This window comes from Amycolatopsis sp. lyj-23 (assembly GCF_046549135.1).
In the GTDB taxonomy this organism is placed as follows: domain Bacteria; phylum Actinomycetota; class Actinomycetes; order Mycobacteriales; family Pseudonocardiaceae; genus Amycolatopsis.
The window spans coordinates 1-55,462 of the sequence record NZ_JAJPWN010000028.1; the positions used below are offsets into that span (position 1 = coordinate 1).

56 protein-coding genes and 2 pseudogenes (1 of these 58 cut by a window edge) are annotated in these 55,462 nt (G+C 70.9%); 35 read left to right on the forward strand and 23 right to left on the reverse strand.

What is annotated here, in order from left to right:
* Window positions 1–154: 154 nt before the first annotated feature.
* Together ACLJPY_RS46515 and ACLJPY_RS46520 are read right to left on the reverse strand one after the other, a co-directional pair.
* Window positions 155–960 (reverse strand): annotated as a pseudogene (locus tag ACLJPY_RS46515) (amidohydrolase); the annotation flags it as partial.
* Between the two features lie 164 nt (window positions 961–1,124).
* Window positions 1,125–2,732 carry a purple acid phosphatase family protein gene (locus ACLJPY_RS46520; protein ID WP_410597412.1) on the reverse strand — a complete coding sequence of 536 codons (1,608 nt, stop codon included), beginning with the start codon at window positions 2,730–2,732 and terminating at the stop codon, window positions 1,125–1,127.
* A 265-nt stretch (window positions 2,733–2,997) separates the two neighbouring features.
* On the opposite strand from ACLJPY_RS46520, the gene ACLJPY_RS46525 reads away from it, so the two are divergent.
* From ACLJPY_RS46525 to ACLJPY_RS46590, 14 genes are all read left to right on the forward strand, one after another.
* A complete protein-coding gene (locus ACLJPY_RS46525) occupies window positions 2,998–3,432 on the forward strand; it encodes a hypothetical protein (protein ID WP_410597413.1) in 435 nt (144 codons plus the stop codon).
* 70 nt (window positions 3,433–3,502) lie between these two features.
* On the forward strand, window positions 3,503–4,507 hold the full coding sequence (pstC, locus tag ACLJPY_RS46530; RefSeq protein ID WP_410597414.1) for a phosphate ABC transporter permease subunit PstC: 1,005 nt from the start codon (window positions 3,503–3,505) through the stop codon (window positions 4,505–4,507).
* Window positions 4,504–5,640 carry a phosphate ABC transporter permease PstA gene (gene pstA, locus ACLJPY_RS46535; protein ID WP_410597415.1) on the forward strand — a complete coding sequence of 379 codons (1,137 nt, stop codon included), beginning with the start codon at window positions 4,504–4,506 and terminating at the stop codon, window positions 5,638–5,640. Before pstC ends, pstA begins: the two co-directional genes overlap by 4 nt.
* On the forward strand, window positions 5,637–7,208 hold the full coding sequence (gene pstS, locus ACLJPY_RS46540; protein WP_410597416.1) for a phosphate ABC transporter substrate-binding protein PstS: 1,572 nt from the start codon (window positions 5,637–5,639) through the stop codon (window positions 7,206–7,208). The genes pstA and pstS overlap by 4 nt, the downstream gene beginning before the upstream one ends.
* On the forward strand, window positions 7,205–9,589 hold the full coding sequence (locus ACLJPY_RS46545) for a hypothetical protein (protein ID WP_410597417.1): 2,385 nt from the start codon (window positions 7,205–7,207) through the stop codon (window positions 9,587–9,589). Before pstS ends, ACLJPY_RS46545 begins: the two co-directional genes overlap by 4 nt.
* 150 nt (window positions 9,590–9,739) lie before the next feature.
* A complete protein-coding gene (locus ACLJPY_RS46550) occupies window positions 9,740–10,132 on the forward strand; it encodes a hypothetical protein (protein WP_410597418.1) in 393 nt (130 codons plus the stop codon).
* Window positions 10,133–10,144: 12 nt separating this feature from the next.
* Window positions 10,145–10,726 (forward strand): hypothetical protein, encoded by a 582-nt coding sequence (locus ACLJPY_RS46555; RefSeq protein ID WP_410597419.1) that lies wholly within the window; start codon window positions 10,145–10,147, stop codon window positions 10,724–10,726.
* Window positions 10,727–10,740: 14 nt separating this feature from the next.
* Window positions 10,741–12,324: an Ig-like domain repeat protein gene (locus ACLJPY_RS46560; protein WP_410597420.1), complete on the forward strand. Its 1,584-nt coding sequence runs from the start codon at window positions 10,741–10,743 to the stop codon at window positions 12,322–12,324.
* 70 nt (window positions 12,325–12,394) lie between these two features.
* The gene (locus ACLJPY_RS46565; protein ID WP_410597421.1) at window positions 12,395–13,426 is read left to right on the forward strand and encodes a DUF916 domain-containing protein; all 1,032 of its coding nucleotides are present in this window, start codon (window positions 12,395–12,397) and stop codon (window positions 13,424–13,426) included.
* Window positions 13,410–14,120, forward strand: coding sequence for a hypothetical protein (locus ACLJPY_RS46570; protein ID WP_410597422.1), 711 nt, complete (start codon window positions 13,410–13,412; stop codon window positions 14,118–14,120). The genes ACLJPY_RS46565 and ACLJPY_RS46570 overlap by 17 nt, the downstream gene beginning before the upstream one ends.
* Before the next feature lie 17 nt (window positions 14,121–14,137).
* Window positions 14,138–15,217 carry an LPXTG cell wall anchor domain-containing protein gene (locus tag ACLJPY_RS46575; protein WP_410597423.1) on the forward strand — a complete coding sequence of 360 codons (1,080 nt, stop codon included), beginning with the start codon at window positions 14,138–14,140 and terminating at the stop codon, window positions 15,215–15,217.
* Window positions 15,214–16,089: a sortase gene (locus ACLJPY_RS46580; RefSeq protein ID WP_410597424.1), complete on the forward strand. Its 876-nt coding sequence runs from the start codon at window positions 15,214–15,216 to the stop codon at window positions 16,087–16,089. Before ACLJPY_RS46575 ends, ACLJPY_RS46580 begins: the two co-directional genes overlap by 4 nt.
* Window positions 16,090–16,105: 16 nt before the next feature.
* Window positions 16,106–16,903: a phosphate ABC transporter ATP-binding protein gene (locus ACLJPY_RS46585; protein WP_410597506.1), complete on the forward strand. Its 798-nt coding sequence runs from the start codon at window positions 16,106–16,108 to the stop codon at window positions 16,901–16,903.
* A 193-nt stretch (window positions 16,904–17,096) separates the two neighbouring features.
* Window positions 17,097–17,477: a hypothetical protein gene (locus ACLJPY_RS46590; protein ID WP_410597425.1), complete on the forward strand. Its 381-nt coding sequence runs from the start codon at window positions 17,097–17,099 to the stop codon at window positions 17,475–17,477.
* Window positions 17,478–17,548: 71 nt separating this feature from the next.
* Here the strand turns inward: ACLJPY_RS46590 and ACLJPY_RS46595 are convergent, their stop codons facing one another.
* The 3 genes from ACLJPY_RS46595 to ACLJPY_RS46605 are packed head-to-tail and all read right to left on the reverse strand — an operon-like array spanning window position 17,549 to window position 18,815.
* A complete protein-coding gene (locus tag ACLJPY_RS46595; protein WP_410597426.1) occupies window positions 17,549–17,851 on the reverse strand; it encodes a hypothetical protein in 303 nt (100 codons plus the stop codon).
* A 40-nt stretch (window positions 17,852–17,891) separates the two neighbouring features.
* A complete protein-coding gene (gene surE / locus ACLJPY_RS46600; RefSeq protein WP_410597427.1) occupies window positions 17,892–18,638 on the reverse strand; it encodes a 5'/3'-nucleotidase SurE in 747 nt (248 codons plus the stop codon).
* 9 nt (window positions 18,639–18,647) lie between these two features.
* Window positions 18,648–18,815 (reverse strand): hypothetical protein, encoded by a 168-nt coding sequence (locus ACLJPY_RS46605; protein WP_410597428.1) that lies wholly within the window; start codon window positions 18,813–18,815, stop codon window positions 18,648–18,650.
* A 155-nt stretch (window positions 18,816–18,970) separates the two neighbouring features.
* Between ACLJPY_RS46605 and ACLJPY_RS46610 the strand changes: the two genes are divergently transcribed.
* Complete coding sequence (locus tag ACLJPY_RS46610) at window positions 18,971–19,375, forward strand: ribonuclease domain-containing protein (protein WP_410597429.1); 405 nt, start codon at window positions 18,971–18,973, stop codon at window positions 19,373–19,375.
* On the opposite strand, the gene ACLJPY_RS46615 is transcribed toward ACLJPY_RS46610, so the two are convergent.
* A complete protein-coding gene (locus ACLJPY_RS46615; protein WP_410597430.1) occupies window positions 19,363–22,581 on the reverse strand; it encodes an NACHT domain-containing protein in 3,219 nt (1,072 codons plus the stop codon). The two genes, ACLJPY_RS46610 and ACLJPY_RS46615, sit on opposite strands and share 13 nt — an antisense overlap.
* 32 nt (window positions 22,582–22,613) lie before the next feature.
* Between ACLJPY_RS46615 and ACLJPY_RS46620 the strand changes: the two genes are divergently transcribed.
* On the forward strand, window positions 22,614–22,835 hold the full coding sequence (locus ACLJPY_RS46620; protein ID WP_410597431.1) for a three-helix bundle dimerization domain-containing protein: 222 nt from the start codon (window positions 22,614–22,616) through the stop codon (window positions 22,833–22,835).
* A 29-nt stretch (window positions 22,836–22,864) separates the two neighbouring features.
* Here ACLJPY_RS46620 and ACLJPY_RS46625 read toward each other — a convergent pair whose 3' ends face one another.
* From ACLJPY_RS46625 to ACLJPY_RS46635, 3 genes are all read right to left on the reverse strand, one after another.
* Entirely contained in the window at window positions 22,865–23,848 is a 984-nt protein-coding gene (locus ACLJPY_RS46625) for a DUF916 domain-containing protein (protein WP_410597432.1), read from the reverse strand.
* 62 nt (window positions 23,849–23,910) lie between these two features.
* Window positions 23,911–25,449: a fibronectin type III domain-containing protein gene (locus ACLJPY_RS46630; protein ID WP_410597433.1), complete on the reverse strand. Its 1,539-nt coding sequence runs from the start codon at window positions 25,447–25,449 to the stop codon at window positions 23,911–23,913.
* Between the two features lie 123 nt (window positions 25,450–25,572).
* On the reverse strand, window positions 25,573–26,754 hold the full coding sequence (locus ACLJPY_RS46635) for a HupE/UreJ family protein (protein ID WP_410597434.1): 1,182 nt from the start codon (window positions 26,752–26,754) through the stop codon (window positions 25,573–25,575).
* 157 nt (window positions 26,755–26,911) lie between these two features.
* On the opposite strand from ACLJPY_RS46635, the gene ACLJPY_RS46640 reads away from it, so the two are divergent.
* Window positions 26,912–27,571 carry a hypothetical protein gene (locus tag ACLJPY_RS46640; protein ID WP_410597435.1) on the forward strand — a complete coding sequence of 220 codons (660 nt, stop codon included), beginning with the start codon at window positions 26,912–26,914 and terminating at the stop codon, window positions 27,569–27,571.
* Window positions 27,572–27,729: 158 nt separating this feature from the next.
* On the opposite strand, the gene ACLJPY_RS46645 is transcribed toward ACLJPY_RS46640, so the two are convergent.
* Complete coding sequence (locus ACLJPY_RS46645) at window positions 27,730–28,026, reverse strand: hypothetical protein (protein WP_410597436.1); 297 nt, start codon at window positions 28,024–28,026, stop codon at window positions 27,730–27,732.
* Window positions 28,027–28,188: 162 nt separating this feature from the next.
* Between ACLJPY_RS46645 and ACLJPY_RS46650 the strand changes: the two genes are divergently transcribed.
* Together ACLJPY_RS46650 and ACLJPY_RS46655 are read left to right on the forward strand one after the other, a co-directional pair.
* The gene (locus ACLJPY_RS46650) at window positions 28,189–28,560 is read left to right on the forward strand and encodes a hypothetical protein (protein WP_410597437.1); all 372 of its coding nucleotides are present in this window, start codon (window positions 28,189–28,191) and stop codon (window positions 28,558–28,560) included.
* 715 nt (window positions 28,561–29,275) lie between these two features.
* Window positions 29,276–30,475 carry a pentapeptide repeat-containing protein gene (locus tag ACLJPY_RS46655; RefSeq protein ID WP_410597438.1) on the forward strand — a complete coding sequence of 400 codons (1,200 nt, stop codon included), beginning with the start codon at window positions 29,276–29,278 and terminating at the stop codon, window positions 30,473–30,475.
* Between the two features lie 89 nt (window positions 30,476–30,564).
* Here ACLJPY_RS46655 and ACLJPY_RS46660 read toward each other — a convergent pair whose 3' ends face one another.
* On the reverse strand, window positions 30,565–30,852 hold the full coding sequence (locus tag ACLJPY_RS46660; RefSeq protein WP_410597439.1) for a hypothetical protein: 288 nt from the start codon (window positions 30,850–30,852) through the stop codon (window positions 30,565–30,567).
* Between the two features lie 183 nt (window positions 30,853–31,035).
* Here ACLJPY_RS46660 and ACLJPY_RS46665 point away from each other — a divergent pair, with 183 nt between their 5' ends.
* Together ACLJPY_RS46665 and ACLJPY_RS46670 are read left to right on the forward strand one after the other, a co-directional pair.
* Window positions 31,036–31,743, forward strand: coding sequence for a hypothetical protein (locus ACLJPY_RS46665; protein ID WP_410597440.1), 708 nt, complete (start codon window positions 31,036–31,038; stop codon window positions 31,741–31,743).
* Window positions 31,740–32,381 (forward strand): GNAT family N-acetyltransferase, encoded by a 642-nt coding sequence (locus tag ACLJPY_RS46670; RefSeq protein ID WP_410597441.1) that lies wholly within the window; start codon window positions 31,740–31,742, stop codon window positions 32,379–32,381. The genes ACLJPY_RS46665 and ACLJPY_RS46670 overlap by 4 nt, the downstream gene beginning before the upstream one ends.
* On the opposite strand, the gene ACLJPY_RS46675 is transcribed toward ACLJPY_RS46670, so the two are convergent.
* Window positions 32,352–33,239, reverse strand: a complete 888-nt coding sequence (locus ACLJPY_RS46675) for a phosphotransferase family protein (RefSeq protein ID WP_410597442.1) — start codon at window positions 33,237–33,239, stop codon at window positions 32,352–32,354. The two genes, ACLJPY_RS46670 and ACLJPY_RS46675, sit on opposite strands and share 30 nt — an antisense overlap.
* Window positions 33,240–33,850: 611 nt before the next feature.
* Between ACLJPY_RS46675 and ACLJPY_RS46680 the strand changes: the two are divergent.
* From ACLJPY_RS46680 to ACLJPY_RS46690, 3 genes and pseudogenes are all read left to right on the forward strand, one after another.
* Window positions 33,851–34,090: pseudogene (locus tag ACLJPY_RS46680) on the forward strand (transposase family protein); the annotation flags it as partial.
* The gene (locus ACLJPY_RS46685; RefSeq protein ID WP_410597508.1) at window positions 34,081–34,263 is read left to right on the forward strand and encodes an efflux RND transporter permease subunit; all 183 of its coding nucleotides are present in this window, start codon (window positions 34,081–34,083) and stop codon (window positions 34,261–34,263) included. The pseudogene ACLJPY_RS46680 and the gene ACLJPY_RS46685, both read left to right, overlap by 10 nt.
* Before the next feature lie 322 nt (window positions 34,264–34,585).
* Complete coding sequence (locus tag ACLJPY_RS46690) at window positions 34,586–34,972, forward strand: hypothetical protein (protein ID WP_410597443.1); 387 nt, start codon at window positions 34,586–34,588, stop codon at window positions 34,970–34,972.
* A 41-nt stretch (window positions 34,973–35,013) separates the two neighbouring features.
* Here the strand turns inward: ACLJPY_RS46690 and ACLJPY_RS46695 are convergent, their stop codons facing one another.
* The 4 genes from ACLJPY_RS46695 to ACLJPY_RS46710 are packed head-to-tail and all read right to left on the reverse strand — an operon-like array spanning window position 35,014 to window position 39,816.
* Window positions 35,014–36,996 carry a glycosyltransferase family 4 protein gene (locus ACLJPY_RS46695; protein ID WP_410597444.1) on the reverse strand — a complete coding sequence of 661 codons (1,983 nt, stop codon included), beginning with the start codon at window positions 36,994–36,996 and terminating at the stop codon, window positions 35,014–35,016.
* Window positions 36,993–37,688 carry a DUF998 domain-containing protein gene (locus tag ACLJPY_RS46700; protein ID WP_410597445.1) on the reverse strand — a complete coding sequence of 232 codons (696 nt, stop codon included), beginning with the start codon at window positions 37,686–37,688 and terminating at the stop codon, window positions 36,993–36,995. Before ACLJPY_RS46700 ends, ACLJPY_RS46695 begins: the two co-directional genes overlap by 4 nt.
* Before the next feature lie 56 nt (window positions 37,689–37,744).
* Entirely contained in the window at window positions 37,745–39,124 is a 1,380-nt protein-coding gene (locus ACLJPY_RS46705) for an ATP-binding protein (protein WP_410597446.1), read from the reverse strand.
* A complete protein-coding gene (locus ACLJPY_RS46710) occupies window positions 39,121–39,816 on the reverse strand; it encodes a response regulator transcription factor (protein WP_103352138.1) in 696 nt (231 codons plus the stop codon). The genes ACLJPY_RS46705 and ACLJPY_RS46710 overlap by 4 nt, the downstream gene beginning before the upstream one ends.
* Before the next feature lie 160 nt (window positions 39,817–39,976).
* Between ACLJPY_RS46710 and ACLJPY_RS46715 the strand changes: the two genes are divergently transcribed.
* The 5 genes from ACLJPY_RS46715 (at window position 39,977) to ACLJPY_RS46735 (ending at window position 42,806) form a co-directional block, all read left to right on the forward strand.
* Window positions 39,977–40,432, forward strand: coding sequence for a DUF1707 domain-containing protein (locus ACLJPY_RS46715; protein WP_410597447.1), 456 nt, complete (start codon window positions 39,977–39,979; stop codon window positions 40,430–40,432).
* Window positions 40,432–40,641, forward strand: a complete 210-nt coding sequence (locus ACLJPY_RS46720; RefSeq protein WP_410597448.1) for a hypothetical protein — start codon at window positions 40,432–40,434, stop codon at window positions 40,639–40,641. Before ACLJPY_RS46715 ends, ACLJPY_RS46720 begins: the two co-directional genes overlap by 1 nt.
* Window positions 40,638–41,432, forward strand: a complete 795-nt coding sequence (locus ACLJPY_RS46725; RefSeq protein ID WP_410597449.1) for a COG4280 domain-containing protein — start codon at window positions 40,638–40,640, stop codon at window positions 41,430–41,432. Before ACLJPY_RS46720 ends, ACLJPY_RS46725 begins: the two co-directional genes overlap by 4 nt.
* Window positions 41,429–41,638 (forward strand): hypothetical protein, encoded by a 210-nt coding sequence (locus ACLJPY_RS46730; protein WP_410597450.1) that lies wholly within the window; start codon window positions 41,429–41,431, stop codon window positions 41,636–41,638. The genes ACLJPY_RS46725 and ACLJPY_RS46730 overlap by 4 nt, the downstream gene beginning before the upstream one ends.
* Before the next feature lie 130 nt (window positions 41,639–41,768).
* On the forward strand, window positions 41,769–42,806 hold the full coding sequence (locus tag ACLJPY_RS46735) for a metallophosphoesterase (protein WP_410597451.1): 1,038 nt from the start codon (window positions 41,769–41,771) through the stop codon (window positions 42,804–42,806).
* Here ACLJPY_RS46735 and ACLJPY_RS46740 read toward each other — a convergent pair.
* Window positions 42,734–43,579: a sensor histidine kinase gene (locus ACLJPY_RS46740; protein WP_410597452.1), complete on the reverse strand. Its 846-nt coding sequence runs from the start codon at window positions 43,577–43,579 to the stop codon at window positions 42,734–42,736. The genes ACLJPY_RS46735 and ACLJPY_RS46740 overlap by 73 nt on opposite strands.
* Window positions 43,580–43,636: 57 nt before the next feature.
* Here ACLJPY_RS46740 and ACLJPY_RS46745 point away from each other — a divergent pair, with 57 nt between their 5' ends.
* Together ACLJPY_RS46745 and ACLJPY_RS46750 are read left to right on the forward strand one after the other, a co-directional pair.
* Window positions 43,637–44,215 (forward strand): hypothetical protein, encoded by a 579-nt coding sequence (locus ACLJPY_RS46745; protein ID WP_410597453.1) that lies wholly within the window; start codon window positions 43,637–43,639, stop codon window positions 44,213–44,215.
* 114 nt (window positions 44,216–44,329) lie between these two features.
* Window positions 44,330–45,160 (forward strand): undecaprenyl-diphosphate phosphatase, encoded by an 831-nt coding sequence (locus ACLJPY_RS46750; RefSeq protein ID WP_410597454.1) that lies wholly within the window; start codon window positions 44,330–44,332, stop codon window positions 45,158–45,160.
* Between the two features lie 45 nt (window positions 45,161–45,205).
* Here the strand turns inward: ACLJPY_RS46750 and ACLJPY_RS46755 are convergent, their stop codons facing one another.
* A complete protein-coding gene (locus tag ACLJPY_RS46755) occupies window positions 45,206–46,789 on the reverse strand; it encodes an alkaline phosphatase family protein (protein ID WP_410597507.1) in 1,584 nt (527 codons plus the stop codon).
* A 367-nt stretch (window positions 46,790–47,156) separates the two neighbouring features.
* Here ACLJPY_RS46755 and ACLJPY_RS46760 point away from each other — a divergent pair, with 367 nt between their 5' ends.
* The 3 genes from ACLJPY_RS46760 to ACLJPY_RS46770 all read left to right on the forward strand — a co-directional run bounded on the left by ACLJPY_RS46760 (window position 47,157) and on the right by ACLJPY_RS46770 (window position 49,944).
* Entirely contained in the window at window positions 47,157–48,431 is a 1,275-nt protein-coding gene (locus ACLJPY_RS46760; protein WP_410597455.1) for a hypothetical protein, read from the forward strand.
* 103 nt (window positions 48,432–48,534) lie between these two features.
* On the forward strand, window positions 48,535–49,170 hold the full coding sequence (locus tag ACLJPY_RS46765; RefSeq protein ID WP_410597456.1) for a DedA family protein: 636 nt from the start codon (window positions 48,535–48,537) through the stop codon (window positions 49,168–49,170).
* Between the two features lie 510 nt (window positions 49,171–49,680).
* Complete coding sequence (locus tag ACLJPY_RS46770; protein ID WP_410597457.1) at window positions 49,681–49,944, forward strand: hypothetical protein; 264 nt, start codon at window positions 49,681–49,683, stop codon at window positions 49,942–49,944.
* 359 nt (window positions 49,945–50,303) lie between these two features.
* Here the strand turns inward: ACLJPY_RS46770 and ACLJPY_RS46775 are convergent, their stop codons facing one another.
* Window positions 50,304–51,101 (reverse strand): polysaccharide deacetylase family protein, encoded by a 798-nt coding sequence (locus tag ACLJPY_RS46775; protein ID WP_410597458.1) that lies wholly within the window; start codon window positions 51,099–51,101, stop codon window positions 50,304–50,306.
* Window positions 51,098–52,144 carry an MGDG synthase family glycosyltransferase gene (locus tag ACLJPY_RS46780; protein WP_410597459.1) on the reverse strand — a complete coding sequence of 349 codons (1,047 nt, stop codon included), beginning with the start codon at window positions 52,142–52,144 and terminating at the stop codon, window positions 51,098–51,100. Before ACLJPY_RS46780 ends, ACLJPY_RS46775 begins: the two co-directional genes overlap by 4 nt.
* Window positions 52,145–52,301: 157 nt before the next feature.
* Between ACLJPY_RS46780 and ACLJPY_RS46785 the strand changes: the two genes are divergently transcribed.
* A complete protein-coding gene (locus ACLJPY_RS46785) occupies window positions 52,302–52,706 on the forward strand; it encodes a DUF1707 domain-containing protein (protein ID WP_410597460.1) in 405 nt (134 codons plus the stop codon).
* 60 nt (window positions 52,707–52,766) lie between these two features.
* Here the strand turns inward: ACLJPY_RS46785 and ACLJPY_RS46790 are convergent, their stop codons facing one another.
* The 3 genes in view from ACLJPY_RS46790 to ACLJPY_RS46800 are tightly spaced (at most 26 nt apart) and all read right to left on the reverse strand, a layout consistent with a single transcriptional unit that may run on beyond the window.
* Complete coding sequence (locus tag ACLJPY_RS46790; RefSeq protein WP_410597461.1) at window positions 52,767–53,816, reverse strand: ABC transporter substrate-binding protein; 1,050 nt, start codon at window positions 53,814–53,816, stop codon at window positions 52,767–52,769.
* A gap of 26 nt (window positions 53,817–53,842) precedes the next feature.
* Entirely contained in the window at window positions 53,843–54,721 is an 879-nt protein-coding gene (locus ACLJPY_RS46795) for an ABC transporter permease (RefSeq protein ID WP_410597462.1), read from the reverse strand.
* On the reverse strand, window positions 54,718–55,462 hold the 3' portion of the coding sequence (locus ACLJPY_RS46800; protein ID WP_410597463.1) for an ABC transporter ATP-binding protein. It continues 71 nt past the right edge of the window; only the last 745 of its 816 coding nucleotides appear in the window; the start codon falls outside the window, past its right edge — the gene reads right to left on this strand; it ends in the stop codon at window positions 54,718–54,720. Before ACLJPY_RS46800 ends, ACLJPY_RS46795 begins: the two co-directional genes overlap by 4 nt.

Sequence of the window (55,462 nt, forward strand, 5' to 3'; positions counted from 1 at the left end):
TCCGGTGTTCAGGTTTTTCTTGGTCGACGAACCAAATACCGGAGACCTCACCCATTTCGGCCGACGACACGCCCAGCACCGCCAACTCCAGCTCAACCCGCCGGAGACAACTTCGATACAGGCCCTAACGTGCGAAGACGCGCCGCCCGGCGAATCACGTCTCGACGACCTGCGTCCCGGCGACGTCGGCGGTCTGAAACGGATCCCGGTCGAGCACGACGAAGTCTGCCGAGCGGCCAGGCGTGAGTGCCCCGGCGACGTCGTCGAGACCGCACGCGCGAGCCCCGCCGAGGGTGAACACCTCGATCGCCTCCGCGAGGGTGATCGCCTGTTCCGGCCAGAGCGCACCCGGCCACCGGCCGTGCGGGTCCTGACGGGTGACCAGACCCGCGATGCCCTCCCACACGTTGGCGACTCACTGACGGGCCAGTCCGACCCGCCCGCGACCAGGGCGCCGCTGTCCAACAGCGCCCGGTTCGGCTGCATGCGGCCCGCGCGCGAAGCGGGCAGCACGGCCACGATCGCCGAGGGGATGACACCGGGCACCCACAGGAACGGCGAGATGTCGGCTGCCACGCCGAGCGCGGCGAACCGCGGCAGGTCGTCCGGGTGCACGAACTGGCCGTGGGCCAACTGGAACCGCGTCTCCGTGTGCCCTTCGGCCCGCACCTTCTCGACCGCGTCGAGGAACTGCCGCACCGAGGCGTCTCCGGTGCAGTGCACCTTCGCCGAGAAGCCCGCCGCGGCGGCGGTGCGCAGCCAGCCGGTGAGCTCCTCGGCTGGCATCGTGGTCGAGCCGTGGAAGCCGCCGCCGTGGATGTCGTCGGGCAGGTACGGCTCGAGGAACGCCGCCGTGCGGGTGGGTGGCACTCCGTCGAGGAAGATCTTCACGAAGTCCGGCCGGTGGTGTTCGGTGCGGTAGCGCCCGGCCACCTCCAGCAGCGGCGCCCCGACCAGGTCGGTATCGATAAAATGCCGAGCGCACCGGTCTGCTCGGCGATCTGAACCTTGCTGATAGCGACGTGGTGAGTGCCGGCCAGGCGAACGTGGGCCTATTCAGAATTCTGTAGCAGAACTTCGCTCGGGCTCGGCCGACAACTCGACGGTGATCTGAACCGCGTGGTTCAGGCGTCGGAGCGCGGTCGTTGCAGCGTGAAGGTCTCGAACGGCTTCAGGGCGCCGTCCGGGCCGACGACGTCGTAGTATGTCACCCGCATCGTTGTCGTCCCGCCGCGGCGGGTGCCCGGGGCGACCGTGAACGCCGCGAAGCCGTAGGAGTTCGCCGCGTCGCGGACCGCCGACCAGGGGGCGTCCTCGGTGACGTACACCGGGGGCCGTTTGCCGGTCTTCGGGTCGGGGTCGGCGACCTTGGTGATCACGCGGCAGCGGGGCGGGGTGAAGAACAGCTGGTTCGACGGCGCCGACGTGCCGCCGCCGCCGAGGACCATGTGGACGGTGCCCTTCGTGGTGTTGACCACGTCGGTGCGGGTCGAGGCCGGCACCGGGGTGCGCGTCGGGTTCGCCGCCGCGCCGCGGATCGGGTGGGAGCGTTCGTAGTGGTGCTCGTGGCCGCAGACGACCAGGTCGACGCCGTAGCGGTCGAACAGCGGGACCCATTCCTCGCGGATGCCGAGGTCGGCGCCGTTGAACTGGTCGGCGGTGCTGATCGCGACCTGGTGCATGCAGACGACCACCCAGTCGACGCCGCGGTCGGCGCGCGCGGACGCCAGTTCGCGCTCCAGCCACGCCTTCTGCGCGCCGCCGGAGTAGCCGCGGACGTAGGAGTTGCCGCCGTCCTGGTAGCAGATGTCGTCGTTGGCGAGGCTGATCACCCGCACCGAGCCGACCGTGAACGAGTACCAGAGGCCGCGGGTGACGTCGGTCTGCCCGGACGCCGGCGGCACCGAGAAGTACGTCTGGTAGGCGGCGTACCCGATGGGGCCGTTGCCCAGCTCGTTCTCGTGGTTGCCGGCGGCGGGCATCCAGGGCCGGTTGCGCGCGCTGCGGCTGTTGTTGGTCCAGAAGTCCCACCAGGTGCGGACCCGGTCGGTGGCGAGGTTGGCGTAGCAGAGGTCGCCGTTGAACAGGTGGAACAGGGGGCGGACGCGCTCGACGCCGGCGGTGGTGTCGCCCGCGGCCGGCGAACCCAGGTTGTCGTTGACCAGCGGCGGGTTCGGCAGCGTCACGTCGGCCGGCGGCACGTAGCGCTTGCCGAGCGTCGGAGTGCCCTGGTCGCCGAAGCTGGTGAAGGTGAACTTCCCGCGGCCGCGCGGCGCGGTGCGGAACGTCGCGAGCGCCGGCTCGGCGCCCTCGTGCAGCGCCGCGTAGATGTACTCGTGGTCCGGCTGGAGCCCGCGAAGTGACGCGTGGAAGGCGTAGACGACCTGACCGGACTTCGCGTCGGTGTAGCTGACTGTCTTCGCCGGCACGCTGCGTTCGTACCGGCCGTCGGCGCGCCCGAGCAGCACCCGTGCGTTGCGCGTCGGCTGCAGCGCGTGCCACGACACCACCACCTCGGCGGCCGCGTCCGCGCCGAACTGCAGGTGGAGTCCGCTGACCGCGGGAATCTTCGCCGGGTCTCCGGCAGCGGAGGTGAGGTCGGCGGCCGAGGCCGCGGCCGGCTCGGCGTCGGCGGAACCGGCGAGCGGCCTGGCGGCGAGCACGGCGCCCGCGGCGGTGAGGAACCCCCGGCGGCTCACGTGGTGGGTGAAGATCTTTTCATCGTCGGTCATCCGCACACGGTGGTCCACTCCCGCGGCGCTTTGCCACCACGGGCCGGTGAACGGTGAGGTACGAATGTGCGCGCCACCAGGCACTATGCCCGTTGCGTCGCAAGAGTAACCGTTGTCGCACTCGCCTCGGCCGCCCTTCGGCGCCGAACAGCGTTTTCCGTTGTTTCGTGCGGTTGGTCCGGTATTTGCCGTCCCGCGTGCTTCATCCCTAGTGAACGCCCGCAGAACCCCAGCGAAGTCCGTTGTTCCGCTGCCGTATACCGGCATGACCGAGCCTGAGCGCGCCTCACTGGGGGATCGCGCGAAAAGGACGACGATGGCCGAGCCTCGGTTCGAATTGGTGCACGCCACACCGGAGCGACTGCGGGGACGAGGGTATACCGGTTCTTCCGGTAACGTGGTGTGGCGGTTTCTTTCCGCCAACAACCGCAGCCTGGCGCAATCGGCAACGTCCTTTCCGGACGCTCCGTCCTGCGCCGAGGCCGTGCGGGTGCTCCGTGATCATCTCGCGCTGGCCGAAGTGGTCACCGTACGGGACATCCGGGGCAAGTGGCTGTGGCAGATCAAGGTCGACGGTGCCGCACTGGGGATGTCGGCGCGCAACTACCAGCGGCGGCTGCACGCGATCAATTCCGGGAATTCTTTTCGAGAACTCGCGCAGCGGTGTCCGGCGGTTTCCGGGGCACGTGTTCGTCCGTAGTTCACGTTCCGGCCCGGAGCAGTCCAGATCGCCGGGAAAGGCTCTCGTCCGGACGAGACAGGGGAGTGCGATGACCAGTGTGCTGACCGAGCCGCCGCGGACGGAGGTGCGGCGAAGAACCGGGGCCCCGGGCGGGGCCGACCGGGCGTTCCTCGCCGTGCTACTGGGAGCCGGCGTGGTCGTGCTCGCGATCATGGTCACCGTCGGCGGGTTCCTCGTGAAGAACGGCGGGCAAGCGCTCGACCTCGCCGGATTTTCGTTCCTCACCACCCAGACCTGGCAGCCGGACTCCGGGAACTTCGGCATCGCCGCCGTGCTCGTCGGCACCCTGCTGATCGCCGGCACCGCGCTCTGCGTCGCCTTCCCGCTCGCCTTCGGCGTGGCGCTGTACATCTCCGAATACGCCCCGGCCCGGCTGAAGCGGGTGCTGATCAGCCTGGTCGACCTGATGGCCGCCGTGCCGAGCGTCGTCTACGGCCTTTTCGGCGCCGTCTTCCTGCAGTGGAACGCCCTCGATGTGCCGCGCTGGCTCGCCGTGCACCTCGGCTGGTTCCCGCTGTTCACAGTGGACGGTTATGACGCGAACGACCCGCTGAGCAGCCAGACGGTGTTCGCCAGTTCCACCTTCTTCGCCGGGGTGATCGTCGGGATGATGGTCATGCCGATCACCTGCTCGGTGATGCGCGAGTCGTTTTCCCAAGCCCCGCCCGGAGAACGGGAAGGCGCCTACGCGCTCGGCGCCACGCGGTGGGGGATGATCCGCAGCGTCGTGCTTCCCTACGGCCGGGGCGGGATGATCGGCGGCACGATGCTCGGGCTCGGCCGGGCCCTCGGGGAGACCATCGCGGTCTACATGATCATCGCGCCGGTGTTCACCATCCAGCCGCACGTCCTGCAGAGCGGCGCGAACTCGGTGTCCGCGCTCATCGCCCAGCAGTGGGCCGCAGCCAGCCCATTCGGCCTCTCCGCCCTGATGGCCGCCGGGCTCGCGCTGTTCGCGCTGACCCTGCTGGTCAACTTCGGCGCGTCCGCGATCATCGCCCGCAGCCGGTCCGGCCTGGGCAGCGAAGCATGAGCGGCGACCAGGAACGCCGGCGGGTCACGAAGCCCGGCCGGCTCATCGACCGGGTCACCGTGCTGGGCGCGCTCGTCGCGGCCGTCGCGTTCACCGCCCTCGTCTTCGACCAGCTGGCGCCGTTCGGCGGGGTGATCGGGTTCGCTGTCCTGGCCTGGCTGCTGTTCCTCGGCCTCTACGGGCTGCTCGTCTCCCTGACGGAGAACGCTCTGACCGTCAGGGACCGGCTCGTCTCGGCCGTGGTGCACAGCCTCGCCGCCTTCGCCCTGCTGGCGCTCGTGACGATCGTCGCCTACCCGCTGATCCGAGGGATCGACGCGTTGCAGCACCTGAACTTCTTCACCGACGACATGGCCACCGCCGGTCCGCTCGACCCGTTGACCCAAGGTGGCATCCTGCACGCCGTCGTCGGCACGCTGGAGCAAATCGCCATCGCGCTGGCCGTCACCGTCCCCTTGGGACTGACCTGCGCGGTATACCTGACCGAGGTCCGGGGCACGTTCGCCCGGTTGGTACGCACGATCGTCGACGCGATGACCGCCCTGCCGTCCATTGTGGCCGGCTTGTTCGTCTATGCCGCGCTGATCGTCGCGCTGGGCCTGGAGAAGTCCGGGCTCGCCGCGGGCTGCGCGATCAGCGTGATGATGCTGCCGATCGTCATCCGCGCCGCCGACGTCGTGATCCGGCTGGTGCCGGGCAACCTGCGGGAGGCGTCCCTGGCGCTGGGGGCCGGCCGCCTCCGTACGGTGTGGCACGTCGTCCTGCCGACCGCGCGATCCGGGTTGACCACGGCGATCCTGCTCGGCACGGCGCGCGGCATCGGGGAGACCTCCCCGGTGCTGATCACCGCCGGCTTCACCGCCTACCTCAACGCCGACCCGCTGTCCGGGCCCCAGATTTCCCTGCCGCTTGCGACGTTCTCGCTCGTCACCTCGCCCGAGGAGGCGATGAAGGCCCGCGGTTTCGGGGCCGCCGCGGTGCTGATGCTGCTCGTGCTGGTGTTGTTCGTGATCGCCCGGATCGCGGGCGGTCGGCCGGCCGGTGAGCTCACGCGGGGCGCGCTTCGCCGCCGCGCGCGGGCCTCGGCCGCCGACCGCGAGCGGTTCGACGGCCGGATGTGGGGTGAGTCATGAGGAACGTCCGGGTGATCGCCCTGGCGCTGGTCCTGGTGTTGCTGGGGCAGTCGACGGCGCTCGCGCAGGGGTACGTGCCGATCAGCGGTGCCGGATCGACGTGGAGTTCCAACGCGCTGGACCAGTGGCGCAAGAACGTCGGCCAGTACGGCATGCGGATCAGCTACGCGGCAACGGGTTCCACCGACGGTCGCAACCAGTTCAAGGCCGGCCAGGTCGACTTCGCCGTCTCCGAGATCCCTTATGGACTGACCGACGCCGGCGTCACCGACAACCCGCCCGCGAACCGCGGCTATGCGTACATGCCGATCGTCGCCGGCGGGACGTCGTTCATGTACAACCTGCACATCGGCGCGGCGCGCGTGACCAACCTGCGCCTGTCCGGGCAGACGCTCACCGGCATCTTCACAGGGACCATCACCACCTGGGCCGACCCCGCCATCAAGGCCGACAACCCCGGGCTGACCCTGCCCGCCCGGAAGATCATCCCGGTCGTGCGGTCCGACGGCTCGGGCACCAGCGCGCAGTTCACGACCTACATGGCGAGCCAGTTCGGCGGGGCGTGGGACGCGTTCTGCCGCAAGGCCGGCCGGGCAACGCCGTGCGGGTTCACCTCGAACTACCCGCTGGTGCCGCCGGTGGTCGGGCAGTCCGGCTCCCTCGGCGTGACCAACTACGTGCGCCAGGACCAGAGCGAAGGCTCGATCACCTACGTCGAATACTCCTACGCGCGCAACGCGGGCTTCCCGATCGCCAAGGTGCTCAACAAGGCCGGCTACTTCATCGAGCCGAAGGCCACGAGCGTCGCCGTCGCCCTGCTGGCCGCGACGATCCGGCCGGACCTGACGCAGGACCTCGGCGGCGTCTACAACAACCCGGACGCGCGCACCTACCCGTTGTCCAGTTACAGCTACATGATCCTGCCGACGACCCCGACGTCGCCGTTCAACACCGACAAGGGGAAGACGCTTTCGGACTTCGCGTATTACTTCCTCTGCGAAGGCCAGCAGCAGGCCGACCAGCTCGGGTACTCGCCGCTGCCGAAGAACCTCGTGCAGGCCGGGCTCGACCAGGTGGCGCGGATCCCGGGGTCCACGAAGAAGCCCACCGACATCTCCAAGTGCAACAACCCGACGTTCTCCCCGGACGGCACCAACCTCCTCGCCAAGAACGCGCCGCAGCCCTCGCCGTGCGACAAAGCCGGCGTGACGCAGTGCGCGGAGGGCACCGGCGGCGCCCGGGCCCCGACGCCGGTCAAGGGTGGCACCGGATCCGGCCCCGGGGCGCAGTCCGCGACCAACCCCGACGGCGCCGCACCCGGCAGCACCAGTGCGGCGCCGGGACCGGACGGCACGACCGGCCCGGCGAACGGCGCGATCGACCCCGACACCGGGCTGCCGGTCAACGGCCAGAACGTCGCCGCCGGCGGCTCGGCCGTCCCGGTCTCCCTCGACCAGCGCGACAACGCGACCGCCGCCCTGCTCACTGCGCTGGCCGTCGCCCTCCTGCTCGGCCTGGTCATCGGCCCGCCGATCCTGGCCCGCCGGCTGAAGAAGGAGGAGCAGTGAAGCTCGCCCGCCTCCTGCTCGCTGTGCTGCTGGCGGTGACCGTGCTCGCCGGCACCGGCCACGCCGAAAATGCCACCGGATCGGCTCTCACGGTGACCGGCACCGGCGCGTTCTCGAGCCTGAAGGTCACCGTCGACCAGACCACGGATCTGATCAACCAGACCGTCCACGTCAGCTGGACCGGCGGAGCACCGACCGGCCCCTCGGGCAACTTCGCCACCAACTACCTGCAGCTGATGCAGTGCTGGGGCGACGACCCGGCCGGGCCGACGCGCGAGCAGTGCCAGTACGGTGGCCTGGCCGTCCAGGGTTCGCCGGTGGCGGGCGCCTGGGCACGGCGGCGGCAGGTCAGCTACGGATCCACCCTGGTCGACCCACTGGAGACGCTCAAGCCGGCTGCGCCTGGCCAGCAGGCCGTCGTGCCGTTCCGCTCGGTCACCGGCGTGACGACGACGTCGACCGGCGACTTCTTCACCGCGGGCACCACCAACGAGCTCCCACTCGCCAAGACCCGGCTCGACGGCGGCGGCGAGGTCGACTTCGAGGTGCAGACCGCGCTCGAGTCCTACGGCCTCGGCTGCGGCACCGTGGTGAACGGCAGCCCGCGCTCGTGCTGGCTGGTCGTCGTCCCGCGCGGAAACAAGGAGGTCGACGGCTCGACGGTCGGCGGCGACAACCGTCCGCAGCTCGACTCGTCCCCGCTGAGCGCGTCCAACTGGGCCAACCACCTCGCGATCCCGCTGAAGTTCCAGCCGGTCGGCGCCGCCTGCCCGATCGGCGCCGCCGAGCGGCCGACTTCAGGCGACGAGTTCCTGTCCGACGCTGTGCTGCGCTGGCAGCCCAAGCTCTGCGCCGGTGGTGGCACCGTCTTCGGCTTCACCCAGGTCCCGGACGGCGTCGCGCGCCAGACGCTGCTTTCGGACAACCCCGGCCTGTCGTTCCTCCGTGACCCGGTGCCGCCGGACCAAGCCACCAAGCCGCTGGTGTACGCGCCGATCGCGTTGTCCGGCCTGAGCGTCGCGTTCATCACCGAACGGCAGTCGGCGGGGGAGGGCGTCGTGCCCCCGGAGGTCTGGCACCGCGACGGCGAGCAGATCACCGAGCTGAACCTCACCCCACGGCTGATCGCCAAGCTGCTCACCCAGTCGTACGTGCTGTCGCTGCCGGTGCGTCAGGACTACCTCAAGGGCAACCCGGACTCGCTGACCGCCGACCCCGAGTTCGTCGCGCTCAACCCGGAGTTCACGGACTCCGGCCGCCTGATGTCTACTGTGGACGCTCTGGTGCCCACGGTGTACATGGACGCGACCGCGGCGCTGTGGCGGTGGATCGCCGCGGACAAGGACGCCGCGGACTTCCTGGGCGGGGTGCCGGACCCGAACGGGATGAAGGTCAACCCCGGGTACAAGGGACTGAAGCTGCCGGTGTCGAACTTCCCGAAGGCCGACCTGACCTGCACCGGCACCGGGCTGCTCGCCAGCTGCGCGCTCGACCTGCGCCCGCTGGCCGGCGACATGCACGAGGCCGGCCGGGCGATCAGCCGCGGCGACACGCTGGGCAAGGCGCCGACCGGCTTCGCGACCCCGGACGGCAAGCCGCAGCTCAAGGCCGTCGACCGGCAGCCGCAGGGCCAGCGGAGCCTCCTGGCCGTCGTCGACACCCCGACCGCGGCGCGCTACGGCCTGCCGACGGCCAAGCTGCGCAACTCTTCCGGCGCGTTCGTCGCACCCACCGGCGCCTCGATGCTGGCCGCCGTCGCCGCGGCCAAGCCCAGCGCGGTCGGCGACGTCCTCTCGCTCGACCCGCTGACGACGGCGAAGGACGCCTACCCGCTGACGAACCTGGCCTACGCGGCGACCGCACCGTCCGTTTTGGACACCAAGGCGGGTGCCGACTACGCCGCGTTCCTCAAGTACGCGGTGGGCGACGGCCAGCAACCGGGCATCGCGCCCGGGCAACTGCCCGCGGGTTACGTCCCGCTTCCGCAGTCACTGCGGGCCCAGGCCACCTCGGCCGCCGACAAGATCGCCGCGGACGCCGGCAAGGCCCTGACACCGCCGACGTCGTCCACGCCGGAACCGGACACCTCCGGCGGGTCGCCCGTCGGCGGCTCCGCGCCGGCCGACCAGCCGCCCACGGACGCAACCGGCGGCGGAGAACCCACGTCGGCGCCGGCCTCGGCGCCCTTGCCGGCGAAGGCCGTCGCCACGCCACCGACGACCTCCGCGGCCCAGCAGCCCGTGGCGCAGGCGCGCCCGACCCCGGCCACGCCGGTGGGGTTCGTGCGGTACGTGCTGCTCATCCTGCTCGCGGCGGGCGCTGTGGCCGCCGCGTCCGGTCCGGCGCTGACGCGCTGGGGGAGCCGGGTGAGGGGGAGGTGATGTCCGCGGTCCACCGTGCGGGGAGCTGCCACTCCACCGCACGGCGAGCCGGGTGAACCCAGCAAGCCCGGTGTCGAGGCCGAGAAACCGGTGACACCGGCACGTCCGGGCACGAGCTCGGGCATCCCTGCTGCGAAAAGGATACCTGAAGTGCGTAAGAGACACGCTCTCGTCACGGTCGCTTCCGCGGCCATGCTGCTCGTGCTGGGTGGCGCCGCCCAGGCCGACCCGGCCGGCGCCCCCACCTACCGCGACCTCGCCGGTGTCGGCTCCGACACCACCCAAGGCGTCGTGAACGGCCTCGCCGATGCGATCACCGTCGGTGGCGTCAAGGTGCTCGGTTCCTACGACGCGACCGGGTCCGCGAACATCACCACCAAGGACCCGGCGACCAAGCCGAACTGCACGATCCCGCGGCCGGCCGGCTCGGGCAACGGCGTCAACGCGCTTGTCGCGTCGCTCGACGGCAACACCGGCTGCGTGCAGTTCGCGCGGTCGTCGTCGAACAACTCGGCGAACTACGCCGGCAAGAACCTCACCTAGGTCCCGTTCGCGGTGGACGCCGTCACCTACGCGGTGCGGGCCGACAGCGCCATCTCCAAGAAGCTCACGACCGCGCAGCTGAAGAGCATCTTCAACTGCACCGCGCCCGGGGTCGGCACGACGTACAAGCCGCTGTTGCCGCACTTCGGCTCGGGCACCCGGTCGTTCTTCCTGTCCCAGCTGGGCCTGACCGACGCGGCGAACTACACCACGACATTCTCGTGCGTGAAGGACGTGGACGCGGCGAACACCCCGATCGAAGAGAACACCGGGACGTTCCTGGTCGAGCCGGCCAACGTCGCGCCGTACTCCATCGCCTCCTATCAGGCGCAGGTCAACGGCGTGATCCCGGCGGTGCAGGGCAAGGCCGTGCTGGCCACGCTCAACGGCATCTCGCCGACCGCGCTGAACACCAGCTCCTCGTTCAAGCGGGACGTCTACAACGTCATCCCCAGCGGCCAGGTGGGCACCGCGCCGTACAGCACCGTGTTCGTCGGCAGCGGCTCGGCCATCTGCCAGAACGCGGACCTGATCAAGAAGTACGGCTTCGGCCAGGCCGCCAACTGCGGCGACACCAGCATCGTCACGCCCTGAAAGGCAACGCACCCATGAGCTCCAGATCCTTTGCGCACCGGTTCGCCGTCGGCACGGCCGTCGTCGGCACCGCCCTCGCGGCGATGTTCGGCTCGATCGCGCCGGCCTCGGCCGCGGTGCCGGCGGGCACCCTCGGCACCCTCTCCCTGAGCCCGGCCACCGGCTTCGACACGACCGCCGGCGTGGCGACCACGTCGGCCGGCTGCCCGGACACCTCGGACGCGTACCACCTGTACGTGTACGGGCCCGGCGGCTTCACCAACGGCCTGATCGCGACCACCACGAGCAGTGTCAACTTCTCCACGACCGCGGGCTTCCCGATCCAGCAGGGCCTGTCGTTCAAGGACATCGCGCTGGACAACAGCACCACCGTCCAGCCGGGCAAGTACATCCTGGTGGCCAGCTGCGTCGACTCGTTTTCGCAGCAGGTGCTGGGCACCTTCACCAAGGACATCTGGTTCACCGACGCCACGCACTTCCAGAGCACCGACCCGAGTGCGCCGGTCACCACGACCACGTCGCTCGCGGTCTCCCCGGCGTCCCCGGTCACCCAGGGCGCCAACGTCACCCTGACCGCGACGGTCACGCCCGCCTCGGCGGGCGGCACCGTCCAGTTCAAGGACGGCGCGGCGAACCTCGGCAGCCCGGTCGCCGTCGCGAACGGCACGGCGGCGCTCACCACCTCGGCGCTGACCGCGGGCAGCCACTCGTTGACCGCGGTCTTCACCGGCGGCTCGGCGAACGTCTCCGGTTCGACATCGCAGGCGGTGACCTACCAGGTCAACGCCCCGGTCGCGACGCCGACCACGACCGCGCTCTCGGTCACCCCGAGCGGCACGGCTGCGCAGTACAGCTCGGTGACGCTGAACGCGTCGGTCACGCCCGCGGGTGCGGCCGGGTCGATCCAGTTCACCGACGGCGGCGCGAACCTGGGCAACGCGGTCGCGCTGGCCGGCGGCACCGCCTCGCTGACGTCCTCGACGCTGGCGGTGGGCGCGCACACGTTCGCCGCGAAGTTCGTGCCCGCCAACGCGGCGGCTTACGTGGCTTCGGAGTCCGCGGGTGTGCCGCTGACCGTGACGGCGTTCGCCGGGGTAGCCGCTTCGGAGAACATCACCACCACCGTCACCGCCGGTGAGCTGCTGATCAGCGTGGCCAACCAGAACGTCACGCTGCCGTCGCCGGTCATGCTGCCCGACGCCTCGATGCTGCAGACTTCGGGCAACCTGAACCCGATCACCGTCACCGACACCCGGGCGGGCAACCCCGGCTGGAACGTCTCCGGCCAGGCGACCGACTTCGGTGACGGCGCCTCGCACGCGATCAACGCCGGCAACCTCGGCTGGAGCCCGTCCATCGTGGACAAGGTCGCTGCGCAGAACATCACCGCGGGTCCGGCCGTCAACCCGGCCGCGGCGATCGCCCCGGGCGCGGCCGCTCCGGCCGGCGCGGGCCTCGCGGGGTCTCGCACCCTCGCCACCGCCGCCGCCAACGGGGGCAACGGCACGGCGCACCTGACCGCCGGGCTTTCGCTCAACGTGCCGACGTCGACCGTCGCCGGCACCTACACCTCGGTCCTGACCCTCACCGCCATCTGAGCACCCGGGTCTCCGGCGGGGTTCGTTCCCTCCCGCCGGAGACCCGGTTCCCACTCCCGAGAGGATCCCGATGCGCCTAGCCGCCCTGGCCGCCGCGTTTCTGTTCGCGTTCGCGCCGTCGGCCGCCGCCCAGACTCCCGCTCCGCCGCCGGCCCAGGCACCGGGGTCGGACTCAGGCGACCAGCGGGTGACCTTCGGGGTCCGCCCGGCCACCGCGACCGCGCCGGACAACCGAGCGAGCCTCGGGTACAGCGCCACCCCGGGTGCGGTCGTGAAGGACTTCGTCGCGGTGTCCAACATCGGCAACAACCCGGTGACGCTGAAGATCTACGCCAGCGACGCCTTCAACACCCCCGAGGGTGGCTTCGACCTGCTCGCCGCGGGCAAGCCGTCGGTCGACGCCGGCGCCTGGACGCACGCGGAGATGACGAGCGTTTCGTTGTCGCCGCGATCGGTCTCGATCGTGCCGTTCACCTTGACCATCCCCGCGAACGCGACCCCGGGCGACCACGCGGCGGGCATCGTCGCCGCGCTGACGACCGAGCAGACGGGCGTGAACGGGCAGAAGGTCGCGGTGGAACAGCGCGTCGGCGCCCGCATCTACCTGCGCGTCACCGGCGACCTCAAGCCGGGGCTCTCGATCACCGGGCTCACCGGTTCCTACGCCGCGACGCCGTTCGGCCGCGGTGACGCGACGGTCAGCTACATCGTCCACAACACCGGCAACACCCGGCTGTCCGGCAAGCAGCGCGTCAGTGTCAGTACGCCCTGGGGATCCACGGTGGACGGCGAAGCCCTGCCGCCGGTCCCGGAACTGCTGCCGGGTGGGCTGGTCAAGGTGACCACGACGGTCCGCGGCCTGCTGCCCGCGGGCTGGCTGGACGCGGCCGTGCACGTCGATCCGGTGCCGGTGCTCGGGTTCACCGACGTCGTCCAGCCGGCCGAGGAGTCGGTGACGCTGAGCGCAGTGCCGTGGGCGGCGCTCGGTGTGCTCGCCGCGCTGCTGCTGGGCATCTTCGCCGTGCGGTTCGCCCGCCACCGGCGTCGCCGCACTCCGGTCGCCCCGGCCGAGGAGGTGACCGAACATGCGGCGGCGCTGTGAGGTCCTGCTCGCGGTGGCCGCGTTCGGGCTCGTCGCGACGCCCGCCCAGGCCGCGCCGCTCGGCGGCCTGGTCATCACCCCCGGCGAGGGCCAGGACGCCGCGACGATCCGGATGCACACCAGCAGCGGCTGCCCCGCCGACGCGGACGCCTACTTCGCCACCCTGCGCGGCAAGGGCATGCCGGCCGACGGCCAGATCGTCGTCGCCACCACCGATGTCGGGCTGTCGCACGACGGCGGGTTCGACGTGTTCCTCGCCCAGACGCTGCGGGACTTCGCGGCGGACAACAAGACGACGCTGTCCGGGCAGTACGACGTCGCCGTGCACTGCATCGACTCGTTCAGCCAGCAGAGCAAGGGCGAGTTCACCGCGGCCCTGAAGTTCGACACGCCGGTGAAGTACGCAGCGCTCGGGGCCGCGAAAGGCCCCTCTCGGGTGCCCGAGACGCCCACCGCCATCCCGCAGGCGCCGGGCGCGGGCACCGGGCCGGTGCCGGGGACGGGCGCGCCGGAGCTGCCGGCCGCGACCGCCCCGGCACCGGAACCTGCCCGGACCGACGTGGCGGCCGGGAACCCGGCGCCCGCCGGGTCCGGCCCGGTGGCCGTGGTGTTCGGCCTGGCCGGGGCCGTGGGTCTGGCCGCCGCCGTCGTGGCGCTCGCGGCCTGGGTGGTGCGCAGGCGTCGTGTCCAGTAACGGAAGGAAGGCTTTTCATGCGTAAGCGTCAACTGGCCGTGGCCGTCGGCTCGGCAGCCGCGGCGGCCTGCGTCGTGGTCGCGCTGGTGACCTCGTCGCCGGCCTCGGCCGCGCTGCCGCCACCGGGCAGCCTCGGCACGCTGGCGATCGAACCGGCGACCGGCACCGGGGCCACCGCGCCGGTGGTGCGGACCTCGCAGGGCTGCACGCCGGACTCCGACGCCTACATCGCGCACGTCTTCGGCCCCGGAGGGTTCGCGGACGGCCTCGTCGCGACCTTCGGGCTGCAGGACGTCAACTTCTCGACCGCACAGGCCTTCCCGGTGCAGTTCACCAAGAGCATGACCGACATCGCGACCGACAACAACACGACCGTCGCCGCCGGGACGTACGTGATCCGGGTGTCCTGTGTGGACTCCTTCTCGCAGGCGACCACCGGCACGTTCACCACGAACATGTACTTCACCGACCCGGGCCACTACCAGTCGAGCGACCCATCCGGCCCGGCGCCGACCACGACGTCCACGATCCCGACCTCGGTGAGCACGTCCCGGCCGACGACCACGACACAGCCGACCACGCCGATCATGACGTCCACTTCGGCGACCACGCAGCCGACGACGTCGATGACCTCACCGGTCACCTCGTCCACGACGACCCAGGCGACGACGACCACCGACACTTCGGCCACCACAGCCACGCCGACGACCACCACCGAGGTGGAGTCGACGACGACCACGCCATCGTCCAGCACGACGACGAGCCGCCCGGCCACCAGCGCCACGAGCACCAGCGCGGTCGGCACCATCACGAGCACGATCGACACGATCACCAGCACCAGCTCGTCGACGAGCACCCAGACGTCGACCAGCACCCCGGCGCCCACGAGCGATAGCACGTCGGCGACCGTCCCCGCCGGGGACATCTCGGACGGCACCGGCCCCGGGGCCGCGCAGTCGGTCGGGACCAGCGTCCCGGCGCGCACGCTGGCCAACACCGGCGTCAACGCCGGTTACCTGCTGCTCTTCGCCGTCGTGCTGCTCGGCGCGGGTGCCGCGGCACTGGTCCTGACCCGGCGGCGCAGGGCGGCCCGATGACCGTCGGTGTGACCCCGGCTGCCGCGCCGCCCGCGGTGGTGCGGCCGGCCGGGCAGGCGCTGTCGATCGCGGCGGCGCTGATGCTGTGCCTGGTGGCGCAGTTCGCGGTGATCGGTGCGCTGGCCCACAACCGCGACCAGGACCGCGCCTACGACACCTTCCGCGACCAGCTCGCCAACGCGACGGCCCCGGCCGGCGGCCTCGACCGCGACGGCCATCCCCTGGAGTTCGGGACGCCGGTCGCTGTGCTGGCGATTCCGCGGATCGGCCTGCGGGAGGTCGTCGGCGAAGGCTCGTCGGCCACCGTGCTGAAGTCCGGGCCGGGCCACCGTCGGGACACCGTGCTGCCGGGCCAGCCCGGGGTCAGCGTGGTGATGGGCCGCCGGGCCGGCTACGGAGGACCGTTCGCCGATCTCGGCTCGCTCGCCCACGGCGACCTGATCACCGTGACCACCGGGCAGGGCAAGCACCAGTTCGAGGTCATGGGCGTCCGCCACGCGAACGACCCGCAGCCCGTCGCACCCGCAAAAGGACAGGGCAGGCTGACGCTGATCACCGCCGACGGCCCGCCGTACCTGCCCACCGACGTGCTGCGCGTCGACGCCAAGCTGCTCACCCCGGCCGTCCCGGCCGAGGGCGCCGTGCCGGGATTCGCGCTGCCCGCTCGGGAACAGGCCCTCGAGGGTGACGCCACGGCACTGGTGCCGCTGGTGGTGTGGGGTTTGCTGCTCGCGCTCGCCGCGGCCGGCGTGGTGTTCGTGCACCAGCGGGTGGGCCGCTGGCACGCGTGGGTGATCGGGGTGCCGGTGCTGGGCGCACTCGGGGTGACCGTGGCCGACCAGGCGGCGTCGCTGCTGCCGAACCTGCTGTGAGGAGACTGCCGTGACGATGCTGCTGCCTTCGGTCGAGGAGGCCACCGCGATCGAGGCGCGGGAGGTATCCGCGTGGTTCGGCGAGCGGAAGGTCCTCGACCGCGTCTCCCTGGACATGCCCGCACGCTCGGTCACCGCGTTGATCGGGCCGTCCGGCTGCGGCAAGTCAACCTTCCTGCGCATCCTGAACCGGATGCACGAGCTGATTCCCGGCGCGACGCTGGCCGGGGAGGTGCTGCTGGCGGGCGACGACATCTACGCGCCGGCGTGGAAGCTGACCGAGGCCCGCCGCCGGATCGGCATGGTGTTCCAGAAGCCGAACCCGTTCCCGGCGATGTCCATCTACGACAACGTCACGGCCGGGCTGAAGCTCACCGGCACCAAGGTGAAGCCGGCCGACCGCGACGACCTGGTCGCCGAGTGCCTGCTGAAGGCCGGGTTGTGGAAGGAGGTCCGCGACCGGCTCCGCCAGCCCGGCGGCGCCCTGTCGGGTGGGCAGCAGCAGCGGCTGTGCATCGCCCGCGCGCTCGCCGTCCGCCCGAAGGTGTTGCTGATGGACGAGCCGTGCTCGGCGCTGGACCCGACGTCGACGCGCCGGATCGAGGAGACGATCGAGGACCTCAGCGGCGAGGTGACCATCGTGATCGTCACGCACAACATGCAGCAGGCGCAGCGGGTTTCGGCGCAGTGCGCATTCTTCCTCGCCGAGGAGGGGGCGCCGGGTGTGATCGTCGAGTCCGGTCCGACCAGCGCGATGTTCGACCAGCCGGTCGACCAGCGGACGGCGGACTACGTTCACGGCCGTTTCGGCTGATCCGCGGCTCCGGCGATGGTGAATTCGAAGTGAACAACGTTTATTCTCGCTGCTGGCAGCGCGCCGCTGACCCGGGTCTTCGGCGTCCCAACCGCCATCGGCGCACCACCCGCGTGCCGATGGCGGTGTAGCGGCGCGGACATGATCCACTACGGTGAGCTGAACCTGGGGGCCCCGACCGCAGGGAGCCGTCATGCCGACCCTCACCACCGTGGCCGACTGGACGATCACCGCGTCCGGCGACACGGCGACCTTCACGCACGCCGCCGCCGGTGGCTACTGGGCACCGCGGGTGTGGAGCGGCCGCGGGCTCGCGATCGCCGAAGCCGACCTTCCCGCCCTGGACAAGGTGGTCGGTGAGGTGCTGAAGCTGCCGATCTACTGGCTGGCTCGCGCCAGGCGTGGCGACTCCGGCGCCGGCGACGCTGCGATCTGGTCGGAGCCGCGGTACGACCCGGACGACGAGTTCGTCTACCTCACCGGTCCGTGTCGCATGGATGCGCCGGCCCCTGGGTATCGGCCAGCTCCGACCTTCGACATCGACCTGGTCCACCTGCGGGGGCCTGCGGATTAGGATCGCCGCCTACCGGGCGGCGTCCACCGGCCGGTAGCGCTCGGTCCGCGGATCGAGGCGCGGAGGTCGGGTCATCGGCCGTCCCACGGCCGCCCGGCCAGCAGGTTGGCCACCCACCCCAGCGCGAGCTGACAGAGCGCGGCTTCGGCACCGCGCCGATGGGCGACGATGGCGTCGTCGCGCCACAGCATCAGCGCTGTCGCTCCGCCCGCGGCCGGGGTCAGGCCGACCACCCAACGCCGGCCGCCGAGGGTGAGGACGCGCTCGGCGGTGGTCCAGTGCCCGCGCGTGCGGGTCACCGTCCAGGCCGGGATCCTGTCGAGTTCCGCGACGGACGTCACCCTGCCGTCGGGCTCGCCAGGACGGCCGTTCATGTCGCCACTTTCGCACATCGGAGCTGGCGAACCCGGGAGCTCAGAGCCGCACGTCGGGATCTTCGGTCACCGACCGCAGCGCCGTCACCGTCGGGTGGCCCTCGGCCAGCAGCCGGGCGTCGCTGTCCGGCGGCAGCTCACCCTCGACGACCACGGCCGCGAGGCTGATCACGCCGTCACCTGCGTGCTCGACGCGGCTGCGCACCGTCCCGAACTCGGCCAGCCCGGCCCGCCGCGGTGTCCCCACCTCAGCGCGGTCGGGAACGTTCAGGTTCAGCACCGACCCGGCCGGTAGGGCGGCGAGCCGCTCGAACAACGTCGCCGCGACCGCGACCGCGGCGTCCCAATGCGGCTGCGGTCGCGGCTCCAGCCCGACATCGAGGGACACCGCCAGCGCACGGGCGCCGTTGAGCGAGGCGGTCAAGGCCGCCCCGACCGTGCCCGAATGCAGCACGGCGCGGCCGACGTTCGCGCCGTGGTTGACACCGGACAGCACGATGTCCGGCGGGTCACCGAACGCTCCCTGGGCCGCCGCGAGCACGATCAGCCCAGGGTGCGCAGCGACCGCGTGGGCGGGCACGCCGGGCAGGTCCGGCAGTTCTCGTCGCTCGACCGCGATCCGGCCGTCGTCCCCGGCGGCGGACAGGCCGGCGCTGGTGCCGCTGGCCTCCGCCGCGGGCGCGGCGACGACGACGGTCCAGCCGTGGTGGACCGCGCCCCGGGCGAGCGCCACCAGGCCTGCCGAGCTGATGCCGTCGTCATTCGTGATCAGCGCACGCATACTCATGGCCGGGTTTCAGCGCGGCTCGTCCTCGGTGTCCTCGTCTGCCGGGATGATCACGTCGGGTCCGGTCTCGCCAGGGCCGAACCCCTCGGCGGTGTCCGGCGCACCCTGGCCGGCGTCGGCGGCCGCGATGTCCTGCTTGCCCGTCTCCGGGTTCGGCTCCAAAGGTGAAGTCGTCATGGTCGTTCTGTACCCGGCCCGCCGGTTTTCACGCACATCGACGGCCGTACCGCAAATCCGGTGCCGGAAGTTCACCAGCCAGGCACCTTTCCGGTCTCCTCCTGGCGATGCTCGGCGGTCACCATTCCGGTGCCCGTACGAGACGAGGAGGTTCCGTGCCCGCTTCCCTGCTTTCCCGGACCGCGCAGCGGCTCGCCGTGACCGTCACCGCGGTGGCGGCCACGCTCGGTGTCAGCACTGCGGTGGCCGACGCCGCCGTGTACAGCTCCTGCACGCAGACCCGCTGCGCCGATGCCCGCTCGGCCAACACGACGTGGCAGAGCAAGGGCTACCCCGGCACGCGCGGCTGGTACGACTGGCCCGGCGGCAAGTGCAACTACGCGGGTGGCACCTACCAGAACCGTGAAGGCGAGCTGCCCGCCGGCCACTCCTTCCGCGAGTTCGACGTCTACCCACGCACCTGCGGCGCGGCCCGCGACGCCTACCGGATCGTCGTCGACCTGACTACCGGCGTGGTCTGGTTCTCGCCCAACCACTACACGGATTTCTACAGAATTTGACCCGGCCGTCCGGCCTCGTCCTCTGAGTGGAGGACGAGGTCGGCTTCGGGGAGAGCGTCCTTCGCCGCTCGCTCCTGTTCCCTCGGGACGCCGTGGAGCTCGACGCGGATGGGGCCCAGGCGCTGCAGCCGGACGAGGTCCTGGACCGGTTCGTCGATGGTCAGCGTCAGCCGGCGCAGGGTCGGCAGCGCTTCCAGCTCGCCGACTTCCTCGACGCTCGGCACGCCGGCGATCGTGACCGCTTCGACGCCGGCCAGCCGGGTGATGCCGCGCAGGTTGCGCTGGTCCGCGCGCACCGCGACCTCCAGCTCGCCGACCCGCAGCCCCTCCGGGAGTAGATCGAGACCCTGGGCGAGCGTCCGGTGCCGCAGCGACAGCCGGGGCAGGCAGATGTCGTCGAGCGTGTGCAGGGCGTTGATGGCGCCGAGCGAGCCGGAGTGCAGCCGCAGATCGGTGATCCGCATCCGGGCGAGCGCCGACAGGTCGGTGATCGCGCTGCTGAACCCGGAGATCCACAGCGACCGCAGGCCGGTGCAGTCGACGAGGCCGTCGAGGTGGTCGACCACCTCGTTGGACTTGAGTTCCAGGTGCTGCAAGGCGTGCAGCCGGGGCAGCGGGTGGATGCCGCGGGCCCGGTCGTCGAGGGGGACGTCGCCGACCAGCTGGATGGCCGTGAGGGTGCGCAGGTGGTGCAGCCGCCGCAGGACGTCCCATCGGTGGACTTCCAGCAGGTAGTCGCCGAACTCGACGTTGGCCAGGGACGTGGTCGCGTAGTCCTCGGAGTAGTCGTTGTACCGCCAGGCGCGCAACAGCTCGTTGATGACCGACCGGCCGTGGGTGCCGCTGAACTGCCGGATCTTCTCCCACGACTCTTCGCCGCCGATCAGGGCGAGGGTGCGGATGACGTGCGCGGCGATCCGGTCGGGGCGCTCGCCCGTGCGCGCGGCAAGCTCGTCGATCTCTCCGGGGCCGGGCAGCAGGTCGATCACGAACGAGCCGGCCTTGGCGAGCATCTCGGCCTCGTCGAACCCGGCGGGCGGGATCAGGCCGCGCACGGCGGCCAGGACGTCGGTGCGGACCTGTTCGGGCTCGATGACGTCGACGTGGCCGAGCGCCGCGGCGGCCAGCAGGACCAGCCGGTCGGCGACCTCCCGGTCGCGGCGGGTGCCGCGCCGGCTCGCGCGGTCCAGCAGGCGGGCGAGCAGATCGCCGGCCTCGGACGCCCGGGCCTGCGCCGCGACCATGAACACGACCTCGTTGAGCGCGTCGTCGTGGGCGTGCTCGACGACGTAGCCGATCTCGCCGGCTTTGACGAACTCGCCGGCGGCGAGGAAGTCGCGGAAAGTCCGGTGCACGAACGCGATGCGATGGTCGGCCGCGTTCTCCCGCAGGACACCGCTGCGTTCGAGCAGGTGCCTCAGCACCAGAGCCGGGTCGACTCCCTGGGAGCGGAGGCCGGACATCGCGCGGCCGAAGCGTCTGGTGGCGTCGTCCCGGTGGACCAGCAGTTCGGCGTTGCGGACCATCGGGGCGGCGAACCGCTCGAGCAGGATGATCTTTTCCTTGTCCGACATCCGCAGCTCGTCTTCGACCTGAACGCCGCGGCGGGTGTCCCATTCGCCGAGCAGCAGCTGGAGCGCTTTGTCCAGCAGATCCTTGCGGCTCTGCGGCAGGTACATGTTCTCGCGGCGGTAGAGGGCGCACAGCAGCGAGCAGAGCAGGGGACTCGAGACCAGGCCCCGGACGTCCGGCCGGGCTGCCAGCGCTTCGGCGAGCCGCTCCTCGCAGTCGGTCAGCCAGTTCCGCTGCAGCTCTTCGGTCTCCAGTGCTCGCGCCGCGGCGTACCAGTGTGCGACGAGCTCACGCATGCCGCGGCCGCTCAGCGGGAGCAGCTCGTAGCGCGACAACGGGACGTCGGCTGAGGGCCAGTCCTCGTCGACCGCCGACGGGCGGGTGCTGATCACGTACCTGGCTTCGGGATAGCCGCGCCGCAGGTCTTCCAGCCAGCGCCGCACCTCCTCACGGCGGGGCAGGAGCACCTCGTCGACACCGTCGACGAGGACCATCGCCCGGCCGGACCGCAGCAGTCCGCTGACCCAGCCCTCGGGCTTCTCGCCGGCGAGCGGCGGCGCGCTCACCCGGACGAGGTCCTCAGGCTGGGGCAGCTCGCCGTCGGCGAACTGCCGGAGCGAGACGAAGAACGGCACAACGTCGCGCCACGGGTCGTCGTCTTCGGCGCCGGGTGTGGTGGTCGCGGCCGTGTGGGCCAGCCACTGCAGCAACGTCGTCTTTCCGGCTCCGGCGCCGCCGAGGAGCAGGACGTGCCGGTCGGTGGCCAGGGCGTGCGCGGCGTCGGTGCCGGTTCCGGTGAGCGCGGTATCGGTGGGGGAGAGCGAGCGGCGGGCCACCGAGGGGACCGAGTAGAACTCCGCGAACGAATGCCGCTCGGGCGCACGGCCCTGGCCCACCTGGAACAGTTCGAAAGTCCCGAACGAACGGGCCAGGTACGACCGGTAGTGCCGTTCGAACGCCTCTGCGGCGGAGCGAGCGCGGCGGTCGGGCTCCCGGCCGAGGCTCGACACCTGCTGCCGGATCTGGGTGATCTCGCCGGCCATCGTGGCCTGGACGGCGTGCATCACCTCGTCCACGGCCCGGGCCCGGCGGGCGATCCGGCGGCAGCACTCGGTCAGCAGCCGGTCGAACGCCTCGGTCCCGTCCGCGCCGAGAGCCGCGGATGACAGGGCACGTCCGCTCGCGGCGGCGACGCGCGACCGCAGCCGCGTTTCGCTGGTGAGCACGGCCGGGTCGCGGTGGACGAGGCCGCCGACGTCGGCGGCCTCCAGAGCCGCGGCGACAGCGTCGAGCGCGGCCTGCCAGTCCCCGTCGGAGAGCGCGGCGAACTCGGCCCGGCGGAGGTCGGCGAGGTCTTCTTCGGCGGCCAGCAGCTGCCGGGCCGGGTCGCCCAGGGCGCGGAGCTTGCGCTGCTCGCCCAGCCGGTCGGCGCCGCGTTCGACAGCCCACTGGTGCAGTGCGGAAAACGTGGCGCCGAGCGCACCGACCAGAGCGGACGACAACGGATCTACGGTGACACCCCCAAGATGGCCGAGCCGATGACCCGAGTTTAGCGGACTTCGTTCGGCCGACGGCTGTTCGCGAGTGTCAGCGGTACGCGGTGGTTTGACCGGCGTGGCCGCCGGGAAGTTCACGGGAAAGTTTGTCGACGCACGGAGGACGTGGCATGTCGCAGCACCCCGACATGGACGAGCTGGCTGCCAAGGGCGAAGACGACAGCTTCGAGGCCCTCGCTTCCCGGCTCATTGACGAGTATGGCGAAGAACGTCGTGACGACGTCCAGGCAGCGATCGCGGCTGAACGCCGGCGGCTCGACGACGCCGATGTCCGCAGCTTCCTGCCCGTATTGGTCGAGCGCTCGGTCCGGGATCGTCTCGAGCGAGCCTGATCCGGCCGCAGTTTGTCACGTGCGGGCTCTCAAACCGTGACGTCGTCATGTTCGGGCCGGTGTTCGTCGACGCTCTCCTTGGTCCGTCGGAGGCGCCGGAGAACGAGCAGGACGGCGACGAGCGCCAGGAGGAGCCCCACTAGCGTCCAGGGGACGGCCCACCCGTGGGCGGTGGTGTCGGCGGCGGGCAGAGGAGCGGTCGAGCCGGCCGCGTCGGTGAGCAGCGGAACCAGGGTCACCGTTGCGCCCAGGTACACCGCTGGGGTGACTGCGTGGACCGGCACGGAGACCTTCCGGGTCTCGCCGGGGAGCAGTTGCGGCGAGTCGGGGATGGCCGCGGCCGGGACGCGCCAGCTGCCGAACGGGCCGGAGACGGTGGCCGACTGCCGGGCCGCGAGGAGGGCGTTGCCGGTGTTGCGGACCGTGTAGGTCAGGGTGGCGTCCCCGGAACCGAACGGGTTCGCGGTGCCGGAGTAGGCCACGTCCAGGTTTTCGACCGACAGGCTCGGTCGCAGGTCGCCGCCGACGCGCACCCGGATCCGGCTGCCCACGCGGCGCTCGACGTCCCCCTGGGTCATCGAGGTCAGAATGCCGCCCACGTGGTCGCCGGACGGGGCACCGACCGGAATCGTGACGGTGAAAGGCACTTCGACCGTCTGTCCGGGTTGGACGGTGACGCGGTCGCGGCCCGGGTGGACCCACGCGCCGACACCGGTCGACGGCTTTCCTTTGGCCAGGAGGTCGAGCTGCCCGGTGTCGGTGGTGAAGGCGTCGGCGCCGTAGACGGCGAGGTCCAGCGGGCCGGGGTCGTGGTTGGTGATCACCAGGCCGTCGTCGATCCGTTCGCCCGCGTCAGCGGTGTAGCTGTAGTTGTCGCGGTCGGCGCCGAGGTCGTTGGCCGCCGTCGCCACCGTCCACGGTGCCTCGTCCTGGGCGGCCGCGGGTCCGGCGGTGACCCCGGCGACGGCGGCCGCGACCAGCAGGCTCACGGCGGCGCGGGCGATCGGGTGCATGGGGAGTCCAAGTCGGGAAGGTCCGCGGGGTGGGATGAGCCCACCCCGCGGACGTGTGTGGATCAGTTCAGCGTGGTGACGGTGCGTCCGGGGCCGGTGGCCGGCTGCTCGAGCCAGCACGGCTTGCCCGGCTCGGGCGACCCGTCGCCGTGGCCGCGGTGGGGGTGGATGACCACTTTGTCCACAGTGGACCCGACGGGCTGCGCCGGGGTGGCGCCGCTGTCCGGCCCGCACCAGGAGACCTTGCCCAGCTCGACCGCCGCGTTCGGCGCCGCGCAGGTGCCGCTGCGGAGGTTCTGGACGACCAGCTTGTCGTCCCGCACGCCGACCTTCACGTAGGTGCGGACGTGCTCCTGGTTCTCGACCGAGTTGGCCCAGTGGTTGCCCGGGTTGAGGGGGTCCGGGCCGTAGTTCGGGTCCTGGCTGGTGTCCGGCTCGGTCAGGTCGTAGTACTTCGAACCGGACGCGGAGTTCGCCGTCACGTAGATGACGCCGCCGGGACCCTGGGCGACCTGGGTGGCGCCGGGCTGTTCGGCCGGGTTGGCCTTCTTGCCGTTCTTGATCACGTAGCTGCGCGAGTAGCTGTGGTCGTGGCCCTGCAGGACCAGGTCGACGCCGAGGTTGGAGAACGCGGTCGGGAAGTCCTGGCGGCGCTGCTGGTTGTCCTTGTCGTTGGCGTGGTCGGCCGGGGAGTAGATCGAGTGGTGGTAGACCAGCACGGTGTACTTCGCCTTGCGGCCCTGCTTCTTGACGACGTCGGTGACGTAGCCGATGTGGGCCTCGTCGGCGCCGGTGGCGTAGGCGTTGCTGTTCAGGTCGATGAACAGCACGTCCTTGTACATGTACCAGTAGTCACCGCCCGAGCGGACGTTCGGGTCGCCGTTGTAGAACGCCGAGGAGCGGTCGGTGTTCGGCGTCCAGAAGTGCTGCTCGTAGGCCTTGCCGCCGACGTCGTGGTTGCCGATGGTCGCGGCCCACGGGTACTGGCGCAGCTTGTCGGGCGCCAGGAAGGCGTCCCACTGCGTTTCGGTGTTCGCGGATTCGACCTGATCGCCGCCCGAGACCAGAAGTTCGGCGTTGGGGTTGGCGCCGAGGGCGACGTTCAGGGTGTCGGCCCAGCCGGCGCCGTCCTTGGCGACGTTGCCCGACGAGCCGATCTGCGGGTCGCCGAAGAACAGGAAGTCGAAGTCACCGCGGAAGTCCTGGGTCTTGAACGTGTAGACCGGGGACCAGGTGCCGCCGGAGCCGACGCGGTAGGAGTAGCCGGTGTGCTGACGCAGGCCGTCGATGGTGGCGTGCGCGTTGAAGCCGCCGTTGACGCTGTTCGCGGCGACGGTGGCCGGGAAGGTCTGGGCGTTCTTCGGGAACTGGCCGTGCTTGACGCGGTCGGTCGGCGCGACCTGCACGACCTCGGCGGCGTTGGCCGAGGAGTACCAGCTCACGACGCGCTGGGACTCCTTCGCGCCGACGCCGAGGATGACGCCGGACAGCGTCACGGGTGTGTCGGCGGCGGCCGCGGTGACCGGGCCGGTGCCGAACGCCACGGCGACGCCCAGTGCCGCCGCGGTGACGCCGCGGGCGATCGATCTGGAGTACTTCATCGGGTTGGGTCCGTTCGGGTCAGGGGAGAGAGGGTTGACCGGCTCAGAGCGTTGACGCCGCCGGTGTGGCGCACGTGAACGAGGCAGGGCCGCCAGGTTGCGCACGCCCGAAGACCTGGCCGGTCACCCGCCGGCCACGCGCTGCACGAACCAGGTCAGGCCGGCCACGGACACGCCGGCGGCGATCGCGCCGGTCGCCCAGCGCGGCGCGACCGCCGACCGGCGCCGCAGGAGGGCCAGCAGCGGGAAAATCAGCGCGATGAGCGCCAGCTGCACGACCTCGATCCCGAGGTTGAACACGAGCAGCGACCAGAGCAACGTCCACGACCACGCGGCGTCGATGCCCAGCGCGGAGGCGAAACCCAGCCCGTGGGCCAGGCCGAAGCAGAACACCACGCCGAGGCGGATCCAGCCGGCCCGGTCCAGGCTGAAGCGGCCGTCGTCGGCGAGCTCGGGTGAGCCGCGCCAGAGCCGCCAGAGCGGCCAGGCGGCGACGACCGCGATCGAGAGCGCGATGAGCGGCTCGATGATCCCGGCCGGCACGTGCACCAGGCCGAGCGCGGCCAGGACGAACGTGACCGAGTGGGCGAGCGTGAACGTCGTCGCCGCGAGCACGATTTCGCGCAGCCGGCGGGAGCCCGCGATGAGCGCCAGCAGGAACAGGATGTGGTCGAGCCCGGTGAGCAGGTGTTCCGCGCCGAGCCGAAAGAAGTCCCAGAACCTCGCGGTCCAGGCCTGCCGGGTGGAGACCGACGGCTGCTGCGCGTCGAGCGCGGCGCTGCCCGAGGTCAGGTCGAGGGCGTAGGTGACGATCGTCTTCGCGTCGCGGACGTACTGCTCGGAGTCGGGAAACAGCGAGCTGGACACCTCGTGCGCCTCGGCTTCCGGACACCGGTAGTCCAGGACCATCCGCGCGTACGGAACGCCGTCGCGCTGCTCGATCGTGAAACCGCCGTCCTGCGTCGCGGCGCAAGCCTGCCCGTCGGCGGTCACGCGGAAGCGCTGGGTGACGTAGCCGGTGACCGGGCCAGCGTGGGCCTGCAACGCGGCGGCCTGGGCCGTCGCGTCGTGAGCGTCGAACGCCGCGGTGCCCTGTCGGAACAGCGGGTCGTCGTGCTGGGCGTCGGCGGTGGAGACGACCAGGAGGTCGTATTCGAGGCCCAGCGTGGCGCGGACGTGGCCCCGCTCGGGCGAGCTGAGGTCGGCGTAGACGGTCGACGAAAAGCCGTGCGCGTCGGCGACGGACCCGCCCAGCAGCACGGCCAACACGGCGACGGCAAAGGCAGCGACGAGACGGTGGCGCATGGTTCCTCTTTCCGGTCGCCCCGCAGACTGCAGGCGACAGGCGAACGCCGGGCAGACCACAGAAGAACTCCGGGCGGACGGCTGCCGACGGACGCCGCAGGACGCCGTTCGTCAGGTAGGAAGGGAGCGGCTTTCCCTTCCCGAGAGGACGTTCAGCTTGCGTTCGCGCCTTCGCATCACCGGCACGCTGGCCGCGATCGCCGTGCTGACCGGCGGGTGCGGCACCGCCGACGACTGGTCCACGCCGCACCCGGCGCCCACCGCGGTCGGCGTGCTCGCGCCCGGGTTCGTCACGACGTCGCCGACTCCGGAAGCGACGATCACGCCGAGCCCCGGCTCGTGGGACGGCGTCCGGCCGCCGAAGGGTTACCGCGTAGTGCTGCTGACCGCGGGCGACGATCAGCCGACGCGGACACTGGTGGCCGCGGTGACCGACTGGGCCGGGCAGGAGGGCGTCAGCCTCAAGACCGTCAACGCGCCGGACTCCGGCCGGTTCACCGAGAGCATCGACGAGGCGCTGCGGCTGGGCCCGGACCTGATCATCAGCACCGGCAAGGACCTCCTCGACGCCCTCGCCCTGGTCACGGCCAGCCACCTCGGCCGCCAGTTCCTCGTGCTGGGCGCCGAGCTGGCCGAACCGACGGCGAACGTCACAGCCGCCAACTGGCCGGGCGCCTCGTTCCGCGGCGAAGGCCTCGGCACGGCCACCGGTTACGACCCGGCGTCGTTCACCCCGGCCCGCGCGGCGGCAGCAGTCCGGGCCGGAGTGGCCAGTGTCCTGAGCGGACTGACCGGGATCGTGATCCGGCTTCCCTAGCGTGGTAACCGGCTCAGCCGGAGAACCTCTTCGCCAGGTCGCGGAGCCGTTCCACTGCTTCGGTCACCTGGGCGTCGGTAGTTCACGCCGGACAGCGGGCCTCGGCCAAGGCGCTCGACCTGCTCGGCGAAGCGCAGGTACTCCCGGTGGGCCCGCTCCTACAGCTGTTCGCTGGTCGAGAATTCGTCGGTCCAGCGCTGCGCGGTTGCGCAGACCTCGGCCTCGCTGCCACGGACGTGCTCGACGACCTCGCCGTCGGCCCACAGCATGACGGCGACCGTGCCGGGCCGGATCGGGGTCAGCCCGATCAGCCGGCGGTGCCCGTTGCGCTCGAGGACCCGCTCGGCGGTGAGCCATTGCCCCGTCGTGCCGGTGCGGGTAACCGTCCACATCGGATCCGAGGTGAGTTCGGCCACCGACCTGGGTACGAGTTTTTCAGGCTGCTCATACTCCACGCAGGCCAGCTTCGCACGGCTGGCCGCATCCGGTGATCCATGGGTGAATATCGGATGAACAACAGCTAACCTGTGCTCCGTGGAGGGCCGCTGGCCTGGCCCTTCCGTATTCCTCGGCCGGTCGGCGCACTATTCGCGTGCCGCTGGCGGCGCTGCACTACCGTGGCGGACTGGACGATCGCCACGTCCGGCGACACCGCGGCCTTGACGCACGCTGCCGCCGGCTACTGGGCACCGCGGACGTGGAGCGGCCGGGGCGTCGCGATCGCCGAAGTCGACCTTCCGGCCTTCGAAAAGGGGCTGGGTGAGGTGCTGAAGCTGCCGGTGTACTGGCTGGCCCGTGCCCGGCGCGGGGACGCGGCGGTCTGGTCGCCGCCGCGGTACGACCCGGACGACGAGTTCGTCTACCTCACCGGCCCCTGCCGGACGGACACACCCGATCCCGGCTACCGGCCTGCCTCGACGTTCGACATCGACCTGGTGCACCTGCGAGGCCTGCGGATCAGGATCGCCGCCTACCGGGCGCGCAGCTAGGCAGCCTCCACCTGGGCGTCCGTTAAATCGGCCGATCGGCGGAGGCGGGGGTGGTCTTCCGCGCGCCGGGCCGATGGACCATGATGGCGCGCACGAACGCGGTGGGGCTGACCCCGCGGTGTAGGGCCGGACCTTGGGCACGTGGAACCTGAGACGCCGTCCGGCTGCAGGGCGCGTCCACATCAGCCAAGGGGTAGATCTCCGAGGGGTGGCGAAGTCCGGCCCCGGGAACGACGAAGCCCCGGCCGAGTTGGCCGGGGCTTTCGTGGGGTGCCGGTCTGGGCACACTTCACCTAAGTGCCCACAGTGTGCAGAACGATCATCACGCTGTCCCGCATCAGGGGATGCTGGCTCGGCGAGCAGCTCAACCCTCTGTGTTGTTCGGAGGCATGAGCGTTACCTCATCCGGGTGATAACGGTTTCGTTGATTTACATCGTGTGCGCCATGGACCTGTGGCGTTCGAGCCCGATCTGCGGGCCGAGAGCGCGGAGGTAAGCAATGTGGATTGAGGTGGCTGTGAATGCGGCCGTGACCGTGGTGGCCACGGCCGGCGGCACGGTGCTCGGCGCGGTGGTCGCGGAGTGGTGGACGGCGCGGCGGCGGCGCCGCTGAGCGTGGCGCCCGCCGGGCTGTAGCAGCGGGCGGCACGGCCGCGACAACTCCTCCATGAGGAGCGAGCAGCAGCGGCGGCCGTGGCGTCGAGCGAGCCGACCGATGGCCGCGGGCGTGGTACTGCTGCTCCTAGGCCTGGGCCTGCGGTTCGACTGGATCGACTGGGCCGACCTCGCCAGCTGGGGTAGGCCGCGCGCACTGTGGCTGGCCGCCTTCGCCGCGGCGGCAGCGTGCGCGGCTGCCGCTTCCCGGCCCTGGTGGCCGGTGCGAGACCGAGCTGAGCGGGAGCGGGCGCCAGGGTTGAGCTGGTGGACGGTGGTCGCCGCCAGCGTGGTCGTCGGGGCGGTGGCGTGGGGCGCAACCAGCTGGCTGCTGGCCGAGGCTGACCGGGCCAGCAGTGCGGACGCGAAGGCGGCGGCGAAGGTCGATGCAATCAAGACAGGGCTCGGTATCGGCGCCGGCACCACCGGCATCTTCGCGCTCCTGCTCGCCGTCCGGCGGCAGACCTACCAGGAACGCGCCACCGCAGATACCACCTACGACGCCACCGAACGCCGGGTCACCGAGCTCTACACCAAGGCCGCCGACCAGCTCGGCTCGCCCAAGGCCGCCGTCCGCCTGGCTGGGCTCTACGCGCTGGAACGCCTCGGCGATGATCACGAGAGTCAGCGTTCCACCATCATCAACGTGATCTGCGCTTACCTGCGGATACACTACGCAGAGCCGGCCAAGCCCGACGACACCGCTAGCTTTGAGCAGATCGGGCGCTACGAAGACCAGGTTCAGGAGGCTCAGGTTCGGCTCACCGCGCTAAGCATCCTTCACAAGCACCGGACGCCAACACTGGGAACATTCTGGCCGGGGCATGTGAACCTCGATGGCGCGAACCTCGCCGGAGCAGATCTCGGCGCCGCATTCGGCTTCGGCGAGAACCTCCACGTCCCAGACTTTCGTGGTGCTGCCTTTGTCGGCTCGAACCTCTCTAAGGCGAATCTCACGGGCGTGATGTTCTTAGGAGCGGATCTCCGAGACGCGAACCTCGACGGCGCCAGCTGCTTTCGAGCGAACTTCACCACCGTGAACCTGGGCAGCACCATCCTGAGAGACGCGGATTTGAGAGAGGCTGAGTTCATCTATGCGAATCTCAAGGGTGCAGATCTAAGCAGCGCGAACCTTTTCGGCGCGCGTCTCAAGAACGCCTTCCTCGATGGCGCTACGGTCAACGACACCACGCAACTCCTGCTGCCGGAGCGCTACGAATTAGAGGGTCATCTGGTTGTCAGACGCCAGGGGCGGGAGTAGATCATGCGGTGACAGCCGAAGAGGCGATGCCACAGACCTGAGGCGAGAAAAGGTGTGCGACTGCACTTGCTTGCGGTGACTGGCAGTCGCTAGCGCTGGACCCCGCGGACACGACGCCGGAGGCCCTGAGCACGCTGGCGTTGAGTGATGTCGGTGCTCTTGCCGAGTGCGGCAAAATCGCTGCGGAGTCGGGCGGCGCGGTCGAGGACGCGGTGGACCTCGTAGACCCGGGGCTGGTCGGCCAGCGCGGCGACCGGCTCTGCGGTGGCCAGTTCGGCGACGGCCAGGTTGAGCCGGATCATCGTGGTTGGAGTCAGCCCCTCGGTGGTGGTGTCCTCGCATTCGTCGGCGGCGTCGATGGCCAGCTCGTCGCGCATGAGCTGGTCGTCGCCGGCGAGCACGTGGCGGCCCGGCCACGGCGGGGGTGAGCTTGAGCGGCTCGGCTTGACAGCGGGCGGAACGTTTCGCAGGATCCGAACAAATGTTCGATGAGTTCGGGTTCGCTCACGGCTTCCCACGTGGGCGTCTCCGGTGCGTGTTCGTGGTGCTGGAGGTGCGTGGTGGCGGTGCCGGAAGCGGTGGCCGGGCTGGCGGCGATCCCTGGTGTCCGCACTGCCGCACAGCTTGCGGAGCTGAGTCTGGAGTCCTCGGCGTCCGCTGGCTCCCTGCCGCTGGCCCCGGCGCTCGCCGAGCTGGCGCCGGGCGGGTTGCGGCGCGGCAGTTCGGTATCGGTGGCGGGCTCGACCGCGCTGGTCTTCGCGCTGCTTGCCGAGGCGACGCGGGAAGGATCCTGGGCAGTGATCGCCGGTATGCCGGACGTGGGCGTGGCAGCTGCCGCCGAGCTAGGTGTCGAGCTGGAGCGGCTCGCGCTCGTGCCTGATCCGGGAGCGGAGGTCGCCGCGGTGCTGTCGGCGCTGATCGACGGGTTCGACCTGGTCGTGCTCGGCCGGGCTGTCGCCCGCGGCATGTCGCCGCAGCTGGCGCGCCGGCTGATGGGCCGGGTTCGCAACCGCGGTGCAGTGCTGCTTGCTGCCGGTCCGCTGCCCGGCGCGGATCTCGAGCTGCGTGTGTCGAAACGTCGGTGGCGCGGTATAGACGACGACGGTTTCGGCCACCTGGAATTCCGTGACGTCATCGCGACCAGCTGCGGCCGTGGCGCCGCGGCTCGCTCGCGCAACGTTCCGCTGAGACTCCCGGATGGCGGTGGTGCTGTCACCAGCGTTGTGGAGGCGTCCGCCAGCAGGTGCCTCAGCGAGGTCGCCGGATGATCGACCACACCGGCGGGGCCGTCCGGTCGGGGATGCGTGGCGAGTTCGGGAGCCTGATTCCGGTCCGGCCGTCGACCGGCAACCTCGTCGCCTGCTTGCGCGGCCATCGGCTCGACCTGGACCTCTACGACAAGCTGAAGCCCTACAGCCACCGCTACCGACTGCACGGCACCCTCTGCGAGGTCTGCCGCGCACAGGAAGGCTGCGATCCCGGGGCCCGGCGCCTCGCCGAGTGGGCGCACCTCGACGTCACGGTTCAGCACGAGCCCGGCGCAGCCTCTGGCGACGGGCTCGTCCTGGTCGCTCACGCACCGGTTGCGGGAACGCGGGCAGGTCGGATCGAACTCCATCTCGACGGCACCGAAGTCGGTGCGGTGACCGCCAGCCCGTGCATGAGCTGCCGAGCGGCCACTCTCGACTACGTCCACGTCGCGGCCGACTATCGGCGCCTCGGCTTCGGCCGCACGCTCGTGGCGGCAGCGGTGGCCCGTGCCCCCTCGTACCGGTGGACGGCGCCGCTGCCAGACGGCCCGGTCGCCAAGTCGTTCCGTGCCCGGATCGCCATGCGGCGCACCGGCCCACCTTGCCACCACCCGCCACGGGTGAGATCAGAGGTCGAGCCGGTAATGGGCCCATGATCGGGCGGCCGCGGTGAGAGCTGGGCGGTGGGACAGCGGCTGGTGGCGTTCGAGGTACTCCCAGATGCCCCAGATCGCGACCGCGAACGCAGTCTTGGTTTCGGCGGGGGTCCGCCGCCAGGGCGGCAGCTGTTCCGCCCAGGTCTCCGCAGCCGCGGAAGCGTGGCCGGCCTCGATGAGGCGGGTGATGAGGAACGCCGGATCGACTGCCGGATTGGCGTTTCGCGACCAGGCCCAGTCGACGATCTGCACCTTTCCGTCGTTGCTCAGCATGTTCAAAGCGTGCAGATCGGTATGAGCAAGTGTGCTGCCCGCGACGCGCTCGGCCGCTGTGGTCTCCCAGCTCGTCAGCTCGTCGATGTGGTCTTGGGCCCACGGATCGAGATCGTCGGGACCATCCTTGGCGAGACGGCGCCAGGCAGCCAGTCTCGCCCACTGGTCCGCCAGGGACGGCGCGTCGACGGACACCGTACTCAGCCCAGCTGCCATCGCCGTGACGACATCTCGCACCGGGGCCAGGTCGACGGACCCTGGGGAGAGGTCGACGTGGTGGCCGGGAGAGTGTTCGAAGCCGAGCAGAAGCCAGCCGTCAGCCTCGGCGCGCCACAGCAGGCGAGGAGCGACCTCGGCCGGGAGGAACGGGTTGACCGCGGCTTCGTGGCGGTGCATGTGGCCGCGCTTGCCGTCCGCGTCGGCGATGCCCTTGCAGAAGATTGTGCCTGTCTCGGTGTGCAGGGTGGCGGAGAAGTCGGAGTTGCGGCCTGCGTCGGGAAGTGCGGCGTCGTGTACGCGGCCGGTTTCTTGCACGATCGCGGCTTGCACCGCGACGGGCAAGGCTTCCCAGGTGCTGCGCGGCATCGCCGTCCGTCCTCTTAGGCCGCGACCGGCGGCGGGTCTTCGTGGCAGCCATTGTGACAGCCCGTGCAGCCTCCGAGCGCGGTACGTGGCCACAGTGCGTCGTCGAGGCAGAAGCCGAGCCGCCGCATTGCCGTGGTCGTCCGGGTGAAGACGGCCGCGCGTGGCTCCCCGGCGTTCTCGCCGTCGGTGGGCACGTGGTGGAGGAACCTGCCAGCGACCCGGTCGCAGAAGGCGGCGTACTCGTGGGTGTCGAGGATGAAGGTGTGCCAGCCGATGTCGACGAGCTCGCTCGGAGCGAGCGCTTCGGCAGGGCCCCGACAGGCTGACGGCAGCTGAGGCCGAGTGGTGTGTCGAGGATGTCGGCATCGGATTCGTCCTCCATCGTGTAAGGCGCGACGCTGCTGACGGGGGATAGGTTTCTCTGTTACGACACGCCCTTGACGCCGAGCGGTCGTGGTTCGGTAATCGAACGGGAACCGCAGTTCGCATGCGTGCTTGTGTCCGTCCGGCCGCACACCGGGCCACGATGAGTGGCCTGCTGGCCGAGCCAGTGAGGGGCGTCTCGTAACCGGTGCCGGGCTGGCTGGACCGGTATTTGATCATGTTGTTTGGTGGAGGTAATCACGGCGTCGCGCCCGGAGTGGACTGCCCGTTCACAGGGGCTGCAGTCGACTCAGTTCCGCAGGCTGGTGCGGCTGGGTCGCGAAGCGAGGGGAGACGAGATTGCGGACGGTCGCCCGGGTCGGCTGTGGGCGTTGCCACTGGCCGACCAGGTGCTGCTGGTGGCGACCTATTGGCAGACGAACCTGACGATGCGCCAGATCGGGCCGCTGTTCGGGGTGTGCAGTTCGGACTGGACTTGGTGTTGCTGCGCGCGGCCCGCGAACGGCTGCGGCCGGTCGTGATGATCGCGCTCGTCGGCGGGCTGGCGGTGTCGCCGGTGGTGATCGCGGGGGACATCGCGGGGCACGAGATGGAGCACCCGATGGCCGTGGTGATCGCCGCTGCGCCGCGGGAGCCTTGATGGCTGGTCGGCGGGGCGACCGATCCGGACCCGCCGACGACTCGCGGGCGCTCGCTTCGGCGCCGTCGCCGATGGACAGTGGGCGCAGCTCTCGAGCACGAAGGGATTACGGCCGTGCTACCGCGCGCGCGTCATCGCAGCGTCGATTGCGCCACTTGGGTGACGACGGGGTACACGGGAGTGTTGATCTTTGCGGTGAGAGTAACCCGATCGCCCGGAATCTCGACCGAATCGGATAGCGCGTGGCGACAGTGTGTCACGCCGGCTCGGGCGCTCAGAGGGGAGGCCGGCAGCCGCGGAAGTGGTCAGGAGGACGGCCGGAATGAACGCACAACACCCGTTGCTCGGAGCGCTGACGTACCGGACGCGGCACGCCGGCGGGCAGTCGCGGTGGTGGCTGCTGCCGGCTTTGCTGATCGCGGCGGCCGTCATCGCGATCGCCGACAGCCCGGGTGTGTTCGTCGTGGTCAGTGTGGCGGCCGCGGCGACCGGGGTGTTCGGCGAGCTGTGGCGACGGTGTTCGCGCGCCGCTGCACAGATCGAGGAGATACTGTCCACCGAGCTGGCTGCCGGTGAGGAGCCACCCGGAGAGAGCCGTGGCCCGGTTCAGGATGCGACGACGCGCGACCACCCGGGTGAGCCCACGTGGTGCTGCCCGGCCTGTGGGCAGTCGGCGCGACCACCCTCCCGCTGCCACCGGGGCTGGTAGGCGCTCCGGCCGACCTGCGTTGGCCGGGGCGCCTACCCCGGTCACGCGGCCTGGCCGACGGTGACGGACGTGGAAAGCCCGAGCAGGGTCCGGTACTGCGTCTCGAAAGTCGTGAGCGTGCCGTCGATGTCGTGCCGGGCGATGACGGCCCGGGATGCCTCGCCCATCCGGGCGCGTGCGTCCGGGTCGGCGGCCAGATCGGCGATCCACCGCGTGATCGTGGTGACCGCGCCTGGTTCGAACAGGTAGCCGTTTTCGTCGTGTTGGACCAGGTGGGGCAGGGCGAGCGCGTCGGCGGCGATGACCGGGAGGCCCGCGGCCATGGCCTCCATCGTGGCGAGGCTCTGCAGCTCGGCGGTCCCCGGCATGCAGAAGACGTCGGCTGCGGCGTAGCGGTGCACGAGCTCGGCGTCGGAGACGAATCCGTGGAACGTCACGCGGTCGGTGACTCCCAGCTCGGCGGCGAGGTCTTCGAGCTCGTGGCGGCGGGTGCCGTCGCCGACGAGGTCCGCGCGGACGTGGGGGAGTGGAGCCAGGGCTCGCAACAGCTGGTCGGTGTTCTTCTCCGCGTCGAGCCGCCCCACGAACAGCACCGACATCGGCCGGTCGGCCGGGCGGGCCGGGGCGGCGTAGTGGGCGAGGTCGATGCCGCAGGACACGACCTGGGCCGGCCGGTCGAGGCCGATCCCCGCGAGGACCTCGGCCGCGCGCGGGGTTGGCGTGGTGATGATGCGTGCGTCGCGGTAGACGCGCACGAGGTCGTTCCACGCCCAGCGGGCGATCGCGTCCTTGAGCCATCGGGGGAAGGGCGTGTAGCCGAGGAGGTTGTCCGGCATGAAGTGGTTGGTGGCCATGCCGGGGACGTCGCGTTCGGCGGCGGTTTCGAGGAGGGCGCGGCCGACGCCGAAGTGGGCTTGGACGTGGACGACGTCCGGGCGGACGCGGTCCAGGATCTCGCCGGCGGCCGTCCGGGCGCCGCCGGGGGTGCAGAACCGGTACTCGCCGTGGAACGGGATGGCGCGCGAGCGGAGCCGGTGGATCGTGTAGCCGTCGCGCTGCTCGGCGCGGGCCGGGCCGTCGTCGGACGGGCAGACGACGTGGACGTCGTGGCCGCGGCCGGCGAGTCCCCGGGCGAGGCGCTCGGCGAAGAACGCCGCGCCGTTGATGTTGGGCGGGAACGTGTCGGCGCCGATCAGGACGCGAAGGCCGGTCGGGTGCACGGGGTTCTCCTCGGATTTCGGTGGGACCTGCGGAACGGTACCGGCGAGCACGCGCACACCGGCGAGAGCGACGACCGCGGCGAGTGCGGCCGCGGGCTGGGGGATCTCGCCGTAGGCCAGGGCGGCCACGGCGACGGCGGTGAGGGGATCGAGCACGGTCGTCGTGCCGACGACGACGGCGGTGGGCCCGGCGGCGTAGGCGCGGTGCAGGAGCACGCCGCCGGCGCCGAGCAGCAGCAGCGCCTGCCCGTCGAGCAGAACCGCGATCGCCGGTGGCTGGGACGCCGCGGCGTGCACGACCGACGAGCCCAGTCCGAAAAGGACGGCTGCCGCGGCGGCGAGCGCGGTGCACCCTGCTCGGGCGAACCAGGCGAGCGCTGCGACGGCGAACCCGGTCACGGCAACGACTTCGGCCGTTCCCGCGCTGATGTTCGTGACGGGGCCAGCCGAGGCCGCGAGGGCGACGAACCCGGCCACGCCCGCCACGACGAGGACGACGGCGGTCACCACGCGGCGGTCGCGGGCGCGCCGCCCGAACAGGACGGTCAGGACCAGGCTGAGCACTCCGAGCGGCTGGACCACCGGGAGCGGGGCCAGGGAAAGCGCGACGACGTGCAGCACGCTGCCGCCGGTCGCCAGCCCGGTGCCGGCCCACCAGCCGGGGGAGCGCAGGAGCTGGGCCAGAGTGCGCAAGCCGGGCGTGCCCTCGACGGCGAGATCGGTCACTTCGGCGTGCTGCCGGGTCGCCGCCAGCGCGAAGAGCACGGCGGCGGCCAGAGCGCAGACGATGGCGAGAGCGGTCACCGGACACCCCGCCCGGATTCGGCCGCCACGGCTTCGGCTCGCGCCCCCACCGCCGGTTCGGCGGCGGCCGACGGGTGAACCGCGCGGGCGGCGCGCCGCAGGGCGACCGCGATCGTGGTGACGATCAGGAACTCGGCCAGCAGCGCGGCGCGTTCCAGCAAACCCGCCGGGAGCCAGGTGATCATCTGGGCCGCGCCGAACGCGGTCGCGGTAACGACGCCGGCGATCGCACCGCGCCGGAGCGTCGGGGCCGCCGTGACCCATCGGGGCTCGGCGCGCAACCGGGTGCTCAACGTCCAGGCCGCGAGCGGCAAGCTGGCGAACAGCACCGCTCCGCCGGCTCGGTGGATCCCGCCGGACACGGTGGGTTCCGCCGCGCTGACGTTGCTCCGGAAGACCAGGACCACCGTGATCCCGGCTGTCCAGAGCAGGAAGAGCGTGCTCACCAGCGGGCTGCGGGGCAACGCCGCGAGCTGTGCGGCGACCGCCAGCGTGGCCGCGGAGGCGAGCAGCAGCAGGAGGGCGACCGTGAACAGCGGCCGGCCGCCGCGGTGCCAGGCGTAGTCGCTGACCGGGTCACGCCAGGGGCTCACGTCGCCGGCGAACCCGAAGGTCAGGCCCGCGATGATCGCCTGCGCGAGCGTGGCCGTGACCAGCGTCAGTGTGGGCGCGAGCGCGGTGCGTGGAGTCACCCTTCAGACGGTGTCGCCCGTCCGTGAGAGTTCGATGAAGATCGCGCTGAGTTTCCTTAAGAAGCGGCCAGCGGGAAGACGAGGTCGAACCGGGCGCCTCCGCTGCCGGTGCGGGCGGCCGTGGCCTGCCCGCCGTGCTGGGTGACGACCTGCTCGACGATGGCCAGCCCGAGCCCGGAGCCCGGGAGTGCGCGGGCGGCGTCGGCCCGGTAGAAGCGCTCGAACACGTGGGGCAGATCCGCCTCGGGAACGCCCGGCCCTTCATCGTCGACGCGAACGCGCACCGTGCCGTCGCCGGCCGTCATGGTCACGTGCACCTTTCCCCCGGGCGGTGACCACTTGGCGGCGTTGTCGAGCACGTTGAGCACCGCCCGCTCCACGGCCGCGGGGCGCGCGAGCACGTCGGCCTCGGCCAGCTCGGCTTCGAACGAGACGTTCGGCCACCGCGACCGGGTGCGTTCGACGGCCGCGGTGACGATGTCGGCCAGCGCGAGGCGCTCCTCGGCTTCGGTCGGCCGTTCGCCGGTGGACAGGTCGACCAGCTCGCCGATCAGGGCCGTCAGCTCGACGGCCTGCGTGTCGAGGTCGGTCAGCAGCCGGGACCGGTCTTCGGCCGAGAGCTGCCGCCCGGGGTTGGCGTCGGCGTGGATCAGCAGCTCGATGTTGTTGCGCAGGCTCGTCAACGGCGTCCGCAGCTCGTGCCCGGCGTCCTCGACCAGCCGCCGCTGCTCGTCGCGGGAGCGGCTCAGCGCGCCGAGCATCGCGTTGAACGACGTCGCCAGCCGCCCGATCTCCCCGGACGCCGTGACGTCGATCGCCGCCGACAGCTCCTGCGTGCGAGCCACGTTCTCGGCGGCGGAGGTGAGGTCGTCGACCGGCTGCAGCGCCGAACGGGCGATCGCCCGGCCGACCACGGTGGCGCCGAGCACCCCGACGGCGGACACCACGAGGAGCCAGAAGCCCAGCCGGCCCAAGGCGTCCTCGACGTCTTCGGAGTCCTGGGCGACCTGGACCGTGCCCCCGTCGGACCGCGGGGCCGTCCACACACGGAACCGGCTCCCATCGCGGTGGACGTTGGTCGCCCGGCTGACGGAGAACGGCGCTTCCGGCGGCGGGGGCGGGAGTTCCGGGATCGCGCCCGCGATCCCGGTCACTGCGCCGGCGGCCGAGCTGAACTGGACGGTCAGGCCGGTGTTCCGGTCCGGCCCGGGCTTGGTGGTGGAGCGCAGGGTCGAAAGCGCTTCCTCCGGCGAAGAAGCTTTCGCGGCGAGCTGGGCGTAGGACTGCAGCCGGGCGTCGAACTGGTCGTAGAGGTCGGCCCGGGTGATGCCCCAGGAGATCGCCGACACCGTCACGACGGCGAGCGCGACCGCGGCGGCGACCAGGACGCCGAGCCGGGCTCGCAGGGACAGCGTCTTCCAGCGGGGCCGCTTCACAGCGGCTCCTCGCGCAGTACGTAGCCGACGCCGCGCACGGTGTGCAGCAGCCGGGACCCGCCGTCGGCTTCCAGTTTGCGGCGCAGGTAGCTGACGTAGACGTCGAGCCCGTTGGACGCGGCCCCGAAGTCGTAGCCCCAGACGTGCTCGAACATGACCGACCGGGTCAGCACGATCCGGGGGTGGTGCAGGAACGTTTCGAGCATCGCGAACTCGGTGCGGGTCAGGTGCAGCGGCCGGTCGCCGCGGAAGACCTCCCGGGTCGCCGGGTCGAGGGTGACGTCCGCGAATCGCAGCGCCGCGGGAGCGGGGGGTGCGGAGGGGACGTGGTATTCGGTGCGCCGCAGCAGCGCGCGCACCCGGGCCAGCAGTTCCTGCAGCGCGAACGGCTTGACGAGGTAGTCGTCGGCTCCCGCGTCGAGGCCGGCCACCCGGTCGGTCACCGCGGTCCGCGCGGTCAGCATCAGGACCGGCACCGTGTTGCCTTCCGCGCGCAGGACCCGGCATACCTCGAGGCCGCCGAGCACCGGCATCGTGACGTCGAGCAGCACGCCGTCCGGGTTCTCGTCACGGATCGCGGCGAGCCCGGCGGCTCCGTCGCCCGCGATGGAGACGGTGTAGCCCTCGAACCGCAGTGTGCGCGAGAGCGAGTTCTGCAGGGCCGTCTCGTCGTCGACGATCACCAGGTGCACCCGGCGTCCCTTCGTCCTGGGTCCGATGACACACGGTAACTGTAGTTGAGGTTTTGGCTCGGGCGCCGAACTCTCATCGAAGATTAACGTTCGCCCGCGTCCGGCGGCCCTTTCCGCGGTTAGCCTCGGGGGAAGTGATTTCCGAGCGGAAGGGGAAATGATGAGCGAGAACGCGCCGGGTACCACCGTGCCCGAGGGGATCCGCTGCTCGGATGCGGAACGTGAGCAGGTCCGGGCGGCCCTCTACGCGGCGGCCGGTGAGGGCCGCCTGACGATGGAGGAGGTCGAAGAACGCCTCGGACGCCTCGAGGAGTTCCGCTACCGGCACGAATTGGCTTCGGTGACCGCCGACCTGCCCGCGTCGGAGCCGCGCACCGCCCTGGGGTGGCGGCAGATCCTTGCGGCCGCGGGTGCGGCGCTCGCCGCCGAGGTCGCGGTGCTGCGCGGCCGGGCTCCGGAACCCACGCCCGGCCGGCGTCGGCTGCTGATCATCGTCACCGTCCTCATCGGACTCCTGATCACCGCGGCGATCGTCGTGAGTGCGGTGCACGGCTTCGGCGCGGACGGGTTCGAAGGGCACGAGGCGAACACCATCGAGCGCGGCCACGGCGGGTGATGTCCGATCCGACGATTGCGCCCGGCACCACCACGTCGATGCCTCACCGTCAGCTCGGCGAAGCGGCGCAGCGCGCGGACCAGGAGTTCACGGATCGCGCAGCCGTCGCCGACGAGCATGACGCGATGCGGCATGCGGCCGTCAGGCCCCGTCTCCCGGCGGTGACCGGTCGTGCCGGTGCGTCCGCGTGGCTCACCGTCCTTGCGTGAGTATGGAGGAGGTCCGCATGGCCGGCGGAGCGTTGTTCCTCGCCGTCTTCCTGGCGTGTGTCGTCGAAGCGGTGGAGGCCGTGACGATCGTGCTGGCGGCGGGCACCGCGCGGGACTGGCGCTCGGCGCTGACCGGCGTGGCGGCCGGACTGCTCGTCCTGGCCGCCCTGGTGGCGGCGCTCGGTCCCGCGTTGGCCGTCGTCCCCTTGGACTGGCTGCGCATCGTGGTCGGCGGCCTCCTGCTGATCTTCGGCCTGCAGTGGCTGCGCAAGGCGGTGCTGCGCGCCAGCGGCCACAAGGCGGTGCATGACGAGGCCGCGATCTTCCGGGCCGAGCTCACCACCGCACAGGCTGCCGGCACGGGATCCCGCGGGGTGACCCGGGACTGGTACGCGTTCACCCTCTCCTTCAAGGGCGTGCTGCTGGAAGGGCTCGAGGTCGCGTTCATCGTGCTGACCTTCGGCGCCAACCAGCACCAGGTGCCCCTTGCCGCGCTCGCGGCCGCGGCCGCGGTCCTGCTGGTGATCGCCGCCGCGCTCGCCGTCCGCGCACCGCTGGCGCGGGTGCCCGAAAACACCCTCAAGTTCGCGGTCGGGATCCTGCTCGCTTCGTTCGGGATCTTCTGGGGTGCGGAGGGCGCAGGGGCGCACTGGCCGGGCGAAGACGCGGCGCTGCTGGTGATCATTCCCGCGGTGGCGACGTATGCGCTGGTCTTGGTCGCGTTCTTGCGCCGCGCCGGGCAGTCCCGTGATTCGGTGCTGCCGGTACGCACCGTGGAGGGCGACCTGTGACGACCCGTGCACGGCTCCGTGCTTTCGGGGCGTTCTGGTACGACTTCGTCGTGGGCGACGATTGGCGCGCCGCATTCGCGGTGGTGCTCGCGCTCGGAGTCACCTTCGTGCTGGGCCGGCTGTCGGTGAACGCGTGGTGGGTCCTGCCCGCCGCGGTGGCCGTGGTTCTACCGTGGAGCCTGTGGCGGGCCGTGCGCAGGCGCTGAGTCCGGCGGGATCGTCGCCCGGGGCACCTGACAAGAGCCACCAGTCGTTCATTGCGGCGTGGCCGCGGTGTCTCGTGGAGTTCAGCCGAGCGGCAGAGAGTCCTGCGGTACCCACACGCAGGGAGACGCCGTGAAAGCACGCCGACCGTCTGTCCTCTTCGTCTCCGCCTTGCTGGCGTCCCTCGCCATCGGCATCCCGGCCGGCACCGCGACCGCGTCGGACCAGGACGGCGAACACGAGCACGGGAACAGCTTCAGCTTCGCCGTGATCGGCGACATCCCGTACGGCGCGGCCCAGATCGCCGGCTTCCCGAAAGTGGTGCAGCAGATCAACGACGACCGGCAGGTCCGGCTCGTTGCCCACCTCGGCGACATCAAAGACGGCTCCTCGGTGTGCAGCGACGAGTACTTCGCCCAGGTGAAGGCCCAGTTCGACCAGTTCGCCGACCCGCTCGTCTACACCATCGGCGACAACGAATGGACGGACTGTCACCGGCCCAGCAACGGTGGCTACGACCCGCTCGAGCGCCTGGCGAGGATCCGCTCGGTCTTCTTCCCCTGGCCCGGGTACACCCTCGGCATGCAGCCGGCGAAGGTGACTTCCCAGGCGGCGCAGGGGATCCCCGAGGACGTCCGGTTCAGCCGCGCCGGCGTGGCGTTCGCCGCGCTGCACATCGTGGGCAGCAACAACAGCCTCGCCCCGTGGACCGGGAAGACCGGCCCCACGCCGGAGCAGAGCGCGGAAGTGCTCGGCCGGACCGCGGCCGTCATCCAGAACATCCACGACACGTTCACCCAGGCGCGCGAGGACCACGACAAGGCGGTCGTCCTGCTAACCCAGGCCGACATGTTCGACCCGACCGTGGCCGGCGCGTCCTTCGCGGACTACTTCGCCTTCCAGCCGATCGTCCAGGCGATCGCCCGGGAATCGGCGGGCTTCCGCGGGCCGGTGTACCTGTTCAACGGCGACAGCCACGTCTACAACGACGACCAGCCGCTGGCGGCCGGATCCCGGTGGCTGTCGTTCTACGGGGTGGGCGAGTCGGTGGGCAACCTGACCCGGGTCACGATCGATGGCTCCACCAAGGTGAACAACTACCTGCGGGTCACCATCGATCCGAGGAACCGCGCCGGTCTCAGTTGGACGCGGGTGCCCTTCACCCCCTGACGCGGCGAGTTGCCCGGTCGCTGCACCTGGCGCACAGCCGGCCCGGGGACGTGGCTCGAGCCTCCGCGGCGCGACCCGTCCCGTGGCTGGTCCGGGATGGACAGCGTGAAGCTGGCTCCGGCGCCGGGTGAACTGACCACCGAGACCTTCCCACCCCGGGCTTCGACCGCAGCGCGGACGATGGCCAGCCCCAGACCGCTCCCGCCGTGCGAGTCGCCGTGCCGGGTCGACCACGTTTGCTCGAAGACGTGGGCGAGGTCCTCTTGAGCGATACCGCGGCCGGTGTCGGACACCTCGATCCGGAAGCCGGGCGGGGCGCACCAGGCCCGGACGGTGATCGCGTCGCCGTTGCGGGTGAAGGCGATGGCGTTCTCGAGCAGGCTGTCCATCGCCGCTTGGAGCCGCTCGGCGTTGGCGGATACGATCCCGACCCCCGTTTCGAGGGACCAGCGTCGTTCGGCCACCGGCATCCAGCGGCGGACGAGCCGATCGAGGAAGGCGTCGAGGTCCAGTTCGGTGGCGCCGAGCGGGGTATCGAGCCGCATGAGCGTGGTGAGGCCGCCGGTGAGCCGGTCGAGCTTGCCCAGTTCGTCGAGCACGATCCCGGCGTCCTCGCCGGTCTGCTGGTCTTCGTGCGCCGCGCGGATCAGCTCGACGTAGCCGCGCGCGACCGTGATCGACGTGCGCAGCTCGTGGGAGCCCAGCCGGACGAACAGGTCCTGAGTCTCGGCGCGCTTGCGCTCGCCGGGCTCGTCACGACGCTCAGCCTCCACGGCCGCCACCGCGATCCCGGCCGAACGCGGCCCGCGGTCCGGACCGAGATGATGGCATTGGCCGGCGTTCTGGTGGCCACGGCGGGGCTGGTGTCGACCCATCAGGCGAGCGGGCCGCAATGGCGCCCGCCCGAGCCAGTGGCCACGCAGAACTCGCTGACGGCCGACGACCTGGTCGGCACCGTCGACGTGCGGCCGAACCTGCCGGGCCGCAACTTCGTCACGGTGAGCCTTTTCGACACCCGGCGTCCGGCACCCGCGCCGATCCAGGCCGTGGAAGTGCTCCTGCGAGGTCCGGGCGGGGCGGTGGCGAGCCGCACGGCGAGCCCGGCCGGACCGAGCTCCTACCTGCTGGCGACCGACGACCTCGCGACCGGTGGCCCGTGGACGATCACCGTGACGGCGGTGCGGCCCGGCCTCGTCCCGGCGACGGCGACCCTCGACTGGACTGTCCCGCCTGCCGCGGTTTTCGCCCGGCAGCCCGTGTACTCCTGGTCGCCGCTGACCGCCTACACCGGGTGGCTCGCGATCGCGGCGCTCTTGCTGGGTGGGGCGGCGTTGGGGTTGGTCGTATCTCGGACGCGACGGACTCGTGAGCGTGAAAGCGTGTCGGTGGCGGTGGTATCGCGCTCGTGACGGAAGGCAAACGGACAGCCAACCGGCGGGGCGGTTCGCCTCGCCGGTAAGGCTGGTCGCTACTGTTCGGCGCGCCCCCGATTCCGCCGGTAGCGAAGGAAAAGACTGTTGAGCGTGATCGACATCGGTCAGTCCGTCATCCTGGGAGTCGTCGAAGGGCTGACCGAGTTCCTGCCGGTCTCCTCGACCGGGCACCTGAAGATCGCCGAGGGATTCCTCGGCATCCCGGTGGACGACCAGGCGGTGGTGGGCTTCACCGCGGTGATCCAGGTCGGCGCCATCGCGGCGGTATTGGTGTATTTCTTCCGGGACATCATCCGGTTCGCCGCGGCGTGGGGCCGCGGGCTGGTGCGGCCGGAAGCACGGCAGGAGCACGACTACAAGTTCGCGTGGTGGGTCATCTTCGCCACGGTGCCGATCGTCGTGGCTGGCCTGCTGTTCCAGCCGCTGATCAAGGGACCACTGGCTTCCCTGTGGGTGGTCGCCGGCTCGCTGATCGCCGGGAGCGCTGTCATGCGGGCCGCCGACCGGTTCGGCACGGGCGAGCGCCGGGAGTCGGAGACGACGCTGCCGGACGCGATGCTGGTCGGTTCGTCGCAGATCCTCGCCCTCCTGTTCCCGGGTTTCTCCCGGTCCGGAGCCACCATTTCCACCGGGCTGCTGCGTGGGCTGGACCGCGTCGCGGCGACGCGGCTGTCGTTTTTCCTGTCCATTCCCGCGCTGACCGGCGCCGGTGTGTACGAGCTGAAGGACGCGGTCGGTGGCGGGGTGGACGTACTGCCGTTGCTCGTCGGAACGGTGGTCTCGTTCGTCGTCGCCTACGCGTCCATCGCGTGGCTGCTGAAGTTCGTGGCGGGGCACACTTTCACGGCTTTTGTGATCTACCGGGTCGTCGTCGGTATCGCGCTGCTGGGCCTGCTGGTCACCGGCGTCCTCAATCCCTGACCTGAACGGCCGCCCGGCCGGGGACGAACCCCGGCCGGGCGGACGCTACCGGGGGAGAACCTCGGTGCCTTCGATGCGCACGGCTTGCAGCGCGTCCGGCCGCAGGCCCAGCAGGCTCAGGATCGTCGGCGCGATCTGCGTGGTGCCGACGGGGGTGGTGACCGCGTGGGGGCGGCCGGTTCCGGCGATCACCAGCGGGACGTCGCGATCGTCGGCCGCGGCACCGCCGTGTTCGGCAATCTTCTTGGTGCCGCCGGTGTAGACGACGCCGTACCGCGCGATGCCGACGAGGTCGGGCACCCGCGGGTCGCCGGGCCGGGCGTGGAAGTAGCGGGCGGCGTCATCGCCCGAGTAGGCCCGGTCGAGTCCGGAGTGGGCGAACGGCTTCGGCGCCCCGGAGATGTCGTTCCCGAGCCCGGACCGGGCCAGCAGGTAGTTCTCGGCGAACGTCGTCGCGGCGGCGGACCGATCGGTCAGCCACAGCAGCATGGCGTCGTCGTCGGTGGCCTGGGCCACGAGGTCGGCCGCGCCGGGGTGGGCGGTGCGCCAGGCCGCGTTGAGACCGTCGAGCAGGGCGCCGTCGTCGATCCTCGTCAGGGCGGCCGGGTCGGTCGGCGACTGGCCGTGCTTGGCCGAGAGGACGATGGTCGTGCTCCGGTCGAGGTGACGGCGCTTCAGTTCGGCGGTGATGGCACCGAGCTGCTGGTCGACGAAGTCCAGCGCCGAGCTCAGAACCGGACCCGGGCCACCGTTTCCGGGCAGGTAGCCACCGGTCCGGCCACCGGAGAGCGGCAGTTTCTCCGCTGTCGAAACGGACTGGAAGTTGAGTCCGAAGATGGCCGGCGTGCCCACCCGGTGGGTGCCGCTGTGGTCGTAGCCGCCGATCTCGTTGAGCACCGCGCGGACCTTGTAGGAGTCGTAGCGCTGGGTCGCGGCGTTGTCGGTGGTCCAGTCGCCGGTAGTGCCGGGGACCAGGCTGTTGATCTCCGGGGTGAACAGGTCCTGCACGCCGGCGCCCGTCGGCCCGTCGAGGATTTCGTACGCGGGGTGCTTGTCGGCCCACGCGGTGCGCAGGCCGGCTTGGCGGGCGACCTCGAAGACCGTGTTGACCTGGAGGTACTGATGGGGGTAGACGGGCGTGCAGGTCCGCGGATCCACGGGCAGCCGGGCCGGGTCGAGCAGCGATTGCGGTGCAACGGTCATGGCGAGGACGTTGCCGGGCAGGCCGGGCAGACCCTGGCCCGCGTCGATGGCGTTCTTCGTGCGGTCGAGGTCTTCGGTGTAGTTCACCGCCGTTCCGGGCCGTGCGCCGGCGCAGGAGGTCGTGCCGGCCGGGAGGAGAGCACGGTTGTAGGTCACGTCGTAGTAGACCCCGGTCGTCGCCGGCCCACCGCCGGTGACCTGGGCGAGCAGTCCGGGAAAGGAGTCCGACGGCACGGGAGTGCGGGCGTGGGTGTATTCGGTGCCGTGGCCGAGAAGGCCGGCCAGCGTCGAGCCCGGGTGGGTTGCGGTGTAGCGGTCGAGGTCCGACTGGTGCATGCCGTCCACCGAGATGAGCAGGACGTGGGCGGAGCGATCACCGGCGGACGCGGCCGGCGCGGTCAAGGCGGCGGTGGCCGCCGCGACCACGGCCAGCGCGGCGGTTCTCGATCGAGTACTCGGCACGGATCTCTCCTTCGGCTACGGGCGGCCCGTGCGGGCGCCGAAGGCATTCCAAGCCGGGCACGCGGCGGCCAGGACACACCGAAAAGAATTCCGGATGAACGCTGCGACGCGTTCGCCGCAGAACGCACAACCAGGACGAGCCGGACGTTACCCGGAAGGGTGAACCATAAGACGGCCGAGTCCATTTAACCGTCCTTTTGCTCTCGTGCAAGTGATCACTAATGCGGTTGCCCCTAGCGTGGCAAGCCGTGACGGGACCTCGCGCCCGTTGCCGGGAGTCCCCCCGCTCGGCAACGGTGCTTCGCGGGGTCCCGTCACGCCTCACCGGCACGTGCCCGCCCGCCCGTTCCGCCGCCGCGGTGGACGGACCAGGAAAGAGTCCATGACCTCACAACGTGTTCTTCGACCGCATCGCCAGCTGCTCAACAAAGTGCCGGAAATCACGGTCTATTTCTGGATCGTCAAGGTGCTCTGCACGACGGTCGGCGAATCGGCGGCCGACTTCCTCAACGTCAACCTGAACCTCGGCTTGACCGGCGTCTCCGTCATCACCGGCGTCCTGCTGGCCGTGACACTGGCCGTCCAGTTCGCAACGAAGCGCTACGTGCCGGGCGTCTACTGGCTGACGGTGGCGCTCGTGAGCGTCTTCGGCACGTTGGTCACCGACAACCTCACGGACGCCGCAGGCGTGCCGCTCGAGACGAGCACCCTGCTCTTCGGCGTTCTCCTCGCGGTGACCTTCCTGGCGTGGTTCGGCACCGAGAAGACCTTGTCCATCCATTCCATCGTCACCTGGCGCCGGGAGGCGTTCTACTGGCTGGCGATCCTGTTCACCTTCGCGCTCGGCACGGCGACCGGCGACCTCATGGCCGAGGTGCTGGGCCTGGGCTACCTCGCAACGGGTGCCATCGTGGCCGCCTTGATCGCCCTGCTCGCCATCGGGTGGCGGCTCGGGCTCCACCCGGTGCTGGCCTTCTGGTGCATCTACGTCCTGACCCGGCCGCTCGGCGCGTCGCTCGGCGACTACCTCGCACAGCCGCCGGATGCGGGCGGCCTCGGTCTGGGGACGACCATCACCAGCGTGATCTTCGCGGCGGCCATCCTCGGTACGGTTCTCTATCTGTCGGTCGTGAAGCCGGATATCACGCCGGCCGCGCCGGCCAGTGCTTCGCGGGAGCGAGGTGGCCTGTGGCAGACCGTGGTGGTGGTTGCGCTGGTGCTGATCGCCGGAGGCACCGGCTACAGCGTGCGGAAGTCCGCGCTGCAGGACTCCGCGCCATCCGTGCCGGTGGCCGTACCGAACGCGAGTGGTGGCGGCCCCGTCGCTCACGTCACGCCGCTGGGTGACCTCTCGGCCTTCCGGAAGATCACCCAGGACACGCTCGACCTGCTCAACGCCGGGGACCAGGCGGGCGCGACGAACCGGGTCGACGACCTCGAGAGCCAGTGGGACCAGGCCGAGGCCCGGCTGAAGCCCAAGGACCGAGCCACGTGGACCGAAGTCGACGGCAAAATCGACAAGGTGCTGCGCGAACTGCGGGCCACCAGCCCCCAGCCTGCCGACGAGAAGGCGGCTCTCACGGCCCTGCTCGGCTCGCTCGGATGAGTCCCGGCTCCTCGGGTCGCCTGCAGCTCTTCTACAATCGTGTAGAAGAGCTGCACAGGTGTCGGAGCAGTGCGGAAGTCACCGTCGGAAGGTGGTCGCGGGCGTGAACCCACTGAGTGCGACGTCGTGGTTGTCCAGTCTGGGCACGGCCGGGGTGTTCCTGGTCCTGTTCGCCGAGACCGGGTTGCTGGTCGGCTTCTTCCTGCCCGGTGACTCCCTGCTGTTCACCGCCGGGCTGTTCTGCACCACCAGTGCCTCGGCTCCGGTGCACCTGTCGTTGCCGCTCGTACTGGTGGCCTCGGTAGCCGGCGCGATTTCGGGGGCGCAGGTGGGGTTCGTGCTCGGTCGCCGGGGTGGCCGGGCGCTGCTGGGGAAGATCGGCAATCCCCACCTGCACCGGGGTGTCGAGCGCGCCGAGGAGCTCTTCTCCCGGTACGGCCACGCGAAGGCCATCGTTCTCGCCCGGTTCGTGCCGGTGGTGCGGACGGTGCTGAACCCGCTCGCGGGCATCCTCGACGTGCCCGCGCGGACCTTCCTGGTGTGGCAGGTGCTCGGCGGCCTGCTCTGGTCGGTCGGGGTCACGCTCGCCGGCTACGTGCTCGGCGCCAGCATTCCGGGAATCGACCAGTACCTCCTGCCGATCATCGCGGTCGTCGTGGTGGTCTCGCTGATCCCCCTGGCGCTGGAACTCCGGCGCGGTCGCAAGCGCCCGTCCGACGACCCGGACCACCGGCTTTGACCATGCTCTGACTTTCCGCATCCCTTGGACCGATCTCGATCTCGTTGCGGTGGGATATGACCCGGACAGCGAACCTGCCGGCTGCGCCGGCCTTGATCCGCCGCCTGCGGCGGATCAAGAGGACGCTCCTCGTCTTCGCTGTCCTGCTGCTGTATCCGGCGGTCACCTATGTCCAGGCGCTCACCGACCCCGGTGCCGCCACGTTCCCGGCGCGGACGGCCGACTGGGCTCGTGAAATGGGCGCGGGTCCGGTCGTGAACGCGCTCGAGAACTCGGTGGTACACCAGGCATCCACCCGCCGACAACCCGCCCGGTGCGAACGCGCTGCCGAAGCCCGCGCCGCCGACGGACGGCGACACGGCGAACGCACCGGCCCCTTTGCCGGTCTCGCCGGACGCCTTGCCCGGAGAGGGCGTCTGGGCCCCGGAGGCGCGGATGTCCGGCGGGCAGGCCGCCGACTACACGGCCTTTGTGCGGCCGGACCGGGCCCACACGAGCGTGGTCGCCGGGATGGTGGCGTTCGACCAGAACTGGGTCCGTACATCGTTGATCGCCGGAACCAGGGAACCCGGCGGTCCGGAATGGCCCGAACACGCGCGAGTCCCCGATTCCCTGCGAGCCGCACTGATCGCGACGTTCAACTCGGGCTTCAAATTCCGGGACACCGACGGCGGCTTCTTCGTCGACGGCCGTTACGGAAAGCCGTTGAAGGACGGCATGGCGTCGCTGGTGATCGATCGTTCGGGAGTGGCCACCGTCGGTGTGGGGCCGTGACGTCCGCCCGGGGCCGCAGGTGGCCGCGGTCCGGCAGAACCTCGAGCTGATCGTCGACGGCGGTGTTCCGGTGCCCGGCCTCGCGGCCAACTCCGTGGGGCAATGGGGAAGTGCGGGAACCAGTTCCAGTTCACCTGGCGCTCGGGAATCGGGACCGATGCCCACGGCAGGTTGATCTATGTGGCCGGTAGCCAGCTCACGTTGACGGCCTTGGCCGGCGCCATGGCGTCCGCGGGCGTGGTCCGGGGGATGGAGCTGGACATCCACAGTGGCAGGGTCGACTGCACCCTGTTCCGTCCCGGTCTCAAGGGGGCGTCGCCCAACATGCTGCTGCCGTCCATGCTGTCCCCGCCTGACCGCTATCTCACCCCTGACCAGCGTGACTTCTTCGCCGTCACGCTCCGGGCCGTCGCGGGAGCGATTTCTGCCCCGGGCTGAGGTGGCGGCGTCGGCGGGAGGGTGAGGTCGGCGAGCCGGCCGACGCGGAGTCCGTACCGCCGGCAGTCGTCGAGGATCTTCGGCACCGCGGCCAGGGTGGCCCGCCACGCGCCGTTGCCGGTGGTGACGTCGCTGTCGTGGAGCAGGATCGTGCCCCCACGCCCGAGCCGCCGCATGACCCTGCGGTGAACGGACTCCGGGGTGCAGCCTTCGGTCCAGTCGAAGCCCCAAGTGCTCCAGAGCACCGGCGTGAGGTCCAGCGATCGCGCCGACGCCACGGATGCGGCGCTGAAGACGCCGTAGGGCGGCCGGAACCACCGCGGCCGGATCCCGGTGAGGGATTCGACGAGCGCACGCGTGTCCAGGAGTTCGCCGTGGGTGCGCCAGGGGGACTTGCGCAGCAGGCATTGGTGGTCCCAGCCGTGGACGCCGATCTCATGGCCGGCCTCGGCGATCGCCCGGGTCAGCTGCGGTGCCCGGAGAACCTCGGTACCGAGCAGGAAAAAGGTGGCTTTCACGCCGTGGCGCTCCAGCAACCGGAGGAAGTGCGGGGTCGACGCGGCCGAGGGCCCGTCGTCGAAGGTCAGGGCGACCTCGCCGTCCGCCGCGAGGCCGGCCAGCCGGGGCAGGAGAACTCGTCGGGGCCCGGGCAGGAACGTCGCGGCCGGTGCGGCGTGCGCCACCGCCGCCAGGGCAGCGAGGGTGAGAGCTGCCTTCACACGATCTCCAAGAGTTTCTCCAGCAGCGGGACGGGGTCGCCGGCCGGGAGCGCGGCGACTGCGGTCGGTCGGTCAGCCGCCAGCGCGGACGCCAGGCCGGCCGCCGACCGGATCCAGGGAACCACGCCGATCCGGTCGAGCACGTCGGCGTTGGCCCGGCCGTGGCCGGGCAGGCAGCGATAGGTCACCACGGGCAGCCCGGCGGCGAGCGCTTCGGATGTGGTCAGGCCACCGGCGTTTTGGACGACGGCGTCGACGGCGTGCAGGAGGCGGGGCATGTCCTCGACCCAGCCGAACACGTGGCGATGCCCGGCGGCGAGGAGTTGGTCGCGCAGGGCGGTGTTCCGCCCGCAGACCACGACCGGGACCGCGACGCCCGACGCCGCGACGTCGCAGGCTGTCTCGGCCAGCTGCCCGACGCCCCACGACCCGGCGACGACGAGCGCCAGCCGACCGGTCGGGGGCAGGCCGAACTGCTGCCGGGCGCGGGCTCGCTCGGACGTCGTGGCCGGCCGGAACCGGGCTCGGACCAGCGGCGCGGCGACGTCGACCTGCCGGGCGCCCCAGAGGAGCGCCTGCGTTGCGGCGTCCTGGTTCGGGGCGAGGTGCAGGTCGGCGATGCCGCTGACGCAGAGCCGGTGCACCGAGGGATCGGTCAGGTACACCGCCAGCGGTGCTGTCAGGGCGCCCCGCGCACGCAGCGCGCCCAGTGCGTGGGTGGCCAGGGGATAGGTCGAGATCGCCAGGTCGGGGCCGTCTCCCAGGACCGCGCGCAGACGGTCGCAGGCGAGCGTCGCCGCACGCGCCGCGAGCCAGGCCGGCCCGGCGGTGCCGAGAGCCCGCAGCGTCCAGTCCCAGCTGCGCGGAGCGACCTCCAGTTGCCGGTGGTAGAGACCGCAGAGCCGCCGGCCCAACGACCGTGGCAGCAGGTCGAGGAAGTCGAGGACCTCGACGTCGTGGTGGACGAGTCGCTCGGCCAGGGCGTGGGCCGCTCCGTCGTGGCCGGCGCCGACGCGCGCCGAGACGATCACGATGCGCGTCATCATCCGGTTCCCTTCTACGACTATCCTGTAGAAGTTCTACACGTTAGTAGATTAAAGGATGATGAGAGTTTCGGCTCCGCTCCGCTGCAGACCGAGGTGCACCATGACGGAACCCGCTGAACACCGACCGGCTCCACCCGGAGAGAACAGCGCGACCATGCCGGAAGGCGTGCGCTGCTCCGACGCTGAGCGCGCCGAGACGGAAGCGGCCCTCCACATCGCCGTCGGCGAAGGACGGCTGACGATGGCGGAGGTCGAAGACCGGATAACCCGGGTCTATGCCGCCCGGTACCGCCACGAACTCGCCGCGATCACGGCGGATCTGCCGCCGGCGCCCGACGCGGTCACCGGCTGGCGACCGATCGTGTCCGCGGCAAGCCGGCAGGTGCTGGCCGACCTGTCGGCCCTGCTGGGTCGGGGTGGGACGGTCAGCGCTCGCCGGCGCCTGACGATCGCACTCGTCACCCTCGCCCTGGTACTGGCTGCGGTCGCACTCCTCGTGCTCGCACTCCACGGCATCGGCGGGGAAGGCTTCGAACACCACGAACTCGGCCGGGAGTGACGCCGGACGTGAGCCGGCCTCCGTCCTGGCGGGCAGGGCGGAGGCCGGATCGGCCGCTGGTCACTTGATCGTCTGGTTGGCCTGCTGCGCGAACTCGGTGGTGTAGGTCTTGGTCAGGTCGACGTTGTGGCCCTTGACGTTGGGGTCGAAGGACGACAGGACGTTCAGGACGGTCTGCGGCCCGCCTTGGGGCATGATTCCGTCCGGCGTGTAGATGCCCTTCTCGTCGGCCAGTGCCTTGACGTAGGCGGCGCGGCCGACGCCGGTGTAGTACTCGGCCGGCATCTGATCGGTGATCTGGTCCGGGCTGCTCTTCGCGATGAACTTCATCGTCTTGACGAAGGCGTTGACCAGCTTCTGCACCACGTCCTTGTGAGCGTCCACATAGGACTTCTGCATGTACACCGCCGACGCGGGGTAGACGCCGCCGAGGGCCTGGGTGGCGCCCGCCGCGGTGCGCATGTCGACGAGCACCTTGGCCTGGCCGGTGTTGAGCAGCGCGGAGATCGTCGGTTCGGTGGTCATGCCGCAGTCGATGGACTTGTGCTGCATGGCCGCGATGAACGTGTTGCCGGCTTCGACCGCGACCGAGTGGACGTCGGCGGCCTGCAGGCCGTTGCGCACGGCGAGGTACTTGGTGAGGAAGTTCGTCGACGAGCCGAGACCGGTGACGCCGAGGTTGCGGCCCTTCCAGTCGGCCGGGGAGTGGATCTGGCCGGCGACGTCGGTGCGGCAGAGCTCGACCTCGCCGGGCACCTGCAGCAGCTGCACGACCGATTCGGTGGCCTTGTTCTTGCCCTGCAGGTCGATGGTGTGGTCGTAGAACCCGACCACCCCGTCGACCTGGCCGGCCAGCATCGCGGTCTCGGCGTCGACGCCGGCGGGCTCGTCCGAGAGCTGGACGTCCAGCCCTTGTTCCTTGAAGTAGCCGAGGCGTTCGGCGAGCTTGGCGGGCAGGTAGATCTGCTTGTTGGCGCCGCCGACCATCAGCTTGACCGTGGTCTGCCCCTGGGCGTTGGTGGACGCGGCGGGTGCGGTCGGGGACGAGCCGCAGGCGGAGAGTACGAGAACCGCCCCCAGCGCGCCGGTGAGCAGGAGTTTGCGGGACATGGTGGAGCTCCTTTGCTTGCGCGGGTTCACAGTTCGGCACCGGCGGAGACGGCGGGCGGGCGCCAGGCGAGCAGCTTTTTCTCGAGCAGGCCGATGAAGCCCTCGGTGATCAGCGCGACGGCGGCGATGATGACCATCGCGGCGAACACGCCGTTGGGGTTGAAGCTGCCCTGTGCTTGCTGGATGAGCAGGCCGAGGCCGCGTTGCGCACCGAGGAACTCCCCGACGATGGCGCCGATCAGCGCGAAGCCGAAGCTCACGTGCATGCTGGCGATGATCCAGGTGAATGCCGAGGGCAGCACGACCTGCCGGGTGACCTGGCTGCGGGACGCGCCCAGGATCCGGGCGTTGGCCATGTAGTTGCGGTCGACTTCGCGGGTTCCCTGGTAGGCGTTGAAGAACACGGCGAAGAACACCAGGACGACGGCGAGGGCGACCTTCGAGGGGATGCCCAGGCCGAGCCAGACGAGGAAGATCGAGCCCAGCACGATCCGCGGGATCGAGTTCATGATCTTGATGTAGGGCCCGAAGATCTCCGACAGCAGCCGCACCCGGCCGAACGCGACGCCGCACGTCACGCCGAGCACGAGCCCGATGCCGAAGCCGAGGAACGCCTCTTCGAGAGTGATGCCGATCTGCTCCCACAGCGAACCGGCGTCGGTGCCGTACTGGACCCACTGCACGAGCTGGTCGACGATCGCGCTGGGCTGGCCGAAGAAGAACGGATCCAGGATGCCGACGGCGGTCGTCAGCTGCCACGCACCGAGGAAAACAACTGCCACGGAGACGCGAGCGATGTTCACCAGGATCCGGCGGCGCCGGGCCCGGACCTTGACGGTGCGGGCATCCGCGTTAGCGCGCGTGGCCGCCGGGGAAACCACCGGCACGGGGCTGGAGGCCGTCATGACGCCGCCTTGGTCGTGCGGGCGTAGGCCAGCTGCACCTCGTCGCGCAGGGACGACCAGATCTGCTGGTACAGCTCGACGAACCGCGGGTCGAAGCGGATCTCCTGGGCGGTGCGGGGACGGGGTAGATCGATGTCGTACACCGCCTTGACCGTGGCCGGACCGGCGGTCAGCACGACCACCTTGTCGGCCAGGGCGATGGCTTCTTCGAGGTCGTGGGTGACGAACACGACCGTCGGGCGGGTCAGCTGCCACAGGGCGAGCAGTTCGTCGGACATGATCGAGCGCGTCTGGACGTCCAGCGCGCTGAACGGCTCGTCCATCAGCAGGATGCCCGGCTCGTTGATCAGCGACTGGGCCAGCGCGACGCGTTTGCGCATACCCCCGGACAGTTGGTGCGGGTAGTGGTTCTCGAAGCCCGACAGCCCGACCCGGCGCAACCAGTCCCGGGCGCGCTCGCGGACTTCGTGCTTGTCACCACCGCGCCATCGAGGACCGGCGGACACGTTGCCCAGTACGGACTTCCAGGGCAGCACGGCGTCGTTCTGGAAGACGAACCCGACCTTCGGGTCGATTCCGGTCACCGGGGCGCCGTCGACCAGCACCTGGCCTTCGGTGGGCCGGTCGAGCCCGGAGATCAGCGTGAGGGTGGTCGACTTCCCGCACCCGGTCGGGCCGACCACCGCGCAGAACTCGCCGGCACCGATCTCCAGGTCGAGTTCGCGCAACGCGGTGTACATC

Bases quoted from the DNA above. Each gene is read 5' to 3' on its own strand.
- ACLJPY_RS46675 (WP_410597442.1), bottom strand. From the start codon at position 33,239: ATGCCGCGCAGCACCTGGGAAGCCTTGCCCGTCGCGGTGCAAGCCGCG.
- ACLJPY_RS46560 (WP_410597420.1), top strand. From the start codon at position 10,741: ATGAGCTCCAGATCCTTTGCGCACCGGTTCGCCGTCGGCACGGCCGTC.
- ACLJPY_RS46690 (WP_410597443.1), top strand. From the start codon at position 34,586: ATGAACGCACAACACCCGTTGCTCGGAGCGCTGACGTACCGGACGCGG.
- ACLJPY_RS46595 (WP_410597426.1), bottom strand. From the start codon at position 17,851: ATGAACGGCCGTCCTGGCGAGCCCGACGGCAGGGTGACGTCCGTCGCG.
- ACLJPY_RS46620 (WP_410597431.1), top strand. From the start codon at position 22,614: ATGTCGCAGCACCCCGACATGGACGAGCTGGCTGCCAAGGGCGAAGAC.
- ACLJPY_RS46590 (WP_410597425.1), top strand. From the start codon at position 17,097: ATGCCGACCCTCACCACCGTGGCCGACTGGACGATCACCGCGTCCGGC.
- ACLJPY_RS46565 (WP_410597421.1), top strand. From the start codon at position 12,395: ATGCGCCTAGCCGCCCTGGCCGCCGCGTTTCTGTTCGCGTTCGCGCCG.
- ACLJPY_RS46715 (WP_410597447.1), top strand. From the start codon at position 39,977: ATGAGCGAGAACGCGCCGGGTACCACCGTGCCCGAGGGGATCCGCTGC.
- ACLJPY_RS46795 (WP_410597462.1), bottom strand. From the start codon at position 54,721: ATGACGGCCTCCAGCCCCGTGCCGGTGGTTTCCCCGGCGGCCACGCGC.
- ACLJPY_RS46630 (WP_410597433.1), bottom strand. From the start codon at position 25,449: ATGAAGTACTCCAGATCGATCGCCCGCGGCGTCACCGCGGCGGCACTG.
- ACLJPY_RS46570 (WP_410597422.1), top strand. From the start codon at position 13,410: ATGCGGCGGCGCTGTGAGGTCCTGCTCGCGGTGGCCGCGTTCGGGCTC.
- pstC (WP_410597414.1), top strand. From the start codon at position 3,503: ATGACCAGTGTGCTGACCGAGCCGCCGCGGACGGAGGTGCGGCGAAGA.
- surE (WP_410597427.1), bottom strand. From the start codon at position 18,638: ATGAGTATGCGTGCGCTGATCACGAATGACGACGGCATCAGCTCGGCA.
- ACLJPY_RS46720 (WP_410597448.1), top strand. From the start codon at position 40,432: ATGTCCGATCCGACGATTGCGCCCGGCACCACCACGTCGATGCCTCAC.
- ACLJPY_RS46780 (WP_410597459.1), bottom strand. From the start codon at position 52,144: ATGACGCGCATCGTGATCGTCTCGGCGCGCGTCGGCGCCGGCCACGAC.
- ACLJPY_RS46575 (WP_410597423.1), top strand. From the start codon at position 14,138: ATGCGTAAGCGTCAACTGGCCGTGGCCGTCGGCTCGGCAGCCGCGGCG.
- ACLJPY_RS46655 (WP_410597438.1), top strand. From the start codon at position 29,276: ATGGCCGCGGGCGTGGTACTGCTGCTCCTAGGCCTGGGCCTGCGGTTC.
- ACLJPY_RS46660 (WP_410597439.1), bottom strand. From the start codon at position 30,852: ATGCGCGACGAGCTGGCCATCGACGCCGCCGACGAATGCGAGGACACC.
- ACLJPY_RS46585 (WP_410597506.1), top strand. From the start codon at position 16,106: ATGCTGCTGCCTTCGGTCGAGGAGGCCACCGCGATCGAGGCGCGGGAG.
- ACLJPY_RS46525 (WP_410597413.1), top strand. From the start codon at position 2,998: ATGACCGAGCCTGAGCGCGCCTCACTGGGGGATCGCGCGAAAAGGACG.
- ACLJPY_RS46790 (WP_410597461.1), bottom strand. From the start codon at position 53,816: ATGTCCCGCAAACTCCTGCTCACCGGCGCGCTGGGGGCGGTTCTCGTA.
- ACLJPY_RS46625 (WP_410597432.1), bottom strand. From the start codon at position 23,848: ATGCACCCGATCGCCCGCGCCGCCGTGAGCCTGCTGGTCGCGGCCGCC.
- ACLJPY_RS46520 (WP_410597412.1), bottom strand. From the start codon at position 2,732: ATGACCGACGATGAAAAGATCTTCACCCACCACGTGAGCCGCCGGGGG.
- pstA (WP_410597415.1), top strand. From the start codon at position 4,504: ATGAGCGGCGACCAGGAACGCCGGCGGGTCACGAAGCCCGGCCGGCTC.
- ACLJPY_RS46605 (WP_410597428.1), bottom strand. From the start codon at position 18,815: ATGACGACTTCACCTTTGGAGCCGAACCCGGAGACGGGCAAGCAGGAC.
- ACLJPY_RS46635 (WP_410597434.1), bottom strand. From the start codon at position 26,754: ATGCGCCACCGTCTCGTCGCTGCCTTTGCCGTCGCCGTGTTGGCCGTG.
- ACLJPY_RS46770 (WP_410597457.1), top strand. From the start codon at position 49,681: ATGGTGGCGTTCGACCAGAACTGGGTCCGTACATCGTTGATCGCCGGA.
- ACLJPY_RS46785 (WP_410597460.1), top strand. From the start codon at position 52,302: ATGCCGGAAGGCGTGCGCTGCTCCGACGCTGAGCGCGCCGAGACGGAA.
- ACLJPY_RS46580 (WP_410597424.1), top strand. From the start codon at position 15,214: ATGACCGTCGGTGTGACCCCGGCTGCCGCGCCGCCCGCGGTGGTGCGG.
- ACLJPY_RS46670 (WP_410597441.1), top strand. From the start codon at position 31,740: ATGATCGACCACACCGGCGGGGCCGTCCGGTCGGGGATGCGTGGCGAG.
- pstS (WP_410597416.1), top strand. From the start codon at position 5,637: ATGAGGAACGTCCGGGTGATCGCCCTGGCGCTGGTCCTGGTGTTGCTG.